55 protein-coding genes and 2 tRNA genes (2 of these 57 only partly in view) are annotated in these 57,671 nt (G+C 40.6%); 28 read left to right on the forward strand and 29 right to left on the reverse strand.

From position 1 onward, the window contains the following. The 7 genes from H6G74_RS03220 to H6G74_RS03250 form a co-directional block, all read right to left on the reverse strand. Positions 1-726, reverse strand: partial view of an Hsp70 family protein gene (locus tag H6G74_RS03220; RefSeq protein WP_190966286.1) — the start only. The gene continues 873 nt to the left of window position 1, outside the view; the window shows 726 of its 1,599 coding nt (coding positions 1-726); the start codon lies at positions 724-726; the stop codon falls past the left edge of the window. A gap of 46 nt (positions 727-772) precedes the next feature. Further along, positions 773-1,720 (reverse strand): UV DNA damage repair endonuclease UvsE, encoded by a 948-nt coding sequence (uvsE, locus tag H6G74_RS03225; RefSeq protein WP_190966287.1) that lies wholly within the window; start codon positions 1,718-1,720, stop codon positions 773-775. A gap of 414 nt (positions 1,721-2,134) precedes the next feature. Further along, positions 2,135-2,962, reverse strand: coding sequence for a type I methionyl aminopeptidase (map, locus tag H6G74_RS03230; RefSeq protein ID WP_190966288.1), 828 nt, complete (start codon positions 2,960-2,962; stop codon positions 2,135-2,137). Between the two features lie 251 nt (positions 2,963-3,213). Next, entirely contained in the window at positions 3,214-3,705 is a 492-nt protein-coding gene (locus H6G74_RS03235) for a plastocyanin/azurin family copper-binding protein (protein ID WP_190966289.1), read from the reverse strand. A 75-nt stretch (positions 3,706-3,780) separates the two neighbouring features. After that, the gene (locus H6G74_RS03240; RefSeq protein ID WP_190966290.1) at positions 3,781-6,690 is read right to left on the reverse strand and encodes a M16 family metallopeptidase; all 2,910 of its coding nucleotides are present in this window, start codon (positions 6,688-6,690) and stop codon (positions 3,781-3,783) included. 150 nt (positions 6,691-6,840) lie between these two features. After that, a complete protein-coding gene (locus H6G74_RS03245) occupies positions 6,841-7,284 on the reverse strand; it encodes a VOC family protein (RefSeq protein ID WP_190966291.1) in 444 nt (147 codons plus the stop codon). An 85-nt stretch (positions 7,285-7,369) separates the two neighbouring features. Further along, positions 7,370-7,879, reverse strand: coding sequence for a TIGR02652 family protein (locus tag H6G74_RS03250; RefSeq protein WP_190594024.1), 510 nt, complete (start codon positions 7,877-7,879; stop codon positions 7,370-7,372). A gap of 244 nt (positions 7,880-8,123) precedes the next feature. Between H6G74_RS03250 and H6G74_RS03255 the strand changes: the two genes are divergently transcribed. From H6G74_RS03255 to H6G74_RS03265, 3 genes are all read left to right on the forward strand, one after another. Then, a complete protein-coding gene (locus H6G74_RS03255; protein WP_190966292.1) occupies positions 8,124-8,642 on the forward strand; it encodes a gamma carbonic anhydrase family protein in 519 nt (172 codons plus the stop codon). Between the two features lie 199 nt (positions 8,643-8,841). Then, entirely contained in the window at positions 8,842-8,967 is a 126-nt protein-coding gene (locus tag H6G74_RS03260) for a photosystem II protein Y (protein ID WP_062287947.1), read from the forward strand. A gap of 139 nt (positions 8,968-9,106) precedes the next feature. Then, on the forward strand, positions 9,107-10,369 hold the full coding sequence (locus H6G74_RS03265) for a bifunctional folylpolyglutamate synthase/dihydrofolate synthase (RefSeq protein WP_190966293.1): 1,263 nt from the start codon (positions 9,107-9,109) through the stop codon (positions 10,367-10,369). A 53-nt stretch (positions 10,370-10,422) separates the two neighbouring features. On the opposite strand, the gene H6G74_RS03270 is transcribed toward H6G74_RS03265, so the two are convergent. Next, complete coding sequence (locus H6G74_RS03270; protein ID WP_190966294.1) at positions 10,423-11,721, reverse strand: ABC transporter substrate-binding protein; 1,299 nt, start codon at positions 11,719-11,721, stop codon at positions 10,423-10,425. A gap of 139 nt (positions 11,722-11,860) precedes the next feature. Here H6G74_RS03270 and pilM point away from each other — a divergent pair, with 139 nt between their 5' ends. Genes pilM through H6G74_RS03290 form a run of 4 tightly spaced genes read left to right on the forward strand, consistent with a single transcriptional unit; the run spans position 11,861 to position 16,927 of the window. Further along, positions 11,861-12,967: a type IV pilus assembly protein PilM gene (gene pilM, locus H6G74_RS03275; protein ID WP_190966295.1), complete on the forward strand. Its 1,107-nt coding sequence runs from the start codon at positions 11,861-11,863 to the stop codon at positions 12,965-12,967. Positions 12,968-12,971: 4 nt separating this feature from the next. Continuing rightward, positions 12,972-13,736, forward strand: a complete 765-nt coding sequence (locus H6G74_RS03280; RefSeq protein ID WP_190966296.1) for a PilN domain-containing protein — start codon at positions 12,972-12,974, stop codon at positions 13,734-13,736. Further along, on the forward strand, positions 13,733-14,494 hold the full coding sequence (locus H6G74_RS03285) for a GspMb/PilO family protein (protein WP_190966297.1): 762 nt from the start codon (positions 13,733-13,735) through the stop codon (positions 14,492-14,494). Before H6G74_RS03280 ends, H6G74_RS03285 begins: the two co-directional genes overlap by 4 nt. A gap of 57 nt (positions 14,495-14,551) precedes the next feature. Next, a complete protein-coding gene (locus tag H6G74_RS03290) occupies positions 14,552-16,927 on the forward strand; it encodes an AMIN domain-containing protein (protein WP_190966298.1) in 2,376 nt (791 codons plus the stop codon). A 224-nt stretch (positions 16,928-17,151) separates the two neighbouring features. On the opposite strand, the gene H6G74_RS03295 is transcribed toward H6G74_RS03290, so the two are convergent. After that, positions 17,152-17,643, reverse strand: a complete 492-nt coding sequence (locus H6G74_RS03295) for a hypothetical protein (RefSeq protein ID WP_190966299.1) — start codon at positions 17,641-17,643, stop codon at positions 17,152-17,154. 247 nt (positions 17,644-17,890) lie between these two features. After that, the gene (locus tag H6G74_RS03300; RefSeq protein ID WP_190966300.1) at positions 17,891-18,214 is read right to left on the reverse strand and encodes a hypothetical protein; all 324 of its coding nucleotides are present in this window, start codon (positions 18,212-18,214) and stop codon (positions 17,891-17,893) included. A gap of 69 nt (positions 18,215-18,283) precedes the next feature. Between H6G74_RS03300 and H6G74_RS03305 the strand changes: the two genes are divergently transcribed. Next, positions 18,284-20,011 carry an Rqc2 family fibronectin-binding protein gene (locus H6G74_RS03305; RefSeq protein ID WP_190966301.1) on the forward strand — a complete coding sequence of 576 codons (1,728 nt, stop codon included), beginning with the start codon at positions 18,284-18,286 and terminating at the stop codon, positions 20,009-20,011. Positions 20,012-20,454: 443 nt separating this feature from the next. Here the strand turns inward: H6G74_RS03305 and H6G74_RS03310 are convergent, their stop codons facing one another. Then, on the reverse strand, positions 20,455-20,838 hold the full coding sequence (locus H6G74_RS03310; RefSeq protein WP_242051144.1) for a hypothetical protein: 384 nt from the start codon (positions 20,836-20,838) through the stop codon (positions 20,455-20,457). 129 nt (positions 20,839-20,967) lie between these two features. Here H6G74_RS03310 and H6G74_RS03315 point away from each other — a divergent pair, with 129 nt between their 5' ends. The 4 genes from H6G74_RS03315 to H6G74_RS03330 all read left to right on the forward strand — a co-directional run bounded on the left by H6G74_RS03315 (position 20,968) and on the right by H6G74_RS03330 (position 27,759). After that, on the forward strand, positions 20,968-21,159 hold the full coding sequence (locus H6G74_RS03315) for a hypothetical protein (RefSeq protein WP_190670692.1): 192 nt from the start codon (positions 20,968-20,970) through the stop codon (positions 21,157-21,159). Between the two features lie 228 nt (positions 21,160-21,387). Beyond that, positions 21,388-23,235: a malto-oligosyltrehalose trehalohydrolase gene (gene treZ, locus H6G74_RS03320; RefSeq protein WP_190966302.1), complete on the forward strand. Its 1,848-nt coding sequence runs from the start codon at positions 21,388-21,390 to the stop codon at positions 23,233-23,235. 199 nt (positions 23,236-23,434) lie between these two features. Beyond that, positions 23,435-26,200 (forward strand): malto-oligosyltrehalose synthase, encoded by a 2,766-nt coding sequence (treY, locus tag H6G74_RS03325; protein WP_190966303.1) that lies wholly within the window; start codon positions 23,435-23,437, stop codon positions 26,198-26,200. Between the two features lie 47 nt (positions 26,201-26,247). Then, positions 26,248-27,759: a trehalase family glycosidase gene (locus tag H6G74_RS03330; protein WP_190966304.1), complete on the forward strand. Its 1,512-nt coding sequence runs from the start codon at positions 26,248-26,250 to the stop codon at positions 27,757-27,759. Positions 27,760-27,899: 140 nt separating this feature from the next. On the opposite strand, the gene H6G74_RS03335 is transcribed toward H6G74_RS03330, so the two are convergent. The 4 genes from H6G74_RS03335 to petJ form a co-directional block, all read right to left on the reverse strand. Continuing rightward, positions 27,900-28,178, reverse strand: coding sequence for a hypothetical protein (locus tag H6G74_RS03335; protein WP_190966305.1), 279 nt, complete (start codon positions 28,176-28,178; stop codon positions 27,900-27,902). Between the two features lie 168 nt (positions 28,179-28,346). Further along, positions 28,347-28,817 (reverse strand): VOC family protein, encoded by a 471-nt coding sequence (locus tag H6G74_RS03340; protein WP_190966306.1) that lies wholly within the window; start codon positions 28,815-28,817, stop codon positions 28,347-28,349. Between the two features lie 111 nt (positions 28,818-28,928). Further along, positions 28,929-29,948 carry an aldo/keto reductase gene (locus H6G74_RS03345; RefSeq protein WP_190966418.1) on the reverse strand — a complete coding sequence of 340 codons (1,020 nt, stop codon included), beginning with the start codon at positions 29,946-29,948 and terminating at the stop codon, positions 28,929-28,931. A 111-nt stretch (positions 29,949-30,059) separates the two neighbouring features. After that, complete coding sequence (gene petJ, locus H6G74_RS03350) at positions 30,060-30,383, reverse strand: cytochrome c6 PetJ (RefSeq protein WP_390848918.1); 324 nt, start codon at positions 30,381-30,383, stop codon at positions 30,060-30,062. Between the two features lie 276 nt (positions 30,384-30,659). Here petJ and H6G74_RS03355 point away from each other — a divergent pair, with 276 nt between their 5' ends. Next, positions 30,660-31,442 (forward strand): histidine kinase, encoded by a 783-nt coding sequence (locus tag H6G74_RS03355; protein WP_190966307.1) that lies wholly within the window; start codon positions 30,660-30,662, stop codon positions 31,440-31,442. A gap of 253 nt (positions 31,443-31,695) precedes the next feature. Here H6G74_RS03355 and H6G74_RS03360 read toward each other — a convergent pair whose 3' ends face one another. The 9 genes from H6G74_RS03360 to nagZ form a co-directional block, all read right to left on the reverse strand. Further along, complete coding sequence (locus H6G74_RS03360; RefSeq protein ID WP_190966308.1) at positions 31,696-32,232, reverse strand: Uma2 family endonuclease; 537 nt, start codon at positions 32,230-32,232, stop codon at positions 31,696-31,698. Between the two features lie 217 nt (positions 32,233-32,449). After that, on the reverse strand, positions 32,450-32,635 hold the full coding sequence (locus H6G74_RS03365) for a YqaE/Pmp3 family membrane protein (protein ID WP_190966309.1): 186 nt from the start codon (positions 32,633-32,635) through the stop codon (positions 32,450-32,452). Positions 32,636-32,755: 120 nt separating this feature from the next. Then, complete coding sequence (locus tag H6G74_RS03370; protein ID WP_062287899.1) at positions 32,756-33,163, reverse strand: phage holin family protein; 408 nt, start codon at positions 33,161-33,163, stop codon at positions 32,756-32,758. Positions 33,164-33,337: 174 nt separating this feature from the next. Continuing rightward, positions 33,338-33,802: an SRPBCC family protein gene (locus tag H6G74_RS03375; protein ID WP_190966310.1), complete on the reverse strand. Its 465-nt coding sequence runs from the start codon at positions 33,800-33,802 to the stop codon at positions 33,338-33,340. 105 nt (positions 33,803-33,907) lie between these two features. Further along, the gene (locus H6G74_RS03380; protein WP_062287893.1) at positions 33,908-34,099 is read right to left on the reverse strand and encodes a CPXCG motif-containing cysteine-rich protein; all 192 of its coding nucleotides are present in this window, start codon (positions 34,097-34,099) and stop codon (positions 33,908-33,910) included. A gap of 11 nt (positions 34,100-34,110) precedes the next feature. After that, on the reverse strand, positions 34,111-35,757 hold the full coding sequence (locus tag H6G74_RS03385; protein ID WP_190966311.1) for a B12-binding domain-containing radical SAM protein: 1,647 nt from the start codon (positions 35,755-35,757) through the stop codon (positions 34,111-34,113). Positions 35,758-35,880: 123 nt separating this feature from the next. Further along, a complete protein-coding gene (locus tag H6G74_RS03390) occupies positions 35,881-36,093 on the reverse strand; it encodes a hypothetical protein (RefSeq protein WP_190966312.1) in 213 nt (70 codons plus the stop codon). An 84-nt stretch (positions 36,094-36,177) separates the two neighbouring features. Further along, complete coding sequence (locus tag H6G74_RS03395) at positions 36,178-37,107, reverse strand: hypothetical protein (protein ID WP_190966313.1); 930 nt, start codon at positions 37,105-37,107, stop codon at positions 36,178-36,180. 98 nt (positions 37,108-37,205) lie between these two features. Then, on the reverse strand, positions 37,206-38,294 hold the full coding sequence (gene nagZ, locus H6G74_RS03400) for a beta-N-acetylhexosaminidase (protein ID WP_190966314.1): 1,089 nt from the start codon (positions 38,292-38,294) through the stop codon (positions 37,206-37,208). A gap of 213 nt (positions 38,295-38,507) precedes the next feature. Between nagZ and pds the strand changes: the two genes are divergently transcribed. The 4 genes from pds to H6G74_RS03420 all read left to right on the forward strand — a co-directional run bounded on the left by pds (position 38,508) and on the right by H6G74_RS03420 (position 42,576). Beyond that, complete coding sequence (gene pds / locus H6G74_RS03405; RefSeq protein WP_190966315.1) at positions 38,508-39,947, forward strand: 15-cis-phytoene desaturase; 1,440 nt, start codon at positions 38,508-38,510, stop codon at positions 39,945-39,947. Continuing rightward, on the forward strand, positions 39,931-40,863 hold the full coding sequence (crtB, locus tag H6G74_RS03410; RefSeq protein WP_190966316.1) for a 15-cis-phytoene synthase CrtB: 933 nt from the start codon (positions 39,931-39,933) through the stop codon (positions 40,861-40,863). Before pds ends, crtB begins: the two co-directional genes overlap by 17 nt. Positions 40,864-40,976: 113 nt before the next feature. After that, positions 40,977-41,068 (forward strand) — tRNA-Ser (locus tag H6G74_RS03415). A 197-nt stretch (positions 41,069-41,265) separates the two neighbouring features. After that, positions 41,266-42,576 (forward strand): ABC transporter substrate-binding protein, encoded by a 1,311-nt coding sequence (locus tag H6G74_RS03420; RefSeq protein WP_190966317.1) that lies wholly within the window; start codon positions 41,266-41,268, stop codon positions 42,574-42,576. A 117-nt stretch (positions 42,577-42,693) separates the two neighbouring features. Here H6G74_RS03420 and H6G74_RS03425 read toward each other — a convergent pair whose 3' ends face one another. Together H6G74_RS03425 and H6G74_RS03430 are read right to left on the reverse strand one after the other, a co-directional pair. Beyond that, positions 42,694-43,392, reverse strand: a complete 699-nt coding sequence (locus H6G74_RS03425; RefSeq protein ID WP_190966420.1) for a hypothetical protein — start codon at positions 43,390-43,392, stop codon at positions 42,694-42,696. A gap of 205 nt (positions 43,393-43,597) precedes the next feature. Next, positions 43,598-44,536, reverse strand: a complete 939-nt coding sequence (locus H6G74_RS03430) for a serine hydrolase (RefSeq protein WP_190966318.1) — start codon at positions 44,534-44,536, stop codon at positions 43,598-43,600. A gap of 6 nt (positions 44,537-44,542) precedes the next feature. On the opposite strand from H6G74_RS03430, the gene H6G74_RS03435 reads away from it, so the two are divergent. The 6 genes from H6G74_RS03435 to H6G74_RS03460 all read left to right on the forward strand — a co-directional run bounded on the left by H6G74_RS03435 (position 44,543) and on the right by H6G74_RS03460 (position 52,664). Then, positions 44,543-45,247 carry a C40 family peptidase gene (locus H6G74_RS03435; RefSeq protein WP_190966319.1) on the forward strand — a complete coding sequence of 235 codons (705 nt, stop codon included), beginning with the start codon at positions 44,543-44,545 and terminating at the stop codon, positions 45,245-45,247. 14 nt (positions 45,248-45,261) lie between these two features. Next, positions 45,262-46,281: a glycosyltransferase family 2 protein gene (locus tag H6G74_RS03440; protein ID WP_190966320.1), complete on the forward strand. Its 1,020-nt coding sequence runs from the start codon at positions 45,262-45,264 to the stop codon at positions 46,279-46,281. A gap of 55 nt (positions 46,282-46,336) precedes the next feature. Continuing rightward, the gene (locus H6G74_RS03445) at positions 46,337-46,900 is read left to right on the forward strand and encodes a Uma2 family endonuclease (RefSeq protein WP_190966421.1); all 564 of its coding nucleotides are present in this window, start codon (positions 46,337-46,339) and stop codon (positions 46,898-46,900) included. A gap of 155 nt (positions 46,901-47,055) precedes the next feature. Further along, positions 47,056-48,297: an MFS transporter gene (locus H6G74_RS03450; RefSeq protein WP_190966422.1), complete on the forward strand. Its 1,242-nt coding sequence runs from the start codon at positions 47,056-47,058 to the stop codon at positions 48,295-48,297. Between the two features lie 571 nt (positions 48,298-48,868). After that, positions 48,869-49,438 (forward strand): Pycsar system effector family protein, encoded by a 570-nt coding sequence (locus H6G74_RS03455; protein ID WP_190966321.1) that lies wholly within the window; start codon positions 48,869-48,871, stop codon positions 49,436-49,438. 55 nt (positions 49,439-49,493) lie between these two features. Next, positions 49,494-52,664, forward strand: coding sequence for a WD40 domain-containing protein (locus H6G74_RS03460; protein WP_190966322.1), 3,171 nt, complete (start codon positions 49,494-49,496; stop codon positions 52,662-52,664). A gap of 33 nt (positions 52,665-52,697) precedes the next feature. On the opposite strand, the gene H6G74_RS03465 is transcribed toward H6G74_RS03460, so the two are convergent. Then, positions 52,698-53,447 (reverse strand): sucrose-phosphate phosphatase, encoded by a 750-nt coding sequence (locus tag H6G74_RS03465; RefSeq protein ID WP_190966323.1) that lies wholly within the window; start codon positions 53,445-53,447, stop codon positions 52,698-52,700. A gap of 440 nt (positions 53,448-53,887) precedes the next feature. Then, positions 53,888-53,961 (reverse strand) — tRNA-Arg (locus H6G74_RS03470). Between the two features lie 37 nt (positions 53,962-53,998). Between H6G74_RS03470 and moaC the strand changes: the two genes are divergently transcribed. Further along, a complete protein-coding gene (gene moaC / locus H6G74_RS03475) occupies positions 53,999-54,508 on the forward strand; it encodes a cyclic pyranopterin monophosphate synthase MoaC (RefSeq protein WP_190966324.1) in 510 nt (169 codons plus the stop codon). A gap of 121 nt (positions 54,509-54,629) precedes the next feature. Here moaC and H6G74_RS03480 read toward each other — a convergent pair whose 3' ends face one another. Further along, the gene (locus H6G74_RS03480) at positions 54,630-54,827 is read right to left on the reverse strand and encodes a DUF2795 domain-containing protein (RefSeq protein WP_190966325.1); all 198 of its coding nucleotides are present in this window, start codon (positions 54,825-54,827) and stop codon (positions 54,630-54,632) included. Positions 54,828-55,407: 580 nt separating this feature from the next. Between H6G74_RS03480 and H6G74_RS03485 the strand changes: the two genes are divergently transcribed. The 4 genes from H6G74_RS03485 to H6G74_RS03500 form a co-directional block, all read left to right on the forward strand. Then, positions 55,408-56,613, forward strand: coding sequence for a sigma-54-dependent Fis family transcriptional regulator (locus H6G74_RS03485; RefSeq protein WP_190966326.1), 1,206 nt, complete (start codon positions 55,408-55,410; stop codon positions 56,611-56,613). After that, positions 56,603-56,986 carry a response regulator gene (locus H6G74_RS03490; protein WP_190966327.1) on the forward strand — a complete coding sequence of 128 codons (384 nt, stop codon included), beginning with the start codon at positions 56,603-56,605 and terminating at the stop codon, positions 56,984-56,986. The genes H6G74_RS03485 and H6G74_RS03490 overlap by 11 nt, the downstream gene beginning before the upstream one ends. A gap of 91 nt (positions 56,987-57,077) precedes the next feature. Further along, positions 57,078-57,335, forward strand: a complete 258-nt coding sequence (locus tag H6G74_RS03495) for a hypothetical protein (RefSeq protein WP_190966328.1) — start codon at positions 57,078-57,080, stop codon at positions 57,333-57,335. Positions 57,336-57,455: 120 nt separating this feature from the next. Then, positions 57,456-57,671, forward strand: the 5' portion of a protein-coding gene (locus H6G74_RS03500) for a DUF3181 family protein (RefSeq protein ID WP_190966329.1). The gene runs 93 nt beyond the window's last position; 216 of the gene's 309 nt are visible here — the first part of the coding sequence; the start codon lies at positions 57,456-57,458; its stop codon lies beyond the right edge, outside the window.

Here is a 57,671-nt window from a genome sequence, read left to right on the forward strand (position 1 = left end):
GTCAATATCTGTTCCGCCTAAATTTTGTCCAGCTTTTGCCAATACCCGCGCCATTTTGACTTTTTGCTTGGAATTTTCCGCTAGGGATTTATTACCAAATTTGAGCAAAAATCCGATGGGTTTAGTATTACCTTGTGCGCCTTTATCTAACTTGACTAAAGATAAATCTAAAGTACCACCACCAAAGTCAATCACCAAAAGATTTTCTTGATCCGCCAAACCATAACCCAAGGCGGCGGCTGTGGGTTCATCCAACATCCGCACCTGTTCGACTGGGAGGCTTTGACAAACTTGACCTAACCAGTGGCGGTAAGCTTCAAAACTATCGACGGGGACAGTTAATATCAGGGAGTCTAAGCCACCTTCTAAGGGTGCTAGTTTTTCAATAACTTGATTGAGAAACCATTGTCCAACTTGTTCAAAGGTGACGGTTTCTCCATCTAATTCGGGTAAAAAGCCTTGAATTTCTGCACCGATACCGCGCTTAAAACTGCGGAAAAATCGAGATTCGCCTTTGAGATCCAAACCGCGATCGCGTACTTGCTGCCCTACTAAAACTTTACTCTGGGCTGCGTCTTCCACATACACCAAGCTGGGAATGAGTGGAGGATTGAGACTTTGTTGAATTGATAAACCAGGTAAACTCAAAGTCTCCGCCTGTTGGGTGACGGGATTCCAACGGGCAATGACTGTGTTGCTAGTACCAAAATCGATTGCGATCGCCATAGTGTCTTAATTATTCCATGCAGCGCCAAATTTTTCTCACAAAAAATTATTGTCCCATAAGCCACCAACTACGCAAATGGGCGATCGCTTCTTCTTTGCGTTTAGCTTCCACTTCTATCCACGGTGCTTGATGATAAATATCAGGCATAGCATCAATAAAATCACTGTGTTTTCTATCTTTAAAGGCTGTTTCACCGTTGGAAATATGAACTAATTGCCAATCTGGGTTTTTCCATGTTTCCCTCGCCGCCTCAAACATCGTAGCCACACTCGGCTCATTGTAGCTGTCTAAATTTTCGTGGCAAATATGGTGATGGGCATCAAATACCAAGGGAATTTCAGCTTGTTGACATACTGCTAAAATTTCACTGGCGCTATAGGCGTATTCGTCGTTTTCTAAAGTTAAGCGACTTTTAATCGCTTCTGGTAATTGCGAAATCACTTGTATCAACTTTTCGGCGCGTTGCGATTTACCGCCATGAATGTTCATCAACGACCAAGGGGAACGAGGTAAACCAAGTAAATCCAAGTCCTGCGCGTGTCTGGCTAAGATATTAATACTGGTTTGTACAACTTCTGGTGAATCCGAACTCAACACTACAAATTGATCAGGATGTAGTACCATTCTGATACCAAGTGCAACTGCGCGTTGACCAATTTTGCCCAACTCATCAGCCATTTGTTCTAAGAGATTTTCGCCAATTTTGTCTTCTAAATCATTCATCGGAAATAAATTAGAAGTCATCCGATAAAGGCGAATTTGATGCTGTTCACAAAACGTCAACGCATCATGCAATCGCTGCAAGTTATGTTGATACAGTTGTCGTAAGGTACTTTCCCGTTCTTTTAGGGAGAGTTTTAAATAGCGCGTGCGTGTGATAGTTTTAAAGCGGACTTGTTGAGAAATTGTAATACAAACTAAGCCTAAGTTTGGCAGAATAGTTTGAGGCGATCGCTGTTGATTCCCTAGATTTTGACATTCAATGGTGGTCATGTTCGCAAATGCTCAAGTTTTACATATTTCTTGAAATCATTTCTAGTTTCTGTGTTCAGTTCCTCTGGGATGAATTTTCCCGATATTGAACTTAAACCAATAGGATTCAGATAAGAACACTAAATTACAACAAAACCAACAAAAAACGAAAAAATGATTTTGGAGGGGGTTTTTGGGGGACGCAACCGTCCCCCAATCGGGGGTGTGGGGGATTCTCCCCCAAATCTTACTCATTATCTAACAGGTAAAACAAAAATTGAGAAATCAACTCTCATCACCGTATTAGAACTTAATTAGAACTTAAACAGCAAAAATTTATCCCAACATTAACTTATCAACTGTGCTGCTGGGATGAATTGCGATCGCCACGAAAGTCAGAATATCAGGCAATATAAACGGCTTACCTATCACCTGCTATACTTTAGTGCGATCGGTCAAAATTTCATAACCAGTTTCCGTCACCAACACCGTATGCTCAAACTGAGCCGATAGCGAATTGTCTACCGTCACCGCAGTCCAACGGTCAGCTAATGTGCGTGTATGTTTAGAACCTGCATTTAAAATTGGTTCAATTGCCAAAGTCATTCCCGCACGCAATTTCACATTCGGCATATCTCTGGTGCGGAAGTTAAATACTGATGGTTCTTCGTGCAAGTTCCGCCCAACACCATGTCCAGTGAACTCTTCTACCACACTGTAACCATTGGCTTTTACATGGTCTTCGATCGCTCCTGCTAAGTCAAGCAGATATGCGCCTGCTTTCACTTGTTCTATACCTTTATACAAAGCTTCTTCAGCTACACGAATCAGTCTAGCGGCTTCTGGAGTGACTTCACCGACAGCAATTGTAATGCAAGAATCGCCGTGAAAACCTTGGTAATAAGCACCAGTATCTACTTTTAAGACATCCCCAGTACGAATGACTTTTTTCGGACTAGGAATACCATGCACTACTTCATTGTTAATACTGGAGCAAATAGAGCCTTTAAAACCGTGATATCCTTTGAAACTGGGTGTTGCGTCCATTTCCCGAATGCGTTTTTCCGCGTAAGCATCCAAGTCGGCTGTTGTCATTCCTGGTTTGACCAATTCAGAAATTTCTTTCAGCACCGTTGCGACAATTTTCGCAGATTGCCGCATAATTTCCACTTCACGCGGCGATTTGATTTCAATTCCCCGACGCTGTTTTGGTGAGGGTGTGACTTTAACTGGTTGAGAAAGCAAGTTGCTAAAAATGTTCATGTGCTGATAATAATTGCTGATGCTTTGTCGCTACGGATTCCGTGCTTTTTATAGAATAATTGAGAAACTATATCTATATTTAAGTTATAGCAGGTAATAGGTTTGAAAGTTTGTTAGTGTCTGTGGTGTAAGGATTAGAGGTAGACACAAAAATCATTAACCGCAGATAAACGCAGATAGATTTTTTTCTCTCGGTAAACGAGGAAACACCATATCTAACTAAGGAAAGATAACTGATTTGCCAAAAGTAATTATGAATTACTGATTATGATTTCTCCTGTCATCCCTGCTTCTGTATGTCCTGGGATAGTACAACGTAAATTATATTTGCCACTTTTCAAAGGGACAAAAACCCATTCAGCTTCAGCACCAGGCTTTAGTTCTAGTTCGTGAATAGCCCCTTTAATTTCTACTTTGCCGGCTTCTACTTTTTGCGTCCAAATGCCATCAGCAAAATCTTTAGCAGTAAAATAATGCTTTAATTGGCTAGGATTTTTGAGTTGCAGTAGATAGTGTTTACCTGCAATAAACTCGAAATGATTGGGTTCAAATTTGAGTTCGTTAGCCACATTACCCAAGCTAACTGTAATTTCTGTAGCTGGTTGTTTGAGCAAATCGCTAGGAAGATTTGCTGCAATGGCTGATGGCATAAAATTAATAAAACTCAGGCTAAGTAGCAAAGAAAATTGAAGTATGAAATATAAAGTATGAAGTCTGAACGTTGTTACTAAAAATTTTTTCATTAGTTTTTTAACACCTGTATAAAATTATCAATTACTCTTATCTATCATCAAGCCTCTACCCTCTACCTTCTCAAATCACTCATGATTTTTATCTGCAATTACAGCCGGGCCTGCTGTCACCACTACAATTTTATCTGGGTGGAGTAACTCACGGGCGGCTTGATTTACTTGGGCAAGAGAAACTTGTTTGATTTTATCAGCGAAAGAATTTAGTTCTGTGATGTCCATATCTCTTACCTGATTCATCAGCATTGTATGTGCTAATTCTTCAGGGTCAGCGAGGGAAATTTTGTAGTTGCTAATTAAGGTGTTTTTAGCTGTTTCTACATCATTGGCTGTGACACCTTGCTGATGAATTTCTTGTATAAGTTTGCGGGTACTAGCGATCGCTTTGTGACTATCTTCCGGACTAGTTTGCATTTCTATCCAAAATGTCCCAGCATTTTTTTGTGCCTGCAAGTAACTATAAATACCATAAGTCAACCCTTGGCGATCGCGCACTTCTGCACCTAAATAACTAGATAATGTATCGCCTCCCAAAATTTGATTCAAGACTAAAGCTGGGTAATAACGAGGGTCTTGGCGGTTAATTCCTGTGTTACCCATAAAAGTAATTGCTTGCGCTTTACCTGGCATTACCGGATTTACACGTAAGACATTATCTGGTAATTTGACATTCGGATATTGGATTGTTGGTGGTTGACCATTCACTTGCCAATCGCCGAATTCTTGTTCGATGAGCGATCGCACTTGGGTAGGTTCAAAATCTCCTACTATTACCAGCACTGTCGTATCTGGACGATAATATTTAGCTTTAAACGCAATTACATCCTCACGCTTAATTTTTTTCAGACTTTTTTCTGTGGGAAAAGTATGCAAAGGATGTTGTTTCGGATAAAGAGATTGGACAAAAATTCTTTTTGCGACTTCTGCGGGATCATCCAATTCTTGTTTCAAGTCAGTCAAAGCTTGCTGACGATTTAATTCCAATTCTTTTTTCGGAAATGTACTGTTTTTCACCACATCCGCTAAAGTCTGAATCAGAATCGGTAAGTCTACTGTCAAACCATCGCCTTCAATTCGCACACCTTCACGATAAGCTGTAAAATCTAACGATGCGCCTCTGTCTTCTAAAGCTTTCGCCAGAGTTAAAGCATTTTTGCTTTTTGTCCCACTCATTAAGTTATCAGCCACCAAAGATGCTAATCCTGCTTGATATTCGGCATCAAATTCTTTTCCGGCTTTGATGTGACCGCTTAAAGTTACTGTGGGTGTACTTTTATCAGGTAGTAGTAATACTTTTAAACCGTTCGCTAAAGAAAATTGCTCTGGTAACGCCAGAGTAGAATTTTTTTGACTTGTGTCGTGGGAAACTTTTTTAACAATATCTGTTGTTTCTTCTAGGGGTGGTAAATATTTATCTATCTCTGAAATAGCCAAAGGTGCAGCAGTAGTAGATAAATTTTCTGTAGTTTGATTTAAGTTTAATTTTTTACCCGTTTCCGTTGTATTCTGCTCAGTTGGCTGAAATAAGCCAACAACACGAGTTTCTGGTTGGAGATATTTTTTGGCTACATTGACAATATCTGCGCCTGTTACTTGACTAACAGCAGCTAAATAGCGTTCAGTATAGCGATAGTCACCAGCCGTTATTTCATCGTTAGCTAATTGCATTGCTTGGCTGGTGATATCCCGATTACTCAAAATCACGCCAGCTTCTACCTGCATTTTAGCCCTAGTTAATTCTTCCGACTTCACTCCTTTTTGTATTAAATTAGCGATCGCCCGATTTAGCACTGTTTCAATCTTCTTTAAATCTTGATGATCATCTGCTGTCACTAACAACTCATACCAGCCAGCCTCTTGCAAGCTAGAAACAGAAGCAGTCACTTCACTTGCTAAACCAGATTCCACCAAAGCTTGATAAAGTCGTGAGTTCCTCCCCTCTGTCAAAATGTAATCCATCACCTCCAAAGCCGGAATATCTGGGTGATGCAAATTTGGTAGTGGGTAAACCACTTGCAGCATCGATGCAGCTCCCTGTTCTCGTAAGATTAGGGGAGTGCTGAGTGCTGAGTGGGAAGTGGGGAGTGCTGAGTACTTAGTGCTGAGTGCTGAGTGCTGAGTAAAAGATTTTCCCCCTGCCTCCTGCCTCCTGCCTTCTGCCTCCTGCCTCCTCGTTAATTTCCCAAATATTTCTTTAACAGTTTCTAGGGTTTTACTCGTTTGAAAATCTCCCACAATTACTAATACAGCATTATCAGGAGTGTAAAATTTACGATAATATTCCCTGACTTGCTCAACTTGAAATTTCTCAACATCTGCTTTGTTACCACCCACAGGTAATCCATAAGCATGATTAGGAAACAAAGCTTGCATAACAGCACGGTTGAGGCGGTATTCAGAACTATTTTCGTAACCTTGTAATTCTGAAATTACTACTCGTTTTTCCTTTGCTAGTTCTTCTGGTTCAATCAGAGAATTTTGCATTCTATCTGCTTCTAAAACTAGCAGTGCTTTGAGTTTTTCCCGTTCTACAGTGCTATAGTAAGCTGTTTGTTCATAACTCGTAAAAGCGTTGGAGTCGCTACCTAAAGCACTAAATAATCTTGCAAACTGCACCGGACGATTTTTTGTACCTTTAAACATCATGTGTTCAAGCTGATGTGCAATCCCGTTTGTTCCTGGTGCTTCGTGGCGTGAACCAACTTTGTACCACATTTGCACACTGACAACCGGTGCGGTATGCACTTCTTTGGTTAAAACAGTCAGACCATTTTCTAATACTGTTTTACGGACATTGGCGGTAATTGTTGAGTTATTTATATGAGTTGCAATCAATTGTGTTTGAATATTTTCTGATTTGATTTTAGCTGTATACTTGCTGTCAGCAGGTTGATCACTTAAACAAAATACTGTGATTATCCACAGACTTAAAAATAAAAATGACCAACGATATCTATACCCTATAAAAAACAGAGACATTTTTTTGGTAGATTTTTTTATTAAATGCAATTACATATTTATAAGCGCAATTAGTAACATTCTATTCTTTCTTCGGGGTCACTAAGATCAGAGACATTACCAAAGAAAAATTAGACCAATAACAAAAAGTATATAAAGAGCCAAGCTTATTTAACCGAGTTTATTTAAAGTCCGAATAAATTCTAAAGGTAAACCATCACTGTCGGCAATGAAGGCAACCTCCCAGATGCGATCGCCTATTTGCTGTTGTGTCGGTTCTAAAAGGATTTTTAGGGGTGATAATTGTTCTGGCTGGTTTTGCGCTGCTAATGCAAAGCTGGTTTTTAAATCGATTAACCAGCTAGGTAAATCTGGAGTGAGTTCTGTTAAATCAAAGGACAAGTGATAATACCCCACATAATGCTCATCATCAAACGCATCAGGCGCAGGTTTTGGCTGGGGAATTTGAATCAGTTCAATGCGTCCGCCTAATCCTTCCATCCAACAAGCCAGTGTATAGCCCGTAGTGAAGCGTTCACATACGCTAAACCCCAACAATTCATAAAATGTGATCGCGCGATGAATATTCGCAGTGCGGATAGAGGCGTGGTGCATAATTTGTCAATAGTCATTTGTCAATGGTCAATAGTCATTTGTCAATATAAAGCACAAATGACCAATGACCAATAACCAATGACATTTACTCAAACAACCTGAAATAAGGGTAGCGCACAGGCACTCCCGGCTCTTTTTCCAAGTCGAAATTAATCACTTCCCAGGAAGGTTCTTCTGAGGAATCGGGACTAAATTCTACTGGTAAGCCATAAAGTCGCGCCGATGTCGTCTCTGGCTGTCCAGAACGCCAAGGAGTACTACGTTCTAAATAACCACTCATCAATTCCTGATAACGTCTGGCAATAATTACCTTTGTTGCTCGGTAGCCTTGGGTATACAGTTTGTCTAAAGCCTCGTGAATTTCAAACCGTATCCCATCAGGATGAGTGTGTTGTCTATACCATTCCCCATTCCATCTGCGCCAATGACGACCTGACTGTAGATGAATTAACTCCTCAGTCTTAGGGTTGGCTTCAAATGCGCCATGACGAGGGCAAAGATAGGTATCTGTAAGTGTCAAAGCCGGAATAGTCTGCCGACAGTGGGGACACTGAATTTCGTGACCAAATATTGGGTACTGCAAACCTGGATTCATCATGAAGTGCGTACAAACATAATTTCTTCTTCACTAGCACCATTAGGTTCGATTTTACACTTCGGCTCCTCCGCTTTGAGTTAATTTTTCGTAACTGCACGGAAACGTATTTGCAGTTTAGAACAATTGTAAACTGTGTTTTCCTCAGTATAGAGGTTTAACAACATGATATTCTGGTTTTGAACCAGCTTCTCAAAGGTTGGAGTTTCTCCAGTGTTCCTGGGTACCATATTCCTATTCTATCGTGTCTACCGCTTCTTACTGGCCATCTCCTGATTTTTCTCTAGCAGCCTTTGTTGCAGACAACGCTGTTGTTATGGGTGCTGTGACAATCCAAGCCGGAGCCAGTATTTGGTATGGAGCAGTAGTCAGAGCAGATGTAGAGCGGATTGAGATTGGTGAATGCACAAATATCCAAGATGGAGCCATTCTGCACGGTGATCCTGGGTTGCCCACCATTTTAGAAGATCATGTGACTGTCGGACATCGCGCTGTGATACATTCTGCCCATATTGAGCGCGGCTGTTTAATTGGCATTGGGGCAGTAGTCTTAGATGGTGTCAGAGTAGGCAGTGGCAGTATTGTCGGTGCAGGCGCAGTTGTGACAAAAGATGTACCACCTTTATCTTTAGTTGTCGGCGTTCCTGGCAAAGTGTTGCGTCAAATCAGCGCCACCGAAGCTGCCGAACTTATAGAACATGCTGAACGTTACAAAAAGTTAGCATTGGTTCATGCAGGAAAGGGCAATGATATTGGTTTTTAGGAAAGTGTGAAGTCTGAAGTCTGAAGTCTGAAATTTTATTTTTTAGCCTGCTGCCTTTTAACTAATGACCATTGACAAATGACTATTTAGTAATCTTTCTTTACATACCTAGTTGGAAAAAATGCCCACTTGGGCTAAAAATAAAGATGAGAAGAGTTGATAAAACTTTAATTTCTACTTAACAGAGGGGTTCTAAATTATGGATATCGATTTTCGTGTAGCGATCGTTTTAGCGCCTATTGCTGTTGCAGCTGGCTGGGCCTTGTTTAACATCGGTGCCGCAGCTTTGAGACAAGTTCAAACCTTTTTGAACAGAGAAGCATAAATATAAATTTACATTATCACCTTACAACCGACTGTTTCTAGTAAATCTAGACAGTCGGTTTTGTCAATGGTTAATAGTTAGTCTCCCTTTTCTACTTTGTCTACCTTATCCCCACGCCCAACTCCCCACTTCCCTTCCAGTGAATATTGATTCTTTACTTCAACCTTTGCAACATTTTGGTGTGAATCTGGGACTCTCGCGTATTGTCAAACTATTGGCAAACCTGGGGAACCCTCATGAGCGGATATCAGTGATTCATGTTGCGGGGACAAATGGTAAAGGTTCTGTCTGTGCTTATCTCTCTTCAGTACTTACCACAGCTGGTTATCGGACAGGGCGTTACATTTCTCCTCATTTAATTGATTGGACAGAACGGATTTGTATCAATGAACAGCCAATTTCTGCTGAAGAATTGAGTCAACTTGTACAAAAAGTCCAGGTGGCTGTTTCTCCTGATGATGAATATCCCACTCAGTTTGAAATTATTACTGCGGCTGCTTGGTTGTATTTTGCCCAGCAGCAAGTTGATATTGCAGTGATAGAAGTTGGTTTAGGTGGACGTTTAGATGCGACTAATGTTTGTTCTGAACCTCTGGTGACAGTAATTACTTCTATTAGCCGCGAACATTGGCAACAATTAGGCCCCACAGTAGCTGATATTGCTAGAGAAAAAGCTGGAATTATCAAGCCTGGGTGTCCGGTTGTTATGGGTTTATTGCCAGCCGATGCCGAAAAAGTTGTGCGATCGCGTGCCGCAGAATTACAATGCCCAATATTTACACCCCAACCAGCACTGCAAATCTCTCCTGATTGGGCAGAATATCAATCACTTCAATATCCTCCAAATTCAATTCAATACCCTCTACCATTACAAGGGCAAATTCAATTAGCTAACTCAGCTTTAGCTTTAGCAACCTTAGAAATTCTCCAACAACAAGGTTGGGAAATTCTGGAATCAGCCATTATCAATGGTATGGCAAACACCAAATGGCCAGGAAGAATGCAATGGCTAACCTGGAACAACCATAAATTATTAATTGACGGCGCACATAACCCCGCAGCAGCCCAAGTCTTACGTAATTATGTAGATAGTTTAAATCCCGACAATGTAACTTGGATAATTGGTATGCTTTCCACAAAAGACCATACCGAAATTTTCCAAGCCCTGCTACAAACAAACGATAAATTATATTTAGTACCAGTTCCAGATAACAATTCAGCTAATCCTCAAGAATTAGCAAAGCTGGCTAATAATATTTGTCCAGAACTAAATTTGTGTCAAACCTATCCAGATGTATCATCAGCATTAGCATCAGCTTTTACTAATACAAATCATGTAGTAGTTTTGTGTGGTTCTCTTTATCTAATCGGACACTTTTTAGGAACCTTAAATCCTGTATAAACAAAAAGATTCTCGACTTCTTCAAGAAGTCGAGAATCTGACACTTTCAAAATTTAGCGATTATTCCACTGTTGTGCAGCATCTTCGACAGCTTGATCAACAGTTTTTTGATCTAACATAGCTGCTTGCAAATTTTCATAAATTGCCTTTTGCAATTTCTTGAAATCCTTTAGTTTTGGAGTTAAAATCTCAGCTTGTTGTAACTGAGTTGCACTAATAACTCTGGCTTTTTCAACCGTAGAAGCATTAGCTGGCATATCTTTAAAGTAACTATCAGATAATGCTTTAGTAGTTGAAGGTAAAACATTTGCAGCTTTAGCAAACGATAGTTGATTCGCATCATTCGTGACAAATAAAGCAAACTTAGTAGCAGCTTCAGGATATTTGCTAGCGCGAGGAATAATAATATTCATCACCGCCACATTTTTCTTACCTGTATCACCAGTAATTTGGGGTGCAATAGCGGAAGCTTGAGCAATTTTTGGAGCATTGTTAGCTATAGTTTTGAGAAATTCTGGCCCTGAAGCTAAAAATGCAGTTTCACCAGATTGATATAAATCAATAGCATGACGATGACCTTGGGTTAACACTTCTTTTGGTAGTAGTCCTTTTTTGTACAAATCAACCCAATATTGAAATGCGGCCTTACCTTGTGGTGAATTAAAAGCGGCTTTACCGTCAGCATCAACTAAAGTCACACCCATTTGTACCAAAGATTCCATCACTTCCCCGGAATCTTGCGGTACAAAAGTAATAAAAAAGGCATATTTACCAGTTTTATTTTTGATTTGTTGTGCTACCTGTGCTAATTCTACGTAGGTTGTCGGTGGTTTACTGATACCTGCCTGTTTTAACAATTCGGTGTTATAAATAGTTAGCCTTGTTGTGAGATACCAGGGAATTCCGAAACTTTTGCCATTGAGTGTGCTGGCTTTCCAAATGTTTGGTAAATAAGTCGAACGCACATCTTGAGGAATTGCCGTATCCAAGTCTAACCAAGCATTTCGTCCTGCTAGTTGGGATGCAAAATCTGGATTTAGGTTAACAACATCAGGTGGCGTTTTTGCGGAGACAGCTGTTAGAATTTTGTTCTCCATAGCTGCCCAAGGCACATCAACCCAGTTAACTTTTACACCGGGATTTTGTGACTCAAAATCAGAAATCAAAGTTTTAAAGTAGTCAGTAAATTGAGGTTGGAGTTGCATTGTCCAAAACTCAATGTTGGCTGCTTCCGTTGTCCCTGGTTTTGGACTTGTGCCGACGTTACCTGTGCTGCAACTAACAATCCAACTAGTCAATAAACCAATTATTGCCCAAGCTGTTAGTTGTTTGAATTTTTGCAGTCTAGTCATTTTACCAGTATTTTCACCCTTGATAGAAATGAAAAGCTTATGGAGAATTAACGAGATTATAGGCTAAATCAATTACCCGTAAAGACGCAATATACTGCGTCGACAATTTAAATTTTCTATTTAGTAGTCCGGCGGAACTGTGGTGAAAAGCTTCAATAGTCTGTTTGGCAAATCTAATAAAGGGGTTGGTATCGAACTTGCATCAGAACGGGTAAACATCGTTCAGTTACGCAAGCAGCGCCAAGGTTTAAAACTAGAATCTTTTACATCTGTTCCAGTTCCCGAAGGTGTGGTGACAGATGGTCAAATTACTGACCCCCCGACAATGGCGCAAATCATTCAGCAAGGATTAGCTGAAAGTAAAATCAAAGCTTCTCGTGTTGCGACCGGTGTACCTGGACGAGATTCTATCGTACGTCTGATTCCAGTGCCAGCTGAGTTAGATGACAAAGAATTACGGGACATGGTGTTAAATCATGAAGCTGGCTTGTATTTACCATATCCGCGTGAAGAAGCTGATGTAGATTACCAAAAACTTGGGTACTTTGTAGATGAGGACGGCATCGAAAAAGTACAGGTATTATTAGTAGCCACCCGCAAGGAGGTGACTGATACATATTTAAGTACTTTTGAGCAAGCTGGATTGCAAATCGATGTTTTAGAGATTAACAGTTTTGCGCTGATTCGGACAATCCGCGACCAACTGCGGCAATTTGGCCCACAGGAAGCGGTAGTACTAGTTGACATTGAGTTCGACAGTACAGAAATAGCCATCATTGTGAACGGAGTACCTCAATTTTCGCGGACTGTGCCAATTGGTACTTATCAAATGCAAGAAGCCCTAGCTAGGGCGATGAGTGTACCCATATCACGGGATATGGAACTTTTACGGGAAATGATTATTCCGGCAACTCCTATGGATGGTGGACAAACTGGGGTGACAGGAATCAACCCTGGGATGGCAGCGATGATGAGAGTTTTGGGAGAACTAACGGATGAATTGCGCCGTTCTATCGATTTTTACTTAAATCAAAGTGAAAATTTGGAAATCGCGCAGATTTTATTGGCTGGGCCGGGTGGCGGACTGCAACAGCTAGATGAGTTTTTCACACAACGCTTAAGCTTGCCAACTGCACAAGTAGATCCAGTGGGGGGTTTATCTTTGCAGGTTGATGAACAAAAATATCCAGCTTTGGAACGTTCTGGTTTAGCGATCGTACTTGGCCTCGGAATGCGGGAGGTATAACGGGATGTACAGTTTAGATGTTAACTTTCTCAAAGACCGCCCAATTTACCAAAATAAGAGTGACAAAAGAGCGGCTAAAAAGCTTTCGGTTGGCGATCCGAAACCAATTTTCTTAGGAGTTGGTTTGGGTTTATGTTTACCGATTTTTGCTGGGGCTGGTTGGTGGATACTGCAAGGGAAGAATGGTGAACTAGAGCAGAACATAGCACAGTTACAGCAAGAAGTCACTAGATTAGATTCAGAAATAGGAAATATTAACAAAATCAAGGAAGAAACAAATGCAGTTAAAGGGGAAACTCAAAGTTTAGTAACTGTATTTGACCAAATTCGACCTTGGTCAGCGATGTTACAAGATTTGCGCGATCGCATTCCAGCTACAGTACAAATTGAGAACGTCAAACAAATTCCACCCACTCCAGCCGCAGAAGGTCAGCCACCCGCAAACCCGGCTGGTGGTATCGAAATCACCGGAGTCGCACGGACTTTTAACGATGTCAACGATTTCTTATTGAGTCTGCAACAATCTCAATTTTTGAAAGCTTCCGACAGCAGAATTACTGGTGCAAACTTAGTAGATGCACCATTACCACCAACTGCAAGTACATCTAAAGTTCCCATCAAACCGCCACAAATAGTTAAATACACAATCCAATCGAGTTTAAGCGATGTTCCTGCTTCCGATTTGGTTCGGGAGTTAGAACAAAAAGGCACGGTAGGATTAGTAGCTCGAATTCGCACTATGCAACAAACAGGAGTCATCCCGAAATGACGCTGAGTGAAGATTTGAATTTTGCAGATCAGGGTGAGGAATTTGACTCAGGTGCATCGCCCTACCCCGTCATATTTGGTATTGCCTTCACTCCCCAAATTATTGGAGCTATAGCTGGGGTAGCAGGTCTTGCTGGAGCTTTATTTATAGTGCTGAACTTTGTCATGCCAGCATGGGATACTTATCAGCAGCAGCAGGCAAAAAGTGGGGAATTGCAAGGGCAAATTGACCAAAAAAAAGCCACTCTGAAACAAATTGACCAAGTAAAAAAAGATTTAGCTGATGCCAAACAACAGCAAATTCAGGTGTTAGGTTTATTTGCTAATGAAAAAACTTTAGATACTCTGCTGTTAGATTTAAATCGGTTAATTGAGTCTGGTAATGTCCAAGTTCCTCCGAATGCAATCAAAGCCAAACTCCAGAAGTTTGCCCCTGCTACTAGTAAAGCTGAACCAATTACAGATGGTTCGTTGGGTGTAGCAGTAAATAACAAACTAAAACGCATCAGTATCAATGTCGAATTTATTGGTACTTATGAACAAACTCAATCAATTCTGCGGAATATAGAGCGTTTACAGCCTTTGTTAATCGTTAGAGATTATCAGTCAGTATTGGCTCCGGTACAAGCTACGACCCAAACAGGTAAAGCCATACGTCAAGTAGGGCCGCCACCTCTAACTACATCTTTCCAGTTGCAGGCTTTGATGCCACTTACACCAGAAGAAATAGCCGCAGCTGCTAAAGCACCGCCTAAATAGAAGTGCTTTTTCTCAACAATTTTTGCTTAAAAATGTTTATAAAGTGAGGAATGAACTGTGAAACAGCTTCACGGTAATAGCTTAATATTGGGTGCTGCTGCTTTAACATTTTTGGCAGCTCAACCAGGGTGGGCGCAGGTAACTCAAGTTAATGATGTTAAGTTAAATGCTGTTGATGGTGGCATTAACGTAGTTTTAAAAACATCTTCAACTTCTCGCCCCCAGGTTTTTACAACCAAAAGAGGTAAAACCTTAGTTTCCGATGTAATTAATGCTCAACTACGATTACCAGGTGGTACTAACTTCCGTCAAGATAAACCTGCATCGGGAATTTCCTCTGTTGAAGTTGTGCAGTTAGATGCTAATAGCATTCGAGTCATAGTTACTGGTGATAACGATGCACCCAGTGGTCAACCAGTACTACGCAAAGATGACAGAATTACCCTTGGCTTTACACCATCCACAGGTACAGTAGCGGCAACACCAACAACACCAACAGTACCTGCAACAAATGTGCCTGTGCAACCAAGCCAAAGGCCAGATGTTCTGGTTCCTAACCCAGAAATTAGTATTGATGGCAGACCTGCTCAAGCGGCTGGGCCTGGTCAACCTGTTAGCCAAGCGCCGCCATTCTTACCCAGAGCCGTTGCGCCACCAGTGGGAGACATCGCTGTTTCTGCCACAGATGCTTCTCCGAGTGTAATTGATTTAGGAACTCAAGAGCGTGTGCCGAGGCTGGTGTTGCGAGATGCACCAGTGCGAGAAGTATTATCACTTTTGGCTCGTGCAGCTAATTTGAATTTGGCTTATATCAGTGGTGATGCTGCTGGGGGTCAGCAAGGTGCTGCTCCTGCCAATGCTGCTCAAACAATCTCTTTGGATATAGAAAACGAGCCTGTGCAAGATGTGTTTAACTATGTCTTGCGTTTAAGTGGGTTAGAAGCGAATCGGAATGGTCGTACAGTTTTTGTGGGGGCGAAATTACCTAATTCCACTCGTGATGTGATTGTACGTAGCTTGCGACTGAATCAGGTCAATGTCGGAGTTGCTTTGAACTTTTTAGTGGGGATGGGGGCGGAAAGTGCAGTCACCAGAGAACGGCAAGTAACTAATGTGACTGCTGTGCCTGTGGGTGGTAGTGCAGCTCCAGTAACTCAAAGTCAGACAACTACAGAAACAAGAATTGAACGCCTCACACTTGATGACTCTAAATACACAACACCTTTGCTACGAGGTTTACAAGCATTAGGTGATGAGCGGACAAATTCCATAACATTGATTGGCCCTGCCAAACAAATTAATATAGCAATTTCTCAACTAACTCAACTTGATGTTCGTCGTCGTCAAGTAGTAGTCAATGTCAAGATTATTGATGTTAACCTTTTAAACACTCATAACACTAATACTAGTTTTTCATTTGGGGTTGGCAATAATTACTTTACTAATGATGGCGGTGCAGCAGTTTTCAACTTTGGTGGTTCTAGGCCAGCTACTAGTGCTGAGACAGCAAATAACCTAACTGGTACTCCTGTTACTAGTAACCCACTTCAAGGAGGAAACATTTTTCTTAACACAACTAATCCAAATACAGGAACTCCCAATGCTGGTGTCAGTACAAATCCATTACAACCAGGACTGACAGCATTTACACAAGGAACTCCAGGAACAGTTACTGCTGTCCCCACTGCATTTGATCCTGTTACTGGCGAACCAACTAGATTTACTAACCAAATCACTGGGCAGACACCAGATACCTACACATACGGACTGCCTTCTTTATATCAATTTCCTAAACGTTTCTTGGCTAGTTTGCAAGCTCAGGTGACAAGTGGCAATGCTAAGATTTTGACCGACCCGACATTAATTGTGCAAGAAGGTCAGACTGCCAATGTTAACCTGACTCAAGAAGTAGTAGGAAACATTAGAAATGAAATAACTCGTGGTAGTGATACTGCTGTACAAACTGTTACTGCTGAAAAAACAAGTGTGGGTTTAACATTAGCTGTCAAAGTTGACAGAATTGATGATAATGGTTTTGTTTCATTATCTGTAGCCCCTATTGTTAAAGCTCCTCAATCTTCCGCAGAAATTAATGTTGGTGGTAATAGTCAAAGTATATTTTTAGTTTCTGAGCGATCGCTCAATTCTGGCTTGATTCGTTTACGTGATGGTCAGACATTAATTCTCTCAGGAATTATTCAAGACCAAGACCGGGTAACTGTTTCTAAAATACCCATTTTAGGAGATTTACCACTGATTGGTTCATTGTTTAGAAGAACAAACAAAAACAATCAACGCAATGAGGTAATTGTATTACTCACACCTCAAGTTATGGATGATTCGGAAAATTCTTCTTACGGCTATAATTACACACCTAGCCCAGAGGTACGAAATGTGCTTGAGCGTCGTGGTTTTGGTGCGCCTAAGCGGTAAATTGTAGTAGGTGATAGGTGACAGGTTATACCAATTCACAATTCGCAATTCGCAATGACGCTCGCAGGCTCGCTACCGCTTCGCTAACGCAATTAAAAAACTTAGATACAGCAAAGCTTTTAGGGTTTACATCTGTATCAAGTTTTGCGTGAAATGGTATTACAGCACCAAGAACCCTGACTTCTTGAAGAAGTCGGGGTTTTTGTTGTCCATAGCGGCAGTTTTTAAGCAGCGACAGAGATTTTCTCTTGTTCACGAGCATCGACTACTAAGACTAAGCATAAAGCTGCGATCGCTTTTTGCCATTCTTTTCGGACTACTGCATTTTCTACGCCGTCAAACAACCCTATCAGGTGAGGAACTGAAGCTTCTAAAGCTAGACGTGGTACTGGACGATGTAATTCAACTAAGTGAGTTAAACTTTCTTGATTGTTCACAAAACCAATTACCCACGCAGTTGCATGATCTGGACTGTCGGGAACACGTTTAACACCCAACTCGTTTTTTAACCAATTGTAAAAAGGTGGTAATTCTTGGGCTAAAACTGCTCCGGCTGTGGGTAATGTTTCTTTGAGCAATTTAATATCTAAACCTGCTAATTCTTGTTGCAATTCTGGCAAATTCAGTACTTCATTCAGTGATTTTGACAGGATAGATTCTAGTTGTGCTTGGGAAAGATTTAGGTGTTGGGCGAATGTTGTAAGTAGCAAACTCATACTTTAATCCTCTAGAAATTACTAGTTCACTTTTGCTACCTTTTAGCAAAAAAATTATGCTCAAAATATAGATAAACTTTAGGGAAAATTTTAGTATCTCCGGGAAGATAGCATTGTAGTTAAAGTTATAAATTCGCGTTCAATCATTCATGAAAAAAATATCCCCGACTTTTTTAAAAAGTCGGGGATATAAATCTGGCAATTATTTTGTTCGTCTGCAATACTTTTTAGATAGATGATGTGGTAATTAATTTGACGGTAGAGCTTTTTTACCAGGTAAAAATTCAGGGTTTTCTAAAGGCGGCTGCTGAATTACAGGTGTTTTTGCTGGAGTAATTTTGAGGATCCTTTCGGGAGAAGAAATACTATTTGTTGATAAAAATTCTATTTCTCGTTCAAACTTGTCTCTTCCCTCACGGAAAAATTCTGCCTCTCGCGGATGGTAAATGCCGTTAGCTACAGTTTCAGGAGTTTGTTGAGCATTAACTGGAGTAATTAAGGACAATGCGCCTGTAGTGACGACTGTAGCTATGAGAAGGCGGGAGGATGTGGAAGATTTTATCTTTTTCATAGTATGCCAATCAGAGCTAGACAAGATAGCATATACTGAGCATCGACGTTTGAACGCCAATGATTTGTTGTGCAACCAGTTGACTTTACCACCCTGACTTCTGCTTGTAGCGAACTACGCGCTTACTGGCTGCCATCGCGTTTAGAACAAGTTTATCAGCGCGATCGCTACACTATTTCTATCGCATTACGCACCCTGAAACAACGGGGTTGGCTGGAAATTTCTTGGCATCCCCAAGCTGCACGGATTTGTATTGGTGATCCGCCGCCGCGATCACCTGATACTTTTACCTTTAGTCAGCAACTAGTACATCAATTGGGCGGCTTGGCTTTAATTGCGATTGAAGCGATCGCACCTTGGGAAAGGGCGATTGATTTACAGTTTGCCCGTCGTCCAGGAGAATCTGCCCTGTATCACTTGTATGTGGAAATTATGGGCAAATACAGCAATGCGATTTTGACTGATGCTAATAATTTCATCATTACGGCTGCCCATCAAGTTAGTGAACAGCAATCGAGTGTCCGACCAATTCAAACTGGACAGCTTTACGAATTTCCCCCCAAACTCACAGGCCCGGTTCCCAATTTGAGCGAATCTCAAGCACGTTGGCAAGAAAGGGTGAGTTTAGTTCCCGGTGCAATTAAGCGTCAACTGATCAAAAGTTATAGCGGTTTAAGTGCATCACTGGTAGATTCTCTGCTGTTGGCAGCGAGTATTGCACCAGACACAACTACTGATCAACTAAATTCTGAAGATTGGCAAAAACTCTTTGAATGTTGGCAAGAATGGCTACAAGCTTTAGATGTTGGTAAATTCCAACCAGCTTGGACAGCAACAGGTTACACCGTGATGGGTTGGGGTGCGGTTGCGCCAGTCAAAGATACTCAAATTTTGCTGAATAAGTATTATACTGACCAACTCAATCAACAGGTATTTGCTCAATTGCGCCATCAACTGAGTCAGAAGTTACAAAATATTCTGACGAAGTTAAAAGTCAAAGCCCAAGCCTTTATAACTCGGTTACAGCAATCAGATCAAGCGGATGATTATCGCCAAAAAGCAGATTTGTTGATGGCTAACTTGCAAAATTGGCAACCAGGAATGCAAGAAATCACCTTACCTGATTTTGAGACAGGTGAACCAGTGGCGATCGCACTTCAGCCAGATAAAAACGGTGTGCAGAATGCTCAAAATTTTTACAAGCAGCACCAAAAACTCAAACGCGCTCGTTTGGCAGTGGAACCGCTATTATTTGAAGTGCAGTCAGAGATTGATTATTTAGAGCAAGTAGAAGCTGCGATCGCGCAAATTGAAAACTACGAAACAGCCGAAGATTTGCAAGCTTTAGAAGAAATCCGCGATGAACTAATTGGACAAAAATATTTAGAAGATCCACAATACCGCGATCGTAACACTAACGAAACTGCTATCACCAACTTCCGCCGTTATCGTACTCCTAACGGTTGGGAAATCTTAATTGGTCGAAATAATCGCCAAAATGACCAATTAACTTTTCGGATAGCCGGAGATTATGACTTGTGGTTCCACGCCCAAGAAATTCCCGGAAGCCATATTCTCATGCGTTTAGAAGCGGGCGCTGTCCCCGATACCGATGATTTGCAATATGCAGCCAACCTCGCTGCCTACTACAGCCGCGCTCGTCAAAGTGACCAAGTACCAGTAGTTTACACTCAGCCCAAGTACGTCTACAAACCCAAAGGAGCCAAACCGGGAATTGCCATTTATAAACAAGAGCGCATTCTCTGGGGAAAACCACAGTTAGTCAATAGTCATTGAAGGAGGCAGGAGGCAGGAGTTATCAATTGCTATTCTTCTCCGTTGTCCCCCTTGTCTCCCTTGTCCCCCTAAATCCCTCTACCTTCCGGGTTAGTTGAAATATTCTCAAAGATGGAAGCCCATCCGAAATGGCTTTATCTTTTTTTAGTGAATTTTTAAGAAAAAACTGTGTTGGCTGTTACAATATTGTTAAGAAAAGTTGCCCGTTGCATTTTGGGAACGCGCAATCGGGTTTTAACTCTATTGAGAAGACAACGCGAAAAACATTTAATAGACCAGCTGTGGGAGGCTGGTCTTTTTATTTCTAAATGCTTAGAGTACTGCTTATTCAGGATTTGAGTATTATCACATATCTTGCACCAGGCGACTGGAAGTCACAGCTACACAGGCAAAACCCGCCTATGCGGGTTAAAAACCATTATAGTAAACAGTACGATTAAGAGTTACTGTATGCCTAATAGAGTAATCGCTTGTTCAAGATGTCCCTTGGCGTAATAGCGATTGAGTAACTTTTCCTGTTCCCATCTTTGTGGTGCTGGCATACATTTACCCTCCAGTGATGCTTTAATCAATGCTGCTTGGTGGTCAGTGGATTGTCCCATCTGATCTAGGGTGGTGCCAAGATGTTGCAACATTTCAAAAGTGGGTAAGCGTAAACCTTCACCGTCCTCTATCTGTTGTATCGCTAATAACGGAAATGCCATCAAGGTGCTGATGTAATTGTCCTTGTATGCGCCACTTGCCATTAGTCTTAGACCATAACGTAGGCATAAAGTTTTGAGTTGCTGAACTGTCAGAACTTCTAATTCTGTGCGGGTAAACAACATAAAATAGATATTGCCATTTTTACGAGTGGTATCAGTGGTTAACAACTTTTCCAGGGTTAAGTAACCACTGATTAAAACTCTAATCGATTGGTTTCAATCGATTCAATTTATATTTACGTTTCTACATAAATGCCGAATCCTAGAGGAACACCTGAAAATTTAGAACCAGGACAAAGAAAAGGTGAGGAACCCTTAACAGAGCAAATCAGCTTTCGTGCAAGTAAAGACATGAAAGATGCAGTGAAAGCACAACCCGACCCAGCACAATTTTGTAGGGATGCGGTACAAGAAAAATTAGATAAACAGAAACAATCGGATTGATACCCTTCTGAGAAAGTGTCATTTGAGATCAGATTTAAACTGACATCTCACCGGAGGCTGGTCTTTTTATTCCAAAATGCTTACTACTAAATATATCTTTTGGCACTAGTGAATTAACTGAGAAAAATACCATGATGCTATCTGGCAGATGACTGAAAAATGTTGACTTGATGACATTTGCAGTTGTTAAACACTTATCCAGAACATCATTTAAGCGGAGGATGCTGTGTGAAAATTGGCGCTCACTACTTAGGTAACGGCGAGTGTGAGTTTACTGTTTGGTCTCCCACACTAAACAGCGTTGCGGTAGAGATTTTAACACCAGAGTCGCAGTTAATTCCGCTAAAACCGCAAGTAGAGGGATATTGGCAAGTAAAAGTCAATGATGTGTATCCAGGTACATTGTATCGATATCAGTTAAATGAGCAAGAAGCTTTTGCTGACCCGGCTTCGCAGTTTCAACCCCAGGGAGTTCACGGTGCTTCTGTGGTTGTAGATCATCATTTTGAGTGGACAGATACAACCTGGACTGGTATTCCCTTAGAATCGATGATTTTTTATGAACTCCATGTCGGGACATTCACACCGGAAGGAACCTTTGCTGCAATTATTCCCCGTTTACCAGAACTGCGGGAGTTAGGAATTAACGCGATTGAAATTATGCCCATTGCCCAATTTCCGGGCGATGATCATATTCAGCCTGATTTGGCATATCGCAATTGGGGATATGATGGCGTTTATCTTTATGCGGTACAAAATTCCTACGGTAGTCCCGCCGATTTCAAGCAATTTGTGAATGCTTGTCACGCAAATGGTATTGCTGTAGTGCTGGATGTGGTTTATAACCACTTTGGCCCAGAGGGTAATTATATGGGTCAATTTGCGCCCTATTTTACTAAAACTTATAAGACACCTTGGGGCAACGCGATGAATTTCGATGATGCTTATAGCCAAGGTGTGCGAAATTATTTTATTCAAAATGCTTTGTATTGGTTGGGAGATTTTCATATAGATGCTTTGCGCCTAGATGCAATTCAAGCAATTTATGATTTGGGTGCAAAGCATTTTTTAGGGGAATTGGCGGAAGTTGTGCATAACTTTTGTCAAGGGGGGACATGGAAACGTTATTTAATTGCAGAAAGTGACTTGAATAACCCGCAAGTTGTGCGTCCGCCAGAATTGGGAGGATATGGAATTGATGCACAGTGGAGTGATGATTTCCACCACGCATTACATACATTGTTAACAGGCGATCGCCAAGGGTATTATCAAGATTTCGGTAAGTGTGCGGATTTAGCTAAAGCTTACCAAGATACTTTTGTCTACGATTGGCGGTATGCACCCCACCGTAAGCGTTTTCATGGGATATCTTGCCGCGATCGCCCATTATCTCAGTTTTCAGTCTGTATTCAAAATCACGACCAAATTGGTAATCAAATGAAGGGGGAACGCTTATCTGAGCGAATTTCCTTTGCTGGTTTGAAATTAGCGGCTGGTGCTGTATTGTTATCACCTTACTTACCGTTACTATTCATGGGTGAAGAATATGGCGAAACTGCACCTTTTATCTATTTTGTCAGCCACTCTGACCCTGAATTGATTCAAGCTGTGCGTGCTGGACGTAAGCAAGAGTTTGAGGCGTTCCACTATGCAGAAGACCCACCAGATCCTGAATCTGCGGAGACATTTCTGCGGTGTAAACTTAACTGGGAATTGCGTCACCAAGGACAACATAAGGTTTTATGGGATTGGTATCGTCAGTTAATTCATTTACGCCAAACTCATCCCGCGTTGTTGAATTTTGACCGCGACAGTATTGCAGCAACTAGTGACGAAGACAAAAAAGTAGTTGTTGTGCGGCGTTGGTGCGAGTCGGGTGAGGTGGTATTTGCGATGAATTTTAATTCCTCATCGGTGGCGGTGAGTTTACCAATTCAGCAAAGTGCGCGGAAGTTATTAGACTCAGCCGATACTGTATGGTCTGGTGAAGGTTCTCAAGCTGCTGATAAACTCGCGGTGGGGGATGAGGTTGTGTTGGCGGCTATGAGTTTAGTTTTGTATAGCAATCCTAAATGAGTCGTGAAAAACATAGATATGGAAACGAACCGCAAAGGACGCAAAGGACACAAAGGGAAGAAAGAAGAAAAAGATATAGAAATTTTACAAATGATTTAGGACTGCTATAACGCAGAGTTACGTGAAGTCAACGCGGAGGGGCGTAGAGTGTTTTCCCCCAAACCTCTTTTTCAACCTATTTATATCAAGTAAAAATATTATGCGAATCCCAAAAGTAACTTATAGAATTCAGTTTACACCCCAGTTTGGTTTTGAGGATGCTAGAGCGATCGCATCCTATTTATCAGATTTAGGCATTTCTGATTTGTATGCTTCGCCAATTTTTAAGGCGAGAACTGGGAGTACACATGGTTATGATGTGGTGGATGCTTCACAGTTAAATCCGCAATTGGGAACTCAGGACGATTTTGCGGCTTTAGTGGCAGAATTACAAGCTTTGGGGATGGGTTGGCTACAAGATATTGTGCCTAACCACATGGCATATAGTAGCGAAAACCCCTATTTAATGGATGTGTTGGAACATGGTGCAGATTCTAGTTATACCGATTATTTTGATGTTTGTTGGAAATCGCCTTTTGCTAACAGCCAAGAGCGCATTCTTGCACCATTGTTAGGTGATTTTTATGGCGAAGCTCTGGAAAAGGGAGATATTCAACTCCAATATGAACAGAATGGTTTAACTGTTAACTATTACAGCTTAAAATTACCATTGCGTTTAGAATCTTATAGCAAATTTTTGACTTACAATCTTGGTAAACTCACCCGCACATTGGGGAGAAATCATCCTGATTTTATTAAACTTTTAGGCGTTCTCTACATTCTCAAAAGTGTGCCTTCGGAAGTTACTGGTAAACAGCGTCAAGACCAAATTGCTTTTATCAAAGGTTTGATTTGGGAACTCTACAGCACTAATGATGATATCCGGGAATTTATTACGGAGAATCTGAAAATTTTCAATGGCGAATCAGGTAATTCGGAAAGTTTTAACTTACTCGATGACTTACTCAACGACCAGTTTTATCGTCTCGCCTTCTGGAAAGTTGGCGCGGAGGAAATGAACTATCGCCGTTTCTTTACTGTTAACGAACTTATCTCAGTGAAAGTTGAAGAAATGCGCGTGTTTAACAACACTCATAGTTTAATTCACAAGCTAGTAGAAGATGGCGTATTCACTGGCTTAAGAATTGACCACATTGATGGACTATACAACCCAACGCAGTATTTAGAAAGACTGCACGAAAAAATGGGTGATGTTTATATCACTGTCGAGAAGATTTTAGAACTCACGGAAGATTTACCAAACAATTGGCAGATTCAAGGTACTTCGGGATATGATTTTTTGAATTATGTCAATGGTGTATTTTGTCAAGCACAAAATCAAGCGGTATTTAATAAAATTTACCATTCATTTATCGGTGCAAGGGTCAATTATCCATCACTGGTTAAAGAGAAAAAGCATCTGATATTAGAAAAAAATCTAGCGGGTGATGTTGATAATTTAGCTAGTTTGCTCAAGAATATTGCCAGCAAATATCGCTATGGTAATGATTTTACATTGAATGGTTTGAAGCGTGCGATCGCAGAACTTCTCACTCTCTTCCCCATCTACCGTACTTATATCACGCCCGATGCAATTTCCGACACAGATAAAACTTGTATTCAAGAAGTAATTAACACGGCAAGAAAACAAGTACCTTTGTTGCAACATGAAATGAACTTTTTAGAAAAAGTCTTGCTGTTGCAGTTTGATGAATCTCTCAGCCAAACAGAAAAAGACCAGTGGATTTATTTTGTCTTGCGGATGCAGCAATACACTGGCCCACTCATGGCTAAAGGTGTGGAAGATACTACTTTATATGTTTACAACCGTCTAATTTCACTGAATGAAGTCGGCGGAAACCCCAGTCATTTTGGTATTACTATTGAGCAATTTCATAACTTTAACCATCAACACCAACACAACTGGCCTCACACCATGAACGCCACCGCCACCCATGATACCAAGCGCGGCGAAGATGTCAGAGCAAGGTTAAATGTGTTGTCAGAAATTCCTCAAGAATGGGAACAACAAGTAAATCATTGGAGTGAAATCAATCAATCACATCGTAGCTTAGTCGATCGCAACGATGAATACTTCCTCTATCAAACCCTAGTTGGCACATTTCCCTTTGCAGAACATGAACAAGCTTCTTTCGTGGAACGAGTGCAAGAATACATGATTAAAGCCATCCGGGAAGCAAAAGTTCACACCGCATGGTTACGCCCCGATAACGAGTATGAAGCAGCTTGTACCACCTTTGTGCAGAAAATACTTGACCCCAACTTATCGCGGCACTTTTTAGATAACTTCCGTCCCTTTCAACAAAAAATTGCCGAATATGGCATATTTAATTCTCTTTCCCAAACCCTCCTGAAGATTACTGCGCCTGGTGTACCCGACTTCTACCAAGGAACAGAACTTTGGGATTTCAGCTTAGTTGACCCCGATAACCGCCGTCCCGTAGATTTTGAATTACGACGTAGTTATTTGAGTACTATCCAAGCACAAATCAAAACCGATATTCTCGACTGCATTCCCGAACTACTAACTCAGAAAACCGACGGTAGAATCAAACTGTTTTTAACACTGCAAGCACTCAAAGCCAGAACAAAATATCTCTCATTATTCCAAAACGGCGAATATCAACCACTAGAAGTCCACGGAACCCACGCCAACCATATCATCGCCTTTGCCCGCCAACATGACAAGCAAACCGCGATCGCCATTGTCCCCTGTTTCCTCACCAGCCTCACCCCACCCGGAAAACCCCCACTAGGCGAGTCAGTATGGCAAGATACACACCTAAAACTCCCCGCCAAAACTTGGCAAAACCTCCTTACCCACCAAACTCTACAAACTGGAGACACTCTCCCCATCTCCCAAACCCTTTCCCACTTCCCAGTAGCCCTATTAATTGCTGAGTAAAATCTTCCATCCTTTGCGTCTTTGCGCCTTTGCGTGAGGTACAACCTATGACTATACAACTCACCACACAAACACAAGTCCGCACCTACATCAAACAAACCTGGAAAACCCTCACCCGTTCCCATCAACACTTACTAGAATCAGCCCAAGACACCAAACTAGAACACCCACCCAATACCCCGTGGCTAGTTTACATATCTCCCCAAGAAGACTGTAATACAGTCAAGGCTGTGTTAGAGCGATCGCTATCTGCAACCGAAATGCAGCAAATCGAAATTCGCACTTTACCCAACGAAGTTGCAGATATTCAAGAACACGGCTTGTTATATCTTCCCGGCGCTTATGTCGTCCCTGGTGGACGTTTTAACGAGATGTATGGCTGGGACAGCTATTTTATTTTGTTGGGCTTACTGCGGGATGAAGAATGGGAATTAGCTCAAAGTCAAGTTGATCAATTACTTTATCAAGTCCAGCATTACGGTACTATCCTCAATGCCAACCGTACCTATATGCTGACGCGATCGCAACCCCCTGTTTTAAGTTTGATGGTGCTGGCGTTGTTTCAACATACCCAAGACATAGCATGGTTAAAATCAACTTTGCCCTTATTAGAACAGTTTTATTACTACTGGGTAGTACCGCCGCATCTCAATCCCGCCACAGGTTTATCGCGGTATTTTGCTTTAGGAGAAGGGCCAGCACCCGAAGTTTTGTTTTCGGAACAAGATGAAGCCGGACGCAGCCACTACGAACGTGTCAAGGAATATTATCAAAAATTCGAGATTGATGATTATGATGTGAGTTTGTATTATGACCGCGAAAAAGACGAACTCACAGACTTATTTTACAAAGGCGATCGCTCTATGCGTGAGTCTGGATTTGATATAACCAACCGCTTTGGCCCCTTCAGCGTTGATATCATCCACTATGCGCCTGTTTGTTTAAATAGTTTGCTGTATCAAATGGAGCAAGACTTGGCGCAAATTCACGATATTTTAGGTAATCCAGACCTAGGAAAACAATGGAGCGATCGCGCCAGTCTTCGCCGTGAGCGTATCAATCAATACCTATGGGATGAAGGAACAGGACTTTACCTAGACTATAATTTCCATAGTGGCGATCGCCGTCATTACGAATTTGCTACCACCTTCTATCCTCTCTGGACAGGACTTGCTTCACCCACCCAAGCCGAAAGAATCGTCCAAAATTTACCAACATTCGCCGCGCCGGGGGGAATTTTTACCAGTTCCCACGTCACAGGAAATCAATGGGATGCACCTTTTGGCTGGTCTCCCCTCACATTAATTGCTGTCCTGGGACTGCGCCGCTATGGATATCATACGGAAAGCCAAGATATTGCTGATAAATTCCTCGCTATGGCGATGAAAGAATTTACCAGATTTGGTTTTTTCGTCGAAAAATATGACGTTGAGCGTTGTTCTGCTCAAGTTTCCGATGAAATTTGCTTTGGTTACAGTTCTAATGAAATAGGTTTCGGTTGGACTAATGGCGTGATTTTAGAACTTTTAGCTTTGGGTTACGGTGAGGGTGTAATGTAATATCGTGTCCGGTAAAAGACTTCTCATAAAGACCGCAGGGAGCAGGGGGAGAAAGAGTTTTGTCTTTCTGCTCAAATGTGCTGAATTATAACTGATTTGCCGGACATGATAATAAGTGAACAAAAACCCTGCCTCCTTCATCAAGATGATGGTGGAATCAAGCTGGCGGTTTTAGCGACACTATCCCAAACTATCCAAGCGCAGGACTTATCTACATCATCGGCATTGTTGGTAACTTTAAAATAGATTTTATCTCCACCTTTCGGTTCAATGGCAAAATCAGCATTTTGAGCATAAACAACTTTGAAACCTCTATCACGCAAGCAGTACATCGCCCAAGCTTTGAGTGATTGCTTGTATGGTTCGTGGGGAATGGGTGGTTTTGTGAGTGCTGTTTCGATGACTTGAAATATCTGCATTGTGATAGTAATTCGGTTTGATTGTTGAAATTATCTGTAAAGGCTGGGAGTAGGGAATAGGGAGTAGGGAGTAGGAAAGAGTATTTTTTTCAGCAATCAAATATGAGACATATATGAAATAAAGGGAAAAGAGAAATCCGGTTTAGAAAAAGACTTAGGACTCAGGACTCAGTACTCATAACTCAGCACTTTATTTTCAGGTTGAGGATCGCAACGAATTTCAATCATAAATCCATCAGGGTCATAAAAGTAGATACCTTTACCTGTAGGACGAGTAACTGGGCCATGTGCGATCGCTACTTTATTCTCTTCTAAAACAGCTAGTGCCGTCTCAAATAATCGCGGATCGATATCAAACGCTAGATGATAGGCTCTTGTAAAACTCTGTTCTGGGTCTGGATGGGGCGGATTGAGATCCGGTGTCCAAAATAAATCTAAAATTACACCATCGGGAGTTACAAAATTGGCAACTTTCCCTTCAGCGACAAGTTCCACCAGCGTTGCAGGGACTTGCTTACCCGTCAATTCATGTAAGCCTAAAATCTTACCGTAAAAGTGACGCGAAGCTTGCATATCTTTGACATTGAGAGCAATGTGATGCACTTTCCGCAAATGTCCAGGAGCAAGGATACTTTTCATACAACAGCTAGATAAGAGGGTAGAATAAATTTCCTTACTAGGGTAGAAGTTTAACTCTAAAACAGAGTTTACTTGAATTTATATCTGGCATCTAGCCCTAAAGAATGAAATTTATCTGCGGTATTCATCGCCACAATCGCCAATGATTCTGTATAAATCGCGGGATTTTTGCGAGACTTGCTCGATGCGATCGCAATCTTCCTGAGCTAAACTAAAACCAAATACTTTGGCGTTATTTTCAATATGTTCCGATACACCCAGCCTTGCGCCAACAATCACACCTCCGACGGCTGGTTTATCTAAAATATAACGCACAGCAACATTCGCAATACTCACACCATACTTATCAGCAATTTCTTTCAACGTCACCAGCAATTCTTGAAATAATTGCCAACCACCCCAAGCATCAATCATATTTTTGTATTTACGTAAGCTGGCTGTACCTAAATCAAAGTTTCGGGGTTCCGACTGACCTAAATATTTCTCTGATAAGAAACCACCGCAAACTGTCCCGTAAGTTAACAGTTTAATGTTATGTTCCTGACAAAATTCTACCATTGCCACTTCTGGACGGCGGTCAACTAAAGAAAACTGCACTTGATTAGAAACAATTTTAATCCCTGCATTGACGATAATTTGCAGATGTTTTGTATCAAAATTTGTCAAAGCCAAATGCTTTATTTTGCCCTCAGTTTGCAATTCTGCCATAAACTTCAGAGCATCTAAATAATTTTTATCATTATATTCCCACCAGTGAAATTGCATTAAATCTAAAGATTCAACCTGCATTCTCCGCAAGGAAATATTAACATTTTCCTCAACAACTTTTTTCGTCATTTTTCGGGGACGAGGAACCCATTTTGTAAAAGCTTGTAAGTTAGCTAAAGCTTCTTTACCTCTAGTTGCAATGAGTTGATGGCGAAATTCTCCAATAAAATCTTCAGCCGGGCCATAATGATCAGCTAAATCCCAGGTAGTAAAACCTGCATCCAGATATTGAAACATAGCTTGTATTGCCGCTTGTGGTTGAATATGTCCATGTGCGCCAGATACTTGCCACATTCCATTTAATATCCGACAAATGTTTAAATCAGAAGTTAGTTGTAGACGACTTTCTGTAGGTAGTAGCACCATATATAGTAATCCGATTTGATTTTTGAAATTATCTGTAAAGGCTGGGAGTAGGAAGTAGGGAGTAGGGAGTAGAACAAATATGATTCATATAATTGAATTGATAATTATCTAACGCCAATCTTTGGCTGCTTGTTCTAGAACATAAGCCGCAACATCATGAATTTCTTGTTCATTCAGGCGGTCTTTGTAAGCAGACATATTACTTTTACCATTGGTAACAATAGATGTAATTGCCTCTATAGAATCCATATTATATTTCTTGAGGGCTTGCTTTTTTAAATTTTTTCCGCGTCTGATAATGTTACTGCCATTAATATGACAGCCAGCACAATGTACGCTAAATATTTGTGCGCCGTTAGCCGTGTCACTGGCATTTGCTGGCAAGGTAAAAGTGGTGGTAAATAACAAGAGAATTAAACATACTATCTGCATCATTTTGAGCAGGTTAATTCTCATTAACTTAATTTGTGCTTTGGTGGTGATCATTGCTTGAGAGTGACTGTAATCTTAAATTTTATCTTCTCATAATTATGTGCATAGCGATACCCGACATTTGCTATGTCAATAAAACCACGGATACAGACTGATATTTTATCATTTTCTATCTAAAGGAAGTGTCTATTCCCAATAGAATACGTCAGAATTTAGATGTCAAAGACAACTAAACTAAATAAATTTATCCAAATTAGCTAAATACACGAGTTGAAAATGGTTAAAAATATCAAAGAACAAATTCAAACTGACTTGAGACAAGCTAAAGAAACTGGTCAGTTACGGAGTGAGCGAGTACGAGAAATTGTCAAATCAGCAGTTTCGCAAGTAGCGGCTGAGTTGAAAGAAGGTTCAACAGAACTGCGGGGACTGGTTAAAGATGCGGTTGCGGCTGTGATTGAAACTCTGCAAGAAAGAGGAACTGAAATTAAAGAAGATGTGACAGCTTCGATTGAAGGTGCTTTGGAAGGCGTGAACCACAAAAGACACGAAACTATCATTCAAACTCAGTCAGAACTGCAAAGATTACAGGCGCAATTAGATAGTGAAGAAGAAAAACTTCAGCAAGATGTAGATGTGATATTAGCCGAGATTGAGGAAACAGGTAAACAAAATACGGCTGATACCAAAAATGTGATTGACTCGGCTGTTAATGCTGTCAAAAATAGTGATGAAGTGTCGTTACTAAGAAAACGTTACGCTCAGTTGCAAGCACAATTAGCCATTGTCCGCGCAAATTTAGCAGCACGTTATGGTGGTCGTTCTGACGAAATTCAAAATTATCTTAATGATGCCAGAAGTTGGTATGACCAAGCTCGTCCCCAAGCGGAAGTTTTAGCAACCCAAGTATCCCAGAAGCGATCGCAGTTAGAAGATAAACTAGGCGAAGCTGGTACAGCGATCGCTAAAAAAGAACTCCAACTCAAACAAACCTTACGCGAATTACTTTTAGCAACTGCTGATTTGTTTAAAGACAAGGAACCCGCAGATAAAAACTAGTACAATAAGGCAAAAGGAAAAAGTGAGCCACTGCGTTGGGCGGGTTTCCCGACTTGAAGCAAGTGGCGAACTCTGAAAGAGGCAAAAGGAAAAAGAAAGAATAACAATACCACAAGCCTTTTAGCAATTCCAGATAGTCTGTTTATTTACGCTGAACTGTACTAGATACCCATATCATAAGAACCCCAACTTCTTGAAGGAAGTCGGGGTTGTTAGTAAGTGCGATTTAGTTAACAACGTACTCATACAACAGCTATCTTCCGCTAGTCATCGCCATAACAGCATCAACTGTAATTTTCGGGAGAATACCTAAACTTGGTAGAAAATCTCCTCCTGCAAAAATTATCGGTAGGTCATCTCCTTGCCAAACCCATATTTGCTGACGAGCCAGGTCAATTAACCAAGCCAGTTGGGTTCCATTACTAAGACAGTGGAGAATCTTATTTTGTAAGTCTAAAGTGCTTTGGTCTGGTGAGCGAATTTCAATTAACCAATCTGGCGCTCCATTAAATGGGCCATCTGCATCACTCAGGCGATCGCCTGCAATAATCACAATATCTGGTACTGGTGAGTAAGGCGGTACAATACAACGTAGCTTCTGCACAGCTTCAAATTGATCGGTGCGATCGTTAATATAATTTACTAGGTTACGTTGTAGCCTGGAATAAAATAGGGTTGGCATTGTTTTTTGAACAACTCGCCCATCAATTAGTTCCAATGCAGGAGAAGCTTCTATTTGAGGTTGGGAAAGAAACTCTGCAAGCGAAATCTTAGTACTTGACTGGGGCATATCTTTTGACAAACCTTTACTATGCTTGCTTGCATAGCATCTAATTATATTTCATATTTGATATGCAATCAACACCATATTAGCTTAAGTAAGTGGAGCTATCTAAATACTAATAAAAACATAATAAAAAGGGTAGATTTTCATAGTCTACCCTTAATTGATTGTCCTTATTGAGAGAGGTTTGTTCGATGGAAAGATGTAGATTCTCTTACCTAATTTAGTAAGTGCCGCTATTTAATGCTTCTTCTCTCTTAGCCACTACCCACAGTGCATGAATACTGCCAGGAAGCCAACCAAGCAAAGTCAGCAGAATATTAATTACCAAAGTCGGGCCAACACCAACTGTTAGAAAAACGCCCAAAGGAGGCAATAAAAGAGCAAGTAAAAAGCGTAATAGTTTCATGGGTTTGTTGTTACTGTTTCAAATTGATTAACTCATATTGTCCAGAATTAACTTCATGACAAACTCTGTCTCAGGAATTATGTTAATTCTGCATAGTTTTTGCCGCCGATAATATTGCTACTATTGCTGAGGATTACCTTGAGGTAATTCACCTGTTTTTGAAGTGTTGCCTGTTAAAGACAGGTTTCTTTCAGCAAAGTAGTTACCAATGAAGGTGTTAGCTAAAGATAAAACAACTGGGCCGAGAATAAACGCGAGGATTCCATGTGCGCTAAACCCAGGTACTAAAAATGCTGCTAATGTGAAACAAATACCGTTCACAACCAGCGAAAATGCACCGAATGTTAACAGGTTTAATGGTAAAGATAGGGTAGAAAGAACTGGCTTGACAGAACTATTAAGTAAGCCAATGACAACAGCAGCAATTAACGCCGAAGGAAAGTTAGCAATATTAACACCAGGCACAACTAAGTCAACAATTAGTAAGCTGAGTGCTGTAGCTAGAGTGATAAGAAATGTTCCCAACATTTTTTTACCTAAAAAGTCAGTGATAGTTTGTTTGAATGTCTTGCTACTATCATTAACAATCTAGGAAGATTCAACCTCTCTTATAAGATAGATTCTGCTTCTACCAATTGACGGATTTTGGGGGAAATGTCGTAAATATAGGATAAAACTGACTCTAGCCTCTAATCCCTATTTTTACCACCAGCTATTACCTTTAGCCTCGCATTCACGCTTCGTAACATAATGGCGGTAGCGAAACATTGCTTCTAGTTGACTTTGTACTAGCCAACCACTAATAAATTCAACTGTATCTCCCCCTGGCATAGAGTAGGAAATTGCGTCTGTTAACTTGGTTTTACCATCTTCGGAGAGAAATTCATGGCGATGTATCCAAGTTTCAAAGGGGCCAGATATTTGTTCATCGACAAATAGGTGATATGGTTCGCATTGGGTGTGACGCGCTAACCAAGTTAAAGGTACTAATCCCAGAAACAAACGAAACTCTGTAATAGCACCTATTTGCAGTCCTCCCTCTCGCCGGACTACTTGGACTGGTTGCCAAGGTGGAGTTAGCATTTGCAGGATATCTGGTCTTTCGTGAAATTGCCAAACTACTTCTATTGGCGCATTAATTACAGATGAATGGTTGAAGTGCAGCATGAACAGCAAAACCTAAAACTCATACCAAGAAAAGATGATGGTGACAGATGGTATTAATACACCCAAGGGATACACAGCGATTCTAAATCTAAAATCCAAAATATATCAGCCTTCGTCGTATTCAGTATCGATTTCGATATCTAAGGTGTCCTCGTCAACCCGGATATACAAAATATTGGGGTTACAGCAAACTTGACAATCTTCAACATAAGATTGCTGTCCCCCCGCACTCAAGTCAATAAAGGTTAAGTTTGGTTCGCCGCAAAAGGCGCAGTAATACTCAGCAGTGGTTTGCATTCAAATTTTGACTACGAATTTAAAGGTTGTAGTTCTTTAGAGGCTGAACGGAAATGACTTGTCGCCTCATCCAAGTGCTTTAGTAGTGTAGACTGCGGTAGCGGCCCTTGCAAGTGGCTCCAAGGCAAGACTTGGGATGTTGACCAGTTAGTATGGACATAGAAATCTAAGTCGGGGATTTGTCCTTTAAGTTGCTTAAAGGCGCGTTTATAACTACCCAAGGAGTCGCCAAAGTCGCGGGTGAGTTCGAGAAGTTGGGATAATCTGCGATCGCCTCTGGATAACAAAGCCTGTATGATAGACCAGTTATAACTTTCGGGACGAAAATCTATCCCCTGGGGTTTAAGTTGTTTTTGTAAAAGCTGCAACCGTTTTTCTGCTTGACGGTTTACCCCAAACCATTGAAATGGTGTATGAGATTTGGGGACAAAGGTGCTACAACCAAAGCTTAACCGCAATCCTGGCGCAGCTTTTTTAATACTCCGCATCATCGCTACAGTTGCGTCTAAATCTTCCGCCTCTTCCCCAGGAATCCCAACCATCCCGTAGAGTTTCAAGCTGGAGAGTCCGCCAGCTTTGGCATTTATCGCCGCTTGGATAATTTCATCATTTTGCAGCTTTTTGTTGATGATTTGCCGCAGTTGATCTGAACCACTTTCTACAGCTATGGTAAGCGATCGCGTGTCTCGTTTCGCTAAAGTTTCTGCCAACTGCACTGTTACTGTATTAGTTCTGACGGAAGCAATACTCAGCCGCACATCATCATATTTTGGCTGACTAATATAATTTAATAACTCCTCAAACTCTGGATGTTGAGTAACAGAAGCACCCAATAATCCCAAGCGATTTGTAACTGCTAAACCTCGCTCAATCGCAGGAATTAATGAACTTTCCAAACTAGCAGTTCTAAATGGTAAAGTCAGATAACTTGCCAAACAAAAGCGGCACATTTCCGGACAACTTCTAACCACCTCCACCATGTAAATATTTTCCCAAGCAGCTTTTTCTGTAACTACTGTAGAAGCCGAGAGAATATTTCCGCGATAAGTTTGCTTCTGCACAATAGCTGGAATATCTGCATCAATCGGCTGAATTGACTTTACCTCACCATCTGGTGTGTGATATTCCACCTCATACAAACTCGGAATATAAATCCCTGGTACTTGTGCTAATCTTTGAAGCTGAATTTGTCTAGTAGCTTGTCTAACTTCTTTGTAAGCTGCAATAAAATCACCCAGCAAATTTTCCCCATCTCCTAACAAGATGATATCAAAAAAATCAGCGAAAGGTTCAGGATTAGCCGTGAGAACTGGGCCACCACCAAAAATTAGCGGATGAGCATCATTTCGTAATTTTGCCCGAATTGGAATATCTAGAGATTCAAGTAAATTTAAAATGTTTACATAATCCAATTCCCAAGAAATCGAAAATCCCACAATTTCCGTCTGTCTCGGAAGTTGTTCATGAATATCAGTAAATAGACGACTCACCTGCACATCATCGCGCATTGCCAAAGTTGCCCAAACTATCTGATAGCCAAGGCTAGTAATACCTACACTGTACTCATTAGGAAAAGCAAAAATCAGGGGTATCGCATCAGTATCAGAAGTAGTAGGAGTAAATAAAAGTTGTTCAGTAGCAAATAGAGATGAGGTCATGCAATTTTAGATTGTTCCAAATTTTTATATTAAAAAAACGAAAAAAGACTCTGCGTACCTTTGCGTTTAACTCTGCGAGTCTCTGCGGTTAAAAGTAAATTTACAAGCCTTATCTAGTATAACCTAACAAAACCTAGCAATTAATTCTTCCCGCGATAATTGCAACAGCAAAGGAGTAAATTCTTCCGGTGGTAAAGCTAATAAAGGTTCAATAATTGCTTGTAATTGATTATCTAATTCACCAAAGCGAACTTTAAGTAAATTCTCCACAACTAAGCGTTCGCCTTGCTGTATTGCTTGTTCTCTATCTTGTTGATAAAGTGGTGCTAACCGCATAACTAACTCTCTATCTTCTTCATCTTGGTTTTGTGAGGGAAATGTAGGGTGTGTTGTCGCGCAGGACAACGCACCGCCAAAAAGTTAATAGGTAAACCTAGCGATTAATTCTTCCCGCGATAATTGCAACAGCAAAGGAGTAAATTCTTCTGGTGGTAAAGCTAATAAAGGTTCAATAATTGCTTGCAGTTGATTATCTAATTCACCAAAGCGAACCTTCAGCAAATTTTCCACAACTAAACGTTCACCTTGCTGAATTCCTGTTTGAATTCCTGTTTGAATTCCTGTTTGAATTCCTCTTGCCTCACCTTCTTGTATCGCCTGTTCTCTATCTTGTTGATAAAGTGGTGCTAATCGCATAACTAACTCCCTATCTTCTTGGTCTGGATTTTGCGTAAATTGTAAATTTTGTTGCAAGTTGTACAGTAATTCTAATGCTGCTTTTCGGAATGGGTTATTAGGAGATAGTGCTTCTAGCTCATCAATGGCTTGTTTCTGCACGTTTCCTCTACCAATGATTCTCAGCCATAAGGTTTCGGGGATAATAGGTAACTGATGAATTGCGACTATGGCTGTACGTAAGTAGTCTGCCATAAAGTAAACACCGGGCAGAAAATCAGCTTTCGGGTTAGCACCAAATCCTGAGAGGAGTGATGCTGATGCTGTTGGTGTCAGAATCCATAATTTTGGTAAATCAGATTCTTGAATGCGGGTGTTGTTTCGATTTGCTTGCCGTTGTAAATCGCCACGTACCTCTAATAATTTTAAAAGACAATCACAGATTTCTGTAGCCGCAGCAGGATTCCGAAACGGTTCAAACAACGCCGGAGTCGTGGCAAATTGTCCCAATAAACCAAGTGTTTCTGAGATGTTACTTGGCTGTGTGGGAATGAAATAAACGTCTATTTCTCTGACTTCGCCTGCAACTCGTCGTGCTGCTTGGACTTCGCCATAAGGGGTGAGTAATTCTTCTAAATAATCTTTAGCGAATTGGTCGTGAATGAATCTGGTCATGTAAGGGAAATTATGATTTATCTCACGCATAGACGCGGTAGCGGCTTCTCGAAGAGTAGGCGCAAAGGCGCAAAGAAGGTAAGAAGTTTGAAATAGCTTTATTGGAAAGTACAAGCGATCGCTAATTCTGCATGTCGTAGTAATGTAGCTTTATCCAAAGCATGAACAATATATTGTGGTGTTTGGGCTAATAAATTTTCAATTCTCTGTCTAGCGGCTGTTACTACCTCTTGCTGCAAGCTACCTTGACTAAGAGCATCAGCAAAATCTTTCGCCATATAATAAGTACGTTCCAAAGACGATGAATTGATATTCCGCGACAAAATAAACAAGTCACACCCAGCATTAAAGGCGCGTGCAACAGTACCACTTTGGGTAAACATATCGGAAATTGCTTTCATATCCAAGTCATCGGATACGACAACACCCTCAAACCCTAGTTCTGCTCGTAAAATATTTTTCAGAATTGGTTGTGAGATAGTGGCTGGCACATCTGGGTCAATTTGAGGAAACAGAATGTGAGTTGTCATAATTAAGGGAATTTGCGCTGCAATCAAAGCTTTAAAAGGTATCAGTTCGCGATCGCGCAAATCTTGTACAGTTAAATTCAGCACTGGTAACTCAACATGAGAATCGGTGCTGGTGTCTCCATGTCCGGGAAAATGCTTGGCACATCCTAAAATACCAGACTCTTGCAACCCTAGATAATATTCCAACGCATACTGGGCTGCGGTTTCTGGTGTGTTGCCAAAAGCACGCGGCCCAATTATGGGGTTGAGAGGATTAGAATAAACATCCGCCACAGGCGACCAAGAGACATTAATTCCCAGTGATTTCAACTCTCTGGCTGTGGCTTTTGCTACTTCCCTGGCTTGCGATCGCAACAGTGAAGCATAAGGAAATCGCGTAATAGGTAAAGGTGTGCGAACCACACGCCCGCCTTCATGATCTAAAGTCATGAACATCGAATCACGTTCCGCATATTCTCGAATTTGGTCGATGAGTTCTTGAAAACTTTCTAACCAAACCTCATAAGCAACGCCATCTATAAAGTTTTTCCCAAAAAATATGACTCCCACTGGTTTTAATTCACCCAGCGCCCGCTTATCATCATCACTCAATGTTGTGCCGGAAACACCCAAAATTACGTGATTTCCAAATAGTTCTAGCTCTCGTGAAATTGACATAATTTTTTACCTATTTTCCTAAAAAAGTTTTGTATAAAAATCTACCATTGCCACCAAAAATCATTGAATTGTTCCCCGTTCTCCGTTCCCCGTTCCCTTAAATTAAGAACTTTTTCCCCAAGCAACCGCATAATTACTGCCAAATGTAACGGATTGCAACGTATAATGAGAACGACAAAACCATTAAGAAATATTGAACAACAGTAGGTTTAAATGCGAGTAGCGATCGCGGGTGCTGGTCTAGCAGGACTTTCCTGCGCGAAATATCTTGTAGACGCAGGTCACACTCCCATTGTCTTAGAGCGTCGGGACGTATTGGGTGGCCTAGTAGCGGCATGGAAAGACTCTGACGGCGACTGGTACGAAACCGGGTTACACGCCTTCTTTGGGGCATACCCCAATATGCTGCAATTGCTCAAGGAATTGGGCATTGAAGACCGCCTCCAATGGAAAGAACATACACTAATTTTTAATCAACCAGAAAAGCCCGGAACACTCTCACGGTTTGATGTTCCTGACATTCCATCTCCGTTTAACATCATTGCCTCGATTCTGCGTAACAACGACATGTTGACTTGGGAGCAGAAGATTAGGTTTGCTATTGGCCTGCTGCCAGCCATTGTCCGGGGTCAAAATTATGTTGAAGAGATGGACAAGTACAGCTTTTCTGAATGGCTGAAAAGACAAGGCGTTGGCGAACGAGTAGCAAGTGACGTGTTTATTGCTGCTTCTAAAGCCCTCACCTTTATTAACCCTGATGAAGTATCTTCAACAATTTTATTAACAGCCCTGAATCGCTTCTTGCAAGAGCGATACGGTTCCAAAATCGCCTTTTTGGATGGTTCGCCCACAGAAAGATTGTGTCAACCCATCGTTGATTACATTACCGAACGTGGTGGTCAAGTGCGGCTCAATGCCCCCCTCAAAGAAATTGTGCTGAACCCTGATGGCACAGTTAAAGAATTTTTGCTGCGTGGGTTAAATGGCGAACCAGATGAAGTGGTGACGGCAGACTTTTACGTATCAGCGATGTCAGTTGATCCTTTAAAAGTGATGTTGCCTGAACCTTGGCAGCAAATGGAATTCTTTCAAAAGCTAGAAGGCTTAGAAGGCGTGCCAGTAGTTAACCTTCATTTATGGTTTGATCGGAAATTAACAGACATTGATCACCTACTTTTCTCGCGGTCGCCCCTCCTCAGCGTTTATGCTGATATGAGCAATACTTGTCGAGAATATGCTAACCCTGATCGCTCAATGCTGGAATTAGTTCTAGCTCCAGCGAAAGATTGGGTGAGCAAATCTGACGAGGAAATTGTGGCTGCAACTATGACTGAGTTGGAAAAACTTTTCCCCGACCACTTTGGGAAAGAAAATCCAGCAAAACTGTTGAAATCTCATGTAGTGAAAACGCCGCGTTCAGTTTACAAAGCGACTCCTGGTCGTCAACAGTACCGTCCGCCCCAAAAAACGCCCATCGCCAATTTCTTTTTGAGTGGGAGTTACACCATGCAACGCTATCTAGGCAGTATGGAAGGGGCCGTACTTTCTGGTAAGCTAACAGCGCAGGCGATTTGTGAATCGCTGCCAGAGGCCAGTGCCTCAAACTTACAAACGCTAACCCGACCGCCTGCAACGAATGCTGCAACTGCCTGATTCCCCCCCGCGCATGAAAACGCTGGTCTCTGTAGACGAGTCATATAAACTTTGTCGGCAACTTACAGCCAAGTATGCCAAAACCTTTTACCTTGGTACTTTGCTGATGAGTCCGGCAAAGCGTCAAGCTGTTTGGGCAATTTACGCTTGGTGTCGCCGTACAGACGAATTAGTAGATGGGCCTGCATCTGCCATCACCACCCCAGAAACCCTAGACCTATGGGAGCAGCAACTAGAATCGATTTTTGCAGGACACCCACAAGAAAATTATGATGTCGCTTTGGTGGATAGTTTACGAAACTTTCCCCTAGACATTCAGCCCTTTCGGGATATGATTGCTGGCCAGCGTATGGATTTATACCGCAGCCGCTACGAAACATTTGAGGAATTGTACCTCTACTGTTATCGTGTGGCTGGGACTGTGGGGTTAATGTCAACAGCCATTATGGGTGTAGATACTGAAGCTAATACGGCACCTTGGAATCAGAAAAAACCACAGTATATTCCCACAGAAGAAGCGATCGCCCTCGGCATTGCCAATCAACTCACCAACATTCTGCGGGATGTGGGGGAAGATACCCGACGCGGACGCATATACATACCCCTAGAAGACTTAGCGCGATTCAACTACACCGAGCCAGAATTCTTTCAAGGTGTAGTTGATGACCGTTGGCGAGCCTTAATGCAATTTCAAATTGACAGGGCGAGGCAATTCTATACCAAAGCCGAAGAAGGTATTAGTCATCTGTCACCCGATGCTCGTTGGCCAGTGTGGGCAGCTTCCATGCTCTACGGACAGATTTTGGATGCCATTGAACGCAATGATTATGATGTGTTCAGCCAACGGGCTTTTGTGTCGCAATTGAAAAAATTCCGCACCTTACCCTTGGCTTGGATGCGATCGCAAGTTCTTTAAGTAGTCCGACGTGAGTAATCCTCGTTAAGGTAAGCCAGGAGGCAGTGGTTCCTGCCTCATAAAAATTGTTTGACTTTACCAAAAAATCTGCTATCATAAATATTCGTGACCCTGGAGAGGTGGCTGAGTGGTCGAAAGCGGCAGATTGCTAATCTGTTGTACGGCAGGCAACTCCGTACCGAGGGTTCGAATCCCTCCCTCTCCGTTTTTCGGCAGTAAACTGCACTCAGTACTGCTAACGTATTAAACAAATATTAATATTAATGTCAGAACTAGCACAGATACTCCTCATGGTGGATGTTATTATTTAACATTTGGAGTCTGTTAAGATTGAGCTATCTGAAAAATAGTTTTGAATCTGAACTTTCAGGCTCCCGCATTTCAGAGGAGTGAAAGTAAATTATGCCAAGAATTACTACAGCCCTAGCCTTGAGTGTAGCTACCATAGCCACAGGCTTTTTGATGGCAGCTTGCGACAATGCCAACACCAACAATAGCACTAGTACTACCAGCCCAACTGCTAACTCAACTACCACCAGCAGTACTGACGGGTTAAAAATTGGCACTCTATTACCAACAACCGGTGACTTGGCTTCCATTGGACAGCAGATGGTAGGCTCTGTACCATTGCTAGTTGATACCGTTAACGCCTGTGGAGGAGTCAATGGTAAAAACGTCACTCTCGTACAAGTAGATGACCAAACTGACCCCAAAGCAGGTGCGGCTGGGATGACCAAACTGGCAACACTAGATAAAGTAGCAGGTGTAGTTGGTTCCTTTGCGAGTAGTGTTTCCACAGCAGCAGTTTCCGTTGCTGTACCGAATAAAGTTATGTTGATATCTCCTGGTAGCACCAGCCCCGTATTTACGGAGAAAGCAAAAAAAGGAGACCTTAAAGGCTTTTGGGCGCGGACTGCACCTCCAGATACTTATCAAGCACTAGCATTAGCTCAGTTAGCTAATAAAAAAGGTTTTAAACGTGTTTCCACAGTTGTAATTAACAACGATTACGGTGTGGGTTTTGAAAAAGCTTTTGTCGAAACCTTTGAAAAATTAGGCGGCACAGTAGTTAATAAAAATAACCCAGTTCGTTACGACCCCAAAGCCCAAACCTTTGATACTGAAGCCGCGGCGGCGTTTGCTGGTAAGCCAGACGCAGTAGTTGCCGTACTCTACGCTGAAACAGGTAGTTTACTTTTGAAAGCAGCTTATCAACAAGGTTTGATGAAAGGCGTACAAGTTCTGCTCACCGATGGTGTAAAATCACCTACCTTTCCTGAACAGGTTGGTAAAGGTAGCGATGGCAAATTTATCTTAACCGGGGCGTTAGGGACAGTACCGGGTTCTGATGGTAAAGCCTTAGACTCCTTTAACAAGTTGTGGAAAGAGAAAAAAGGCGGTTCACCAGGAGAATATGCACCCCAAGCCTGGGATGCAGCTGCATTGCTAGTCTTAGCAGCACAAGCCGCTAAAGACAACACAGGTGTGGGCATTTCCAGTAAAATCCGGGAAGTTGCGGCTGGCTCTGGTACAGAAGTTACTGATGTTTGTGAAGGGTTAAAGTTACTCAAAGAAGGTAAAACGATCAACTACCAGGGCGCAAGCGGTAACGTAGATGTTGACGAAAATGGTGATGTCCTTGGTGTGTATGATGTTTGGACTGTAGGAGATGAAGGCAAAATTAGCGTAATTGATAAAGTTACGCCTAAGTAAGAATGGCTTCGGAGCAGGGGGCGGAAGAGAAAGATTCTCACCCTTGCACCCTGCTCCCTGCTCCCCTGCTAGGTCTACACAGCAATATTGCGTTGGTAAATTACTAGCCCCTATTTTCTAAAAACCGCTAAAATTGTAACCAACTCCCACCAACAAACCCACATCGGTTTGATCAAAAAATCCGGCGTTTACAGATGCTGTGGCTGTAAATTGAGCGTTGAGGGGTACATCAATTCCACCAGATACTAAGAAAGCAACTTGTGAATTACCACCAGTGTTAATAGCTGCACCAACTCCTACATAGGGAGCTATGGGTAAAGGCGCGGTAAATTCGTCTTGTTGCAAGGAAAAGTCGTAGGTAACGGGAATCAAAATTGTGGTGTTGTCACCAAATATGGCTGAAGGTCTGATAGAAAAGGCATTTGTCAATCCCACCTTACTCAGCACGGCAAAATTACCATCACCTAAAGATGTATCTCCCCCGCTTAAGCCAATATTAGCGCCAACCCCGATGTAACTTCTGCCGCCGCGAGTCCGTCTACCGACATTCACAACATCTGATTGAGCAACTTCTGGAACATTTGAAGGTTGAGTATTAGCTTCAACAGGTTGAGGAATCAAAGCTGTGGATGAGGTGGCGACTGTTCCCGGAATCGGTGTGAAGACGGGATTAATAGTAATAGAAGAATCCATCAACTGCTGAGTATTTGCTTTGTCTACTGTCTGGGCGTGAGCAGAAAAAACGCAACTCAAGACAGCAAAAGTAACTAACCCTGGTAATAAAACAACACTTTTACGCAGAAAAATAGTTTTCACATTCACTCCTAACACAATATTGCCGTCAAAATCATGAATTTTACGGTTATACTCCGCAAAATTCGGCAATGGCTAGACTTTAACTCACAAATTTATTTCCTACATCCTGAGAAGGACGTAAGTGGCGAAAGGGAAATATGAAAAAATTAAGTTTTCGGGAGTAGGGAATTGATGGTTGGTGATTGATTAAATACTGCTAGAAACTTTAAAGATTGCTAATGGCTTCTGCAATTAGTTTCGAGACAAAGGGGAGAATTTCGCGGCTTTTGGCGTTGGCTTTACCTTCAGTAAACACTACCAGTAAATAAGGACGTTGATCAGGTATTTCGATATACGCTGCATCATGACGAACCTGACTTGTCCAACCAGCTTTTGACCAAATTTGAGTGTTTTGCGGCAAACCACCACCGATAAAGCCTGTGATTTGGTCTTCTTCAACATCTTTAGGTAAATCTTCGGGGTTGATACTGCGTTTGAGTAGATTCATCATGGCTTGCGATCGCCCACTCGAAACTGCGACCCCACCCACGATACTATGTAGCAAACGGGCGATCGCATTTGTCGTCAACATATTGCGATTATCAAACATCTCTCCATAAAATGCCCGTTCCCGTCCATAAGGGCCATCACACCAAGTTTTTTGGCAGACATTTATTGTCTCCATATCTTCCCAACCCAAAGATTGGTAGTAGCGATTAACAATATGGCGTTGTTGCTTCCACGTTTCAAAAGGCCCTGGTGGTAACTCTGGCCCGGAAGTAGTACCAGTCAAAATATCTACAACTAAACTTGTGGCATCATTACTAGAATCAATTATCATATCGCCCAAGGCTCGCTCCAATTCCTTCGAGGTTTGGATCATGCCTTTTTCTAACCATTCATTTACTGCTACCAAGTAAAATAACTTAACAACACTCGCGGGATAAATCCGTTCTACACCGCGATACGTAAAACCACGTACTGGGTGATTCCAAAAGGCATCGGGAGTTAAAGCGCCACCAGTATTTACGAGTACTGGCGGATCGTAGACAATCCAAGTCAAGGCAATTTGATTTTGGGCTAATGTCGGAAATGTTGCCCAAGTAGCCTCTAAAATGCCATTACCCAAATTTTCTAGTTGCTCGTCTTTTCTAAAGAAAACCATTGAATAATGCTCTCTAATTCAGAATCCCAAATCCTCAATTTCACCGCATCTGAATATCAATGTCTCGCTAACCTCAACTTGTATGATTCTCCTGAGTGTACGCGCTTGGCAACTCAAGCTGCTGTTGGGCGACATTTACAGGTAACATCAAATCATCAAGGGCAAGCAGTAGAGGTGTATTTATGTGAGGATAATTATCCAGGCTGGGTGGCGTTGGCAGATTTGAGTTTATTACAACCTGCTACTGTACAGTATCAAGCTACAACATGGGCGGAAACAGAAATTAAAAAATTACTTCCCCAGGTTATCGCTTTTACTCAAAAAGCTATGGAGCAATCTAATGAGTATCTTTGGGGTGGGACAGTGGGGCCAAATTATGACTGTTCTGGCTTGATGCAGGCGGCGTTTGTCTCGGTGGGAATTTGGTTACCGAGGGATGCTTATCAGCAAGAAGCATTTGTCCAACCCATCACACTGTCAGAATTACAACCAGCAGACTTGATATTTTTTGGTACACCGCAAAAAGCTACTCATGTCGGGCTTTATTTGGGAGATGGTGCATATATCCATAGTTCGGGAGCAACTCAAGGACGCAATGGAATTGGGATTGATATTCTCTCGGAACAGGGAGATGCGGTGAGTCGGTCATATTATCAGCAACTACGCGGTGCTGGCCGAGTTGTGCAAAGTTACGAACCACAGAGGCGCTGAGGACGCAGAGAGTTATGAGGAGTGGGTTGATTCCAGAAAGAATGAGTGAAGATAACGGGGTAGTTTCCGCAAATGTACCAGCAGTGTCGGTGGTAGTGCCGATACGTGATGAGGTAGAAAGCTTACCACATTTAATAGAGGCGATCGCATCTACTTTATCTGATAGTCAAATTAGTTATGAAATCATCTGTGTGGATGATGGTTCTACAGATGGTTCGGCGGAATTTCTCAAAGCACAAGCCCAAAGTCGCAGTGATTTAAAGGCGGTAATTTTGCGGCGCAATTATGGACAAACAGCAGCGATGTCTGCTGGGTTTAACTATGCAGTGGGCAAAACAGTTGTAACTTTAGATGCTGACTTGCAAAATGATCCTGCTGATATCCCAATGCTATTAGCAAAGTTAGATGAAGGCTACGATTTAGTCAGTGGTTGGCGACAAAAACGGCAAGATGGGGCGTTAAATCGCTTACTTCCTTCTAAAATTGCTAACTGGCTAATTCGTCGCACTACTAGCGTTTATATTCATGACTATGGCTGCTCTCTGAAAGCCTATCGAGCAGAATTGGTAGCAGATATGAATCTCTACGGTGAATTGCACCGATTTTTACCAGCCTTGGCATATATTGAAGGGGCAAGAATTACCGAAATACCTGTACGTCACCACGCCAGGCGATTTGGTCGCAGTAAATACGGTATATCGCGGACTTTTCGGGTGTTAATGGATTTGTTAACTATTTTGTTTATGAAAAAGTTCCTCACCCGCCCAATGCACGTTTTTGGTTTGTTGGGTTTGAGTTCAATGGTTTTGGGTGTGGGGATAGGAATTTATTTGACTTTTGTTAAATTGGCGATGGGTGAAATGATTGGTAATCGCCCGTTACTGATTTTGGCAGTTTTGTTATTAGTAACTGGTGTACAACTATTTTGCTTTGGTCTGTTAGCAGAGTTACTGATGCGTACTTACCATGAATCTCAGGGAAGACCTATCTATCGAGTCAGAGAAGTAGTTGAAAATAAAAATAACCCAACTTGATTTAATGCGTAGTTAACATTAGTAGTAGGTTTTTCTTTTTGCTTTTGGACTTATGATGATAGCTTCACCCAACTACATCTCACCCGAAGAATATCTGCAAATGGAGGAGAAAAGCTCCATTAAACATGAATATATTGATGGCTATATATGTAAACTAGATGGCTCAATAGATTCCCACGTTACAATTGCGGGGAATCTTGGTGTACTTTTAAGAAATAAGTTACGTGGTTCTGAATATCGCGTTTATATTCTGGCCATGAAAGCTCGAATTGAATCTTTGAATCGATATTACTATCCTGATGTGATGGTAACTTGCGATTCAAGAGACCTAGAGACACCTGTATATAAAAGATTTCCCTGTTTAATTGTTGAAGTTTTATCTGACTCGACTGAAGCTTTTGATCGGGGTGATAAATTCGCAGATTATCAAACTATAGAAAGCTTAAAAGAATACATTTTAATTAATACGAAACGCCAACGAGTTGATTGTTTTCGCTTGAATGATGATGATTTTTGGGTTCTACAAACATACACATCCCAAGAACAACCTTTTCGACTAAATAGTATTAATTTTGAGGCAACAATTACAGAACTTTACGAGGATGTAGTGTTTGAATAAGGCTAAATAAAATTCTACTCTGCACTTCGCTTTTATACTCTCATACTTGCTTGAATTTGCTTTAGTAAATGATTGGTTACGGGAAGTAGTGGCAAAAAATTTTAACTCACGTAAAAATATTAGAACAATGATAGTTAGTGTTCTTTGCATCTGCCTTGAAAGCTTTTAATACATTTAATGCCGAACTCCGGCGAAACCTGCTGATTTTGTTTACGGCAGGTTTGTTATTCTGGTCAAGCACTGCTGCTTTTTTACCGACGCTACCGCTATACATTCAAGATGTGGGTGGTAGTAAGCAAGAAATTGGCATAGTGATGGGTGGCTTTGCCATTGGGTTATTGCTGTTTCGTCCAATGCTGGGCAAACTAGCCGACCAGCGTGGGCGTAAACTGGTTTTATTGATTGGACTCACAGTAGCGGCGATCGCACCTTTTGGTTATTTAGTATTTACGTCCATCTCTATATTATTCTTCCTGCGGATTTTTCATGGAATTAGTATTGCCGCATTTACCACTGGCTACAGTGCTTTAGTGGCTGATTTAGCACCTGTGGCAATTCGTGGTGAAATTATTAGTTATATGAGTTTAACTGCACCCATTGGTTTAGCCATTGGGCCAGCACTGGGAGGATATTTACAAGACAGTTTTGGCTACTCACCTTTATTTTTGTTTACCGCCGCAGTCGCTGTAATTGGGCTGTTGTGTGCATCACAAGTCATCAATCCACCCGTAAACACACAAGCACAATCAGAACGCCAAAACATTAATTTTTGGCAAATCTTGGTTAGTTCCAGGGTAAGAGTTCCCGCGTTGGTGATGTTACTAGTAGGTAGTTCTGTTGGTACGGTGCATGTCTTTGTGTCGTTATTTATTAAATCTACGGAAGTAAATTTTAATGGCGGCTGGTTTTTCACAGTTGCCGCCATTTCTAGTTTTACAATCAGGGTGTTTGCAGGTAAAGCAAGCGATCGCGTTGGTCGAGGTTTGTTCATTACCTTTGGGATTGCTGCTTATACCTTGGCTTGTGCATTACTATGGCAAGCTAATAGTACCAATGCCTTTTTAATCTCTGCGATCGCCGAAGGTTGCGGTGGTGGTACGATGATTTCGATGATCGTGACGATGATGGCAGACCGTTCACTACCCCAAGAACGAGGGCAAGTTTTTGCGATTTGTATGGCTGGATTTGACTTAGGAATTGCGATTGCTGCGCCTATATTTGGTTATGTCAGTGAGTTTGTCGGCTACCGTAATATGTTTGGTTATAGTGCAGCACTCACTTTTTTAGCACTACTAATTTTCCTCACCTTATCCAACAAAAGTCTTACTAGTTCCTTACGCTTTGCTCTTGGTCGAGGTGAAGATGCCTTTTCGTTGAATAATGTTGACGTGAGTTAAATATTTATTCGTTGACAACATTTGATGTGTAGAGAGGTGAAATTTTGCCTCTCTATAAATATGTAAAAAATTAAAGATTCTTTTTAGAATATATTATCTTGTTTCTTCTAGTATTTGAGATTTGTGAATTTTTTGCAACTTTTCTACAATGCAAAAGACAAATGTTTTCTATAATTTTCATATTTTTTCATATTTTTTAAATATCGCTTAAAAATCACAGATTTACTACTATTGCTCTTGTTGATTGCAACATTATTTTGGAATTTATAGTTTATAATGCTATTTATTACATGTTTCTTGAATATCAAATAAATACAGTTCAGTTATGGCTATTCTTTAGCTCTTAGAATCTGTGAAGGTGTTGTTTTTGACACCTCCACAAAGTTTGTCATAACTATAGTAATCCGCATAAGATATACAAACACCTCTTTGCTTTGTTTCTTATCTTGAAGCGTAAGTTTATAAATCAAATGAGATTGTTATGTATAAATCGTTTGTATGTCATGTTAAATATAGACATACAAAAATAACTTCATAAATATGATTAGTAAATTAGGCAAGCAAATATTTTATGGATGAAATTACCAGTAAACTATTAGTTATTTTTCATAATGTTAATGAGTGGCTAAAATTTGCAGAAGCTAAAAATGCTGTTTTACTTGCTTTTTCAGGTGCTGGAATTACGGCAACTATCACCCTTCTAGCTACAGTAGAAATGCTCCCAAACTCTTTACGTATTGGATTATTATTAACAACATCTCTGCTTTGCATTTCAGCCCTAATCTGTTCTCTTTCATTTATTCCTAAAACGAACTTAGAGCGACTGCTATCGTTACAAACAATGTCTATGAAAAATTCCACATCTGCAATCAGAGATACAGATAACCTGTATTTCTTTGGCGATTTACAAAAATATAATTCGCAAGGATTACTTAAAGCATTAAATCAGTATTATTTTGATAACAATATAAAACCTTTTAAAAAAGAATACAAAGATATAGCCAGTCAAATTACTATTAATGCTAGAATTACATTTCTAAAATTCAGAATATTTACCTATGCAGTTTATATGTTAATCATCTCGATTTTAGTAATTCCTTGTTCAATTTTAATTAGTTTGGTAATTTATAAAACATTATAAATAAAATTTTGAAAAATCATCGATTCCAAAACTACTATCAATTTACTCATAAACTATGACTACAAGTGAACCTATGATAAAAACTGTGGTTGAAATTGACCTTAAGGAATATGGTAAAGCTGTTAAAAAATCAGAAGAAATGGAAAAAGAACTAGAACAAAAACTTAGTGTTCAGGTCAAGCTTGTACCAGAGTTGAACGAACATATTCAAAACTTTATTAATTATGGGTTAAATGCAATAGGCAAGAATCGTAAATATATTCAAGCAACTAATGGAGATAACGCTGTAATTATCTTAGATAATGCTGATGAAGCTTATAAATTTGCCGAAGCTGTTCATAAAGCTACTAAATTACATAACGCTACTTGCACTGAACCATCAGCCAAAAGACTGTTCCGCATCGGTGCTGCAACTGGCGAACTTGTTGAAAACAATAATGATAAAACCTTGACAGGTCAAGCTATCGTCACTGCTTATCGGCTAGAAGCAAGAGCAGAAGCGGGAAAAGATTTTGTTGTTGACGTAGAAACACATAAATTATTTTCACCGGAGATACAAGAAAAATTTGGTTATAAAGAAACTGTAGATGGTAAAAATGATGAGAAATTTCCAGCACGGCGTTGCCAAATCATCTATGATAATTTATTGCAGTGGTTTCAGGAATTAAAGAACCCATGCAAACAGCAAATCTATCAAATTGTGCTTAAGTCTGATAATGAATCTGCTCTAAACAAATTATTAGAAAAATTGAAATTAATTATAGAAAAAACAGATGATTCCGCAACAGAAGTTAACAAAGATAATTTTTTAAATTGTTTTACACAAATCGTCATTAATGATACTTTTGAAGAAATTCGTACGAGAAAATTAAATATATTAAAAGAATATTCTATTCTGGAAATACTTGTACGAAAAAATGCACACAATTTATTTCGAGAAAAACTATTAACAATTTCTCAAGTTGAAGGCGACAATGCAAAGCTTGGAGAATATATCTATAACATAATAAATACTTGGCAAAACATTCCAAATTCATCACAACTATCAGGCAATTATGCAGCAGGAAATCTGCTAAATTTATTGTTGCAATTAGACCTTAAAACAGATTTTAGCTATTCTAATTTATCAAACATATCTATTTGGAATGCTGATTTAACAAAGGCTATTTTAACTGGAGTAGATTTTAGTAAGTCTGATCTAAAAAAATCTAAATTTTCTCAACCATTAGGTTGCATTCATTCCATTGCTTTTGATGCTGATGGTGAGTATTTTGCTACAGGTGATGCTCATGGTTCAATTCGAGTTCATAATGCAAAGACTTTAGAGCTATGTATTTTTAAGAACTATAGAAACAGTCCGATTTGGTCAGTTGCTTTTGGAAAAAATGACAAACATGGTCGAATGTTAGCTTGGGGAGCAGAAGATGGCAGTGTCAGGTTATGCAAAATCGCTGATAACAATGATCTTGAAATTCTTCGTTCACCAGATGAAACAACTCGTATATTATCAGTAGCATTTAGCCCAGATGGTAATACTTTAGCAATTGGAGGAGATGGAAATAAGGCGATAAAATTAATAGAAATTAATAATAACTATCACGAAAAACACATTTTAAATGCTAAAAATGTATCTTGTATCACCTTTATTGATGACAAGCATATCGCTAGTGCTAGCCAGGATGACGATAATAGTGATATTCGCTTTTGGTATATAGAACCGAGCAACCCGCGCCAATATGAACATATACGAAATGTACATAAAGGAGTAGTACGATGTATTGCATTTTATGAAAACTCAAGTAGTAAAATTTTAGTTAGTGGTGGAGAAGATGGAAAATTAAAAATGTTGGATTTAAATAAAGGAACTCTCGACCATGAAGACATCAAATTTGAACCAAAAATTAGTCAAGTACGGACACTAGCATTTAATCAAAATGGAGATATTCTTGCTGTTGGATGTGTAGATAATAATCTCAATGGAAATAGCGAGCATAAAATTAGGCTATGGAGTCTATTGGAAAAAGAATGGCTATGGCTAGACGACGAAGAAAAGGGTCACAAACATTCGATTAGAAGTTTAGCATTTTCTCCACAATCTGATGATGTTCAACTTTTAGTCAGTGGTGGTGATGGACGTACTGTCATATTTTGGCATCACGAAAACACAAGATGGAAATTTAACCGTAAGTTAGAAGGATACGCTAATCGTATCTGGTCAGTAGCACTTAGTAGAGATGGTAAAACTTTTGCTTGTGGAGGTGAAGACCATAAAATTCATCTTTGGAATTATCATGAACGCACACATATTCCACTTCAAACTCTTGACAAACATAAGAATTGGGTTTGGTCAGTAGCATTTAGTCCCAATGCTGATATTTTAGCGAGTGGTTGTGAAGATAATAAAATTTATTTGTGGGGGTTACAAGAGGGGCAATGGCAATTCATCTGTGAATTGGTAGGAAATTCTCAAATCAAGGGACATGATAAACGTGTTCGATGTGTTGTGTTTCATCCTCAAGGAAAAACGTTGGCTACTGCTGGCAATGATAATAGGGTCATTTTATGGGATTTGAGTGATGTAAAAGAGCCTAAACCATCAAAAGAATTTTCTGAACACCATGACCGAGTATTATCCCTAGCTTTTAGCCCAAATGGTCGTTACCTAGCTAGTAGTAGTCGAAATGGAACTATTTATCTGAGAAATTTAAGATCAAAAAGTCAGAAGGGAATCCTTCTAGGGAGTCATGGAGACCAAGTTCATAGCATTGCTTTTAACCGAGATAGCAACCTGTTGGTTAGCGGAGGTTTTGATAAAAAACTAAAATTGTGGAATGTTGAGAGTCGAACATTTATTCGGGATTTGTATGAAGGGCAAAAAGTACTGTCTGTCGCTTTTGACCCCACAGGGAAATTTGTAGCTAGTGTTGGACATGATCACATTATTCAACTATGGAATATAAATGAAATAAATCAGGAAAAACCTGTAAAGACGTTCAAAGGACATAAACGTGCTGTCGAGTCTATAGTGTTTACTCTTGATGGCAAACAACTAATTAGCTGTAGCCAAGACCAGACTATCAAGCTTTGGCAGGTAGAAGGAGAAATTAATATTAGTATCCATACTATAGAACTTGGCAAACCATATCAGGGTATGGATATTTCTGGTGTTCTTAATTTAGACCCAGCCCAAATCTCTGCTATAGAAGAACTAGGAGCTTCAAAGTAGCGAAAGTTAACTCAACTATAATGATTGATTAGCTCATTCAAAAAATCCAAAATATTGTAATCCTTCTTCAATTCCATTGGCAAACTTGGCTGTTGCTAAATAACGATTTGGGTTTGGGTTAGCATTGTGCCAATCTAGCAATTCTGGTCTTGCATTACCGACAATGATGCCTTTCTCCTCCCTATTAGCAAACAAGGCAATATCATTACCGGAATCTCCACAAGCAACGGTTTTTGCAACATCTATTTCTAAATGTTGCCGTACAAAGGTCATTGCCATACCTTTATTTGCATGACGTGGTAAGATATCTAAATCTTTACCACCGCTATAAATAACTTGAATATCTAATCCCTGTTCTAACAAAGCACGTTCTAACTCTGGTACAACTTTTTCAGCAATTTTTTCTTCCAGAAGATAACTAACTTTAAAATCTCTTTGTTCACTTGCGGGTTGAGGTTTCAATTCAGTAAAATTTGCAGATATTGTCTTTACTAAATCTCTATCCCAAGCTTGAGAAAGTTTGTCAGACCATGTAGAGTCAGGGTCTTGACTACCATTTATATAAATTTCTGTGCCTACAGAACAAACCAGTATATCTGGATCTAATAGGGTTTTTTCTTTGGCGAGTTTTTGAAAAAGAAAAGGTGAGCGACCTGTTGAGTAAACAATTTTAGTACTATGTTGCTGACGATGCCATTCTAGCCGCTGATTTAGTTTTGTCATTGCATCATCATCACCTATCAATGTATAGTCAAGATCTGTGATGAAAAGGAACTGTTTCATAACTATGCCTCTTGAAATATTAACTATATAATTTCAAAAATGCTCGGATAAATAAATCAGATTACAATGTCAATATTGGTTGACATCTTTTGTTTGGTTCATTGATAAATTTGGTCGGCAGGGTTTTTGAGGATTTGGAGTATTTGGTTTGCCCTGCATAGGTTTAAACCCTGTTTTTAAATAAAAAACTATAACCTTGCCTAAACACGGTAAATCATACCACAACTTTAAATTTACTTACACAATAGTATTTTAAAAACTAGAAAAGAGTAATTTACAGTGAATATACCATTGAAAACATCAATCTTTAGTATTGATATTATTCCACTATTGTGTGGATACACTTATCTCTCAGATGGTAGAGATTATGAATTGAAAAAGCAAAAGGCAATCGAATATAATTCTTTTGCCTTTTGCTTTTTTACTTTTGCTTTATTTAACGGGCGAGGAGGGATTCGAACCCCCGACACCGTGGTCCGTAGCCACGTGCTCTAGTCCACTGAGCTACACGCCCCTGCCAGAAAAATATATTAGCACCATATTCCCTAACAATGCAAGACAATTCTGAAAAAAATTTTTCTGCCGAGTTAAGTCATCTCGATTCCCAAGGACAAGCACAGATGGTAGATGTTTCTGGCAAAGCGTCTACAGTCCGCGAAGCTGTTGCTATTGGGAGGGTGCGGATGCTACCAGAAACGTTCAATACCATTCAGGACGGTAATACGCCTAAAGGTGATGTGTTAGCCACGGCGCGGATAGCTGGGATTATGGCAGCCAAACAAACATCAAATTTAATTCCCTTATGCCATCCTCTGCCATTGCATAAGGTTGCTGTGGAAATTACCCCCGATTCTCAATTACCTGGTTATCACATCCAAGCTACGGTTAAAACCAAAGCGGAAACTGGTGTGGAGATGGAGGCTTTAACGGCTGTGTCTGTTGCGGCGTTGACTTTATACGATATGGCGAAAGCTTTGGAGAAGTCGATTCAAATTGAATCAATTTATTTAGTTAGTAAAAGTGGCGGGAAATCGGGAAATTATTCTGCATCAAAACTATAAATTAGATAAATTTCGCGTTATGGCTGTCATTAGTAATTTGTCTTTGGTTATTTGTAATTACAAAGAAAAAATCACTAATGAGAGCCAAAAGAAGACCTGGCACAAATAATTGCAGACTAGTTTATTCAATCTCACCTATGGCTTTATTAACATCGGTGGGATTTTCAAACTCCTCATTATCTGGCAGTTGCTCTAATAATGATAGAACTTTGCGATCTGCTCCTTGCTTTTGAGCGTGTTTAACTAATTCTTGCTTACTAGCAGGATAATCCATTCCTTTTAAGTGTTTTTGAATTTCCACTGGGTTTGCTTTAGCCATTTTTGCCACCTACCTTTTATGGTTATTACCATATTCACTACTGAAGATATTGGCTTCCTCTATCAAATAGGAGAATCATTTCTGACACAGATAAATTTAGATGTCACTCAAATGGTTGATGTATTAATGATGGGATTTGATATTGAAAATATGAGAGATTTATCCTAACCCCGACGAATGGAATTCCCGGCTATAAAAACAAAGTCCGCCTGCACGGACTAAACTAAAATCAAGAGTTTTGAACACATACAGGTGGTCATTGAATTTCTCGAAGTGCAGATTTTGTCTGTCTGCAAGATGAATTTTTACTTCAGTTGCTTGGTGCAAAATGTAAATAGGTTTTATTAGTCATGAATTTGATTATTTTTTTGCTCAATAAATCAGGTATTTTTGAGTATTATTGAGAATAAACTACAATCAGAGAGGCTCAATGATAAATAAAAAATTATTTTTTTTGTAACATAAATTTATTTATATTTTGAGGTTAGCAGGAGAATTTGCGAGTTATGCAAAAGTTGCCATAACAACTTAAGATGAAAGTAATCAAGCTGAAATTAATCAGCTAAGGGATGTTTATTTTATGTCCCCGCCAGAAATTGATGTGTTAGAAGCTCGACGTATATACAAATCGACGGGTGCGATTCCAGCTCAGATGTTGCGCTCGAATATTTATCGTGCTTGGGAGCGATCGCACCTCCAAGGTGCTAACTCTCAAGCTCTGCAAGCGGAAAAATTATCAATCCTAGATACAGAGCGTTTAATTGAGCAAAAACAAACTTTAATTCAAGTTGCTGCACCTTATATTCGGATGCTGTCACAGGCGGCGGGGACTGATCGTCATGCAGTGATGTTAGGCGACAGTGATGCGATTTTACTCGATGTTGTTGGTGACAAACAAACTGTACAAGGGCCAGAACCTTTTCCTGGGCCTGGTTCTTTGCTATCGGAAGCTGTAGCTGGTGCTAATGGTATTGGTACGCCATTAGCAGAAGCAGATTATATAGAAATCATTGGTGCTGAACATTTCATTGATGGGTTCCATCCTTTCACTTGTCAGGGAATTCCTCTGCGGGATGACAAACAAAAAATTATCGGAGTTTTGAGTATCTCCCTACGACGTGCTGATGCTAGACAACGCTTAAAAGAAATATTACTATGTGCTTCTCATGGTGTTGAAGCAGAATTATTAATCGCCCACTTAGAAAAAGATGTGCGGCGAGTTTTAGAGTCTAACCCCAGCGAATATCAACCACTCGAAGAATTACGTCAAGATATCGTCCAAGCACATCAGGCTGCACGCTTAAAATTGGAAGTCATTTCGCGGATGGTAGCAGGTAACCAGTTAGACTACGCGATACAATTGCTACGTCAAGCTGAACAGTCAATTCAAATCTTTCGTCGCCGTGCAGAAATTTGGCGCAATTTAGCATCTTTTGAGATTGGTACACTCCAACCTGTATCATTGACTGCTAACATATCCGATTTAGTGGATCTTCTTTCCACAGAAGCCGCCATTCGTCAAGTACAAGTAGTTACTGACTGGTATGAACCAATCACAGTAGTTGCTGATCCCAGAAGCCTTTTACGCCAACTGCTACATTATTTTCTGCAAGCTTTTGATTCTGCCGGCAAAGGTGGAAAAGTAAAAGTAGTAGTTAAGTTAATTCCTCACTCTGAATTAACGCAAATCAGTTTCATCGTTAATTCAGTTTTTAATATCTCTCAATCAACACCAACCTTCCAGGTTTTTTATCTACCAATCACAAAAGCTAAAAATGAACAGTAACAATACAGGTAAGCGCAAAATACTCATTGCAGATGATGATGATGATAGTCGAGTTATGCTGAGTTTTCTGTTAGAAGAGGAAGGTTGGGAGGTAAAGGAAGCTAAAAACGGTGAAGAAGCTTTAGAAACAGTGATTAAAGAGCAACCAGATTTATTAATTTTAGATAATAGAATGCCAAAGCTCTCAGGGGTGGAAGTATATCAACGCCTCCAGGCGCAAGGGATAAAAGTAGCAGTTGTTTTAGCCACAGCGCATGGTTATTTGGATGAATTAGCCTCTTCTTTAGGAATTGCTCATTTTATTTCTAAACCCTATGATCTTCCAGAGTTGTTAAAAACTATAGAGTCTGCTTACCAAAATTATTTCAGTTAAAGTTGCTGTGGTTGATGCCACAAAGATTTAACTGCTTTGCATCTTTACACCTTAAAATAATCAAGTGTATTGAAAGTTGTAACAAATATTTATGCCTCCTCGTTGGCCTCGCAAACCCGATCGCAATGATCCTGAATTTCGTAGACTAGATGACCGCATGAATTTTGCTGTTCATGTTGCTGTAGCTGCCACAATTAATTCTGGTCTTTGGTTCTTCCATAACCTGAAAGCTGCTAAATGGGAGTGGTTACCGTTTTTAACCGCAGGTTGGGCAGTAGTGTTGTTGGTACACTTAGTTTATATTGCGGCGATCGCTAACTACTCATCCACACCACCTAAATCCACCTGAAGATGTACAGTTGTTGCTAGAGCTTATGTAACCTGTGGGGGTAGAGTTAGCTTGATTAATTGAGCGATAATGATATATAGGTTGAGAGCATTAGCTCTTTCTTAATATAGGGTGATTTTTATGGCTAAAACTAACACCGCAGAATTACTAGAAGCCCTAGCATCGGAAATTGGCGAAAATGTCTATATAGATATTGCCAAATGGCATCTTTATTTATCTGATGCCAAACTGCACACCGTTGTCGCCGAACAGTTATATCCTTTAATCACTTCTAATAATGTCAACGAAGACCGCGTAACTAAAGTATTAGAATCTATACCAGTCAAGATAGGTGGT

Source organism: Nostoc spongiaeforme FACHB-130, assembly GCF_014698475.1.
GTDB classification, from domain to species: domain Bacteria; phylum Cyanobacteriota; class Cyanobacteriia; order Cyanobacteriales; family Nostocaceae; genus Nostoc_B; species Nostoc_B spongiaeforme.

Coding starts and splice junctions, on each gene's coding strand:
- uvsE (WP_190966287.1), bottom strand. CDS start 1,720: ATGACCACCATTGAATGTCAAAATCTAGGGAATCAACAGCGATCGCCT.
- map (WP_190966288.1), bottom strand. CDS start 2,962: ATGAACATTTTTAGCAACTTGCTTTCTCAACCAGTTAAAGTCACACCC.
- H6G74_RS03235 (WP_190966289.1), bottom strand. CDS start 3,705: ATGAAAAAATTTTTAGTAACAACGTTCAGACTTCATACTTTATATTTC.
- H6G74_RS03240 (WP_190966290.1), bottom strand. CDS start 6,690: ATGTCTCTGTTTTTTATAGGGTATAGATATCGTTGGTCATTTTTATTT.
- H6G74_RS03245 (WP_190966291.1), bottom strand. CDS start 7,284: ATGCACCACGCCTCTATCCGCACTGCGAATATTCATCGCGCGATCACA.
- H6G74_RS03250 (WP_190594024.1), bottom strand. CDS start 7,879: ATGAATCCAGGTTTGCAGTACCCAATATTTGGTCACGAAATTCAGTGT.
- H6G74_RS03260 (WP_062287947.1), top strand. CDS start 8,842: ATGGATATCGATTTTCGTGTAGCGATCGTTTTAGCGCCTATTGCTGTT.
- H6G74_RS03270 (WP_190966294.1), bottom strand. CDS start 11,721: ATGACTAGACTGCAAAAATTCAAACAACTAACAGCTTGGGCAATAATT.
- H6G74_RS03280 (WP_190966296.1), top strand. CDS start 12,972: ATGTACAGTTTAGATGTTAACTTTCTCAAAGACCGCCCAATTTACCAA.
- H6G74_RS03285 (WP_190966297.1), top strand. CDS start 13,733: ATGACGCTGAGTGAAGATTTGAATTTTGCAGATCAGGGTGAGGAATTT.
- H6G74_RS03295 (WP_190966299.1), bottom strand. CDS start 17,643: ATGAGTTTGCTACTTACAACATTCGCCCAACACCTAAATCTTTCCCAA.
- H6G74_RS03300 (WP_190966300.1), bottom strand. CDS start 18,214: ATGAAAAAGATAAAATCTTCCACATCCTCCCGCCTTCTCATAGCTACA.
- H6G74_RS03310 (WP_242051144.1), bottom strand. CDS start 20,838: ATGTTGTTTACCCGCACAGAATTAGAAGTTCTGACAGTTCAGCAACTC.
- H6G74_RS03315 (WP_190670692.1), top strand. CDS start 20,968: ATGCCGAATCCTAGAGGAACACCTGAAAATTTAGAACCAGGACAAAGA.
- treY (WP_190966303.1), top strand. CDS start 23,435: ATGCGAATCCCAAAAGTAACTTATAGAATTCAGTTTACACCCCAGTTT.
- H6G74_RS03330 (WP_190966304.1), top strand. CDS start 26,248: ATGACTATACAACTCACCACACAAACACAAGTCCGCACCTACATCAAA.
- H6G74_RS03335 (WP_190966305.1), bottom strand. CDS start 28,178: ATGCAGATATTTCAAGTCATCGAAACAGCACTCACAAAACCACCCATT.
- H6G74_RS03340 (WP_190966306.1), bottom strand. CDS start 28,817: ATGAAAAGTATCCTTGCTCCTGGACATTTGCGGAAAGTGCATCACATT.
- petJ (WP_390848918.1), bottom strand. CDS start 30,383: ATGCAGATAGTATGTTTAATTCTCTTGTTATTTACCACCACTTTTACC.
- H6G74_RS03355 (WP_190966307.1), top strand. CDS start 30,660: ATGGTTAAAAATATCAAAGAACAAATTCAAACTGACTTGAGACAAGCT.
- H6G74_RS03360 (WP_190966308.1), bottom strand. CDS start 32,232: ATGCCCCAGTCAAGTACTAAGATTTCGCTTGCAGAGTTTCTTTCCCAA.
- H6G74_RS03365 (WP_190966309.1), bottom strand. CDS start 32,635: ATGAAACTATTACGCTTTTTACTTGCTCTTTTATTGCCTCCTTTGGGC.
- H6G74_RS03370 (WP_062287899.1), bottom strand. CDS start 33,163: ATGTTGGGAACATTTCTTATCACTCTAGCTACAGCACTCAGCTTACTA.
- H6G74_RS03375 (WP_190966310.1), bottom strand. CDS start 33,802: ATGCTGCACTTCAACCATTCATCTGTAATTAATGCGCCAATAGAAGTA.
- H6G74_RS03380 (WP_062287893.1), bottom strand. CDS start 34,099: ATGCAAACCACTGCTGAGTATTACTGCGCCTTTTGCGGCGAACCAAAC.
- H6G74_RS03385 (WP_190966311.1), bottom strand. CDS start 35,757: ATGACCTCATCTCTATTTGCTACTGAACAACTTTTATTTACTCCTACT.
- H6G74_RS03390 (WP_190966312.1), bottom strand. CDS start 36,093: ATGCGGTTAGCACCACTTTATCAACAAGATAGAGAACAAGCAATACAG.
- H6G74_RS03395 (WP_190966313.1), bottom strand. CDS start 37,107: ATGACCAGATTCATTCACGACCAATTCGCTAAAGATTATTTAGAAGAA.
- nagZ (WP_190966314.1), bottom strand. CDS start 38,294: ATGTCAATTTCACGAGAGCTAGAACTATTTGGAAATCACGTAATTTTG.
- pds (WP_190966315.1), top strand. CDS start 38,508: ATGCGAGTAGCGATCGCGGGTGCTGGTCTAGCAGGACTTTCCTGCGCG.
- crtB (WP_190966316.1), top strand. CDS start 39,931: ATGCTGCAACTGCCTGATTCCCCCCCGCGCATGAAAACGCTGGTCTCT.
- H6G74_RS03420 (WP_190966317.1), top strand. CDS start 41,266: ATGCCAAGAATTACTACAGCCCTAGCCTTGAGTGTAGCTACCATAGCC.
- H6G74_RS03430 (WP_190966318.1), bottom strand. CDS start 44,536: ATGGTTTTCTTTAGAAAAGACGAGCAACTAGAAAATTTGGGTAATGGC.
- H6G74_RS03435 (WP_190966319.1), top strand. CDS start 44,543: ATGCTCTCTAATTCAGAATCCCAAATCCTCAATTTCACCGCATCTGAA.
- H6G74_RS03440 (WP_190966320.1), top strand. CDS start 45,262: ATGAGGAGTGGGTTGATTCCAGAAAGAATGAGTGAAGATAACGGGGTA.
- H6G74_RS03445 (WP_190966421.1), top strand. CDS start 46,337: ATGATAGCTTCACCCAACTACATCTCACCCGAAGAATATCTGCAAATG.
- H6G74_RS03455 (WP_190966321.1), top strand. CDS start 48,869: ATGGATGAAATTACCAGTAAACTATTAGTTATTTTTCATAATGTTAAT.
- H6G74_RS03460 (WP_190966322.1), top strand. CDS start 49,494: ATGACTACAAGTGAACCTATGATAAAAACTGTGGTTGAAATTGACCTT.
- H6G74_RS03465 (WP_190966323.1), bottom strand. CDS start 53,447: ATGAAACAGTTCCTTTTCATCACAGATCTTGACTATACATTGATAGGT.
- moaC (WP_190966324.1), top strand. CDS start 53,999: ATGCAAGACAATTCTGAAAAAAATTTTTCTGCCGAGTTAAGTCATCTC.
- H6G74_RS03480 (WP_190966325.1), bottom strand. CDS start 54,827: ATGGCTAAAGCAAACCCAGTGGAAATTCAAAAACACTTAAAAGGAATG.
- H6G74_RS03485 (WP_190966326.1), top strand. CDS start 55,408: ATGTCCCCGCCAGAAATTGATGTGTTAGAAGCTCGACGTATATACAAA.
- H6G74_RS03490 (WP_190966327.1), top strand. CDS start 56,603: ATGAACAGTAACAATACAGGTAAGCGCAAAATACTCATTGCAGATGAT.
- H6G74_RS03495 (WP_190966328.1), top strand. CDS start 57,078: ATGCCTCCTCGTTGGCCTCGCAAACCCGATCGCAATGATCCTGAATTT.